62 protein-coding genes and 2 pseudogenes (1 of these 64 running past the window's edge) are annotated in these 53,501 nt (G+C 70.5%); 21 read left to right on the top strand and 43 right to left on the bottom strand.

All coding sequences use genetic code 11. The annotated features are described in order from the left end of the window. The 3 genes and pseudogenes from JF597_RS35845 to JF597_RS35835 form a co-directional block, all read right to left on the bottom strand. On the bottom strand, positions 1 to 1,365 hold the 5' portion of the coding sequence (locus JF597_RS35845) for an AAA family ATPase (protein ID WP_294005226.1). 642 nt of this gene lie to the left of the window's left edge; 1,365 of the gene's 2,007 nt are visible here — the first part of the coding sequence; it begins with the start codon at positions 1,363 to 1,365; the stop codon falls past the left edge of the window. 52 nt (positions 1,366 to 1,417) lie between these two features. Continuing rightward, a pseudogene (locus JF597_RS35840) lies at positions 1,418 to 2,032 on the bottom strand (TetR family transcriptional regulator). A gap of 125 nt (positions 2,033 to 2,157) precedes the next feature. Then, positions 2,158 to 3,261, bottom strand: a complete 1,104-nt coding sequence (locus JF597_RS35835) for an aminoglycoside phosphotransferase family protein (RefSeq protein WP_294005223.1) — start codon at positions 3,259 to 3,261, stop codon at positions 2,158 to 2,160. Positions 3,262 to 3,515: 254 nt separating this feature from the next. Here JF597_RS35835 and JF597_RS35830 point away from each other — a divergent pair, with 254 nt between their 5' ends. Together JF597_RS35830 and JF597_RS35825 are read left to right on the top strand one after the other, a co-directional pair. Next, positions 3,516 to 4,259 carry an HAD family hydrolase gene (locus tag JF597_RS35830; protein ID WP_294005220.1) on the top strand — a complete coding sequence of 248 codons (744 nt, stop codon included), beginning with the start codon at positions 3,516 to 3,518 and terminating at the stop codon, positions 4,257 to 4,259. Between the two features lie 98 nt (positions 4,260 to 4,357). Next, positions 4,358 to 5,344, top strand: a complete 987-nt coding sequence (locus tag JF597_RS35825; protein ID WP_294005216.1) for a hypothetical protein — start codon at positions 4,358 to 4,360, stop codon at positions 5,342 to 5,344. Between the two features lie 5 nt (positions 5,345 to 5,349). On the opposite strand, the gene JF597_RS35820 is transcribed toward JF597_RS35825, so the two are convergent. The 3 genes from JF597_RS35820 to JF597_RS35810 form a co-directional block, all read right to left on the bottom strand. Continuing rightward, the gene (locus JF597_RS35820; RefSeq protein ID WP_294005213.1) at positions 5,350 to 6,222 is read right to left on the bottom strand and encodes a winged helix-turn-helix domain-containing protein; all 873 of its coding nucleotides are present in this window, start codon (positions 6,220 to 6,222) and stop codon (positions 5,350 to 5,352) included. 142 nt (positions 6,223 to 6,364) lie between these two features. After that, positions 6,365 to 7,078 (bottom strand): HAD family hydrolase, encoded by a 714-nt coding sequence (locus tag JF597_RS35815; protein ID WP_294005210.1) that lies wholly within the window; start codon positions 7,076 to 7,078, stop codon positions 6,365 to 6,367. Positions 7,079 to 7,107: 29 nt separating this feature from the next. After that, entirely contained in the window at positions 7,108 to 7,977 is an 870-nt protein-coding gene (locus JF597_RS35810) for a GntR family transcriptional regulator (RefSeq protein ID WP_294005208.1), read from the bottom strand. Positions 7,978 to 8,122: 145 nt separating this feature from the next. On the opposite strand from JF597_RS35810, the gene JF597_RS35805 reads away from it, so the two are divergent. After that, on the top strand, positions 8,123 to 8,314 hold the full coding sequence (locus JF597_RS35805) for a hypothetical protein (RefSeq protein ID WP_294005205.1): 192 nt from the start codon (positions 8,123 to 8,125) through the stop codon (positions 8,312 to 8,314). A 28-nt stretch (positions 8,315 to 8,342) separates the two neighbouring features. Here JF597_RS35805 and JF597_RS35800 read toward each other — a convergent pair whose 3' ends face one another. The 3 genes from JF597_RS35800 to JF597_RS35790 form a co-directional block, all read right to left on the bottom strand. Beyond that, a complete protein-coding gene (locus JF597_RS35800) occupies positions 8,343 to 9,263 on the bottom strand; it encodes a winged helix-turn-helix domain-containing protein (protein ID WP_294005203.1) in 921 nt (306 codons plus the stop codon). 364 nt (positions 9,264 to 9,627) lie between these two features. Then, the gene (locus JF597_RS35795; RefSeq protein WP_294005200.1) at positions 9,628 to 10,908 is read right to left on the bottom strand and encodes a GNAT family N-acetyltransferase; all 1,281 of its coding nucleotides are present in this window, start codon (positions 10,906 to 10,908) and stop codon (positions 9,628 to 9,630) included. 133 nt (positions 10,909 to 11,041) lie between these two features. Then, a complete protein-coding gene (locus tag JF597_RS35790) occupies positions 11,042 to 11,635 on the bottom strand; it encodes an aerial mycelium formation protein (RefSeq protein WP_294005197.1) in 594 nt (197 codons plus the stop codon). Positions 11,636 to 11,793: 158 nt separating this feature from the next. On the opposite strand from JF597_RS35790, the gene dtd reads away from it, so the two are divergent. Continuing rightward, the gene (gene dtd / locus JF597_RS35785) at positions 11,794 to 12,219 is read left to right on the top strand and encodes a D-aminoacyl-tRNA deacylase (protein ID WP_294005195.1); all 426 of its coding nucleotides are present in this window, start codon (positions 11,794 to 11,796) and stop codon (positions 12,217 to 12,219) included. Between the two features lie 44 nt (positions 12,220 to 12,263). On the opposite strand, the gene JF597_RS35780 is transcribed toward dtd, so the two are convergent. From JF597_RS35780 to JF597_RS35745, 8 genes are all read right to left on the bottom strand, one after another. Further along, positions 12,264 to 13,229: a folate-binding protein gene (locus JF597_RS35780; RefSeq protein ID WP_294005192.1), complete on the bottom strand. Its 966-nt coding sequence runs from the start codon at positions 13,227 to 13,229 to the stop codon at positions 12,264 to 12,266. Positions 13,230 to 13,239: 10 nt separating this feature from the next. Further along, positions 13,240 to 13,716, bottom strand: coding sequence for a transcriptional repressor (locus tag JF597_RS35775; RefSeq protein WP_294005191.1), 477 nt, complete (start codon positions 13,714 to 13,716; stop codon positions 13,240 to 13,242). Positions 13,717 to 13,750: 34 nt separating this feature from the next. After that, positions 13,751 to 14,326, bottom strand: a complete 576-nt coding sequence (locus tag JF597_RS35770; RefSeq protein ID WP_294005188.1) for an FABP family protein — start codon at positions 14,324 to 14,326, stop codon at positions 13,751 to 13,753. 232 nt (positions 14,327 to 14,558) lie between these two features. Then, positions 14,559 to 15,452 (bottom strand): hypothetical protein, encoded by an 894-nt coding sequence (locus JF597_RS35765; protein WP_294005185.1) that lies wholly within the window; start codon positions 15,450 to 15,452, stop codon positions 14,559 to 14,561. Positions 15,453 to 15,789: 337 nt separating this feature from the next. Continuing rightward, complete coding sequence (locus JF597_RS35760; protein WP_294005182.1) at positions 15,790 to 16,839, bottom strand: hypothetical protein; 1,050 nt, start codon at positions 16,837 to 16,839, stop codon at positions 15,790 to 15,792. Beyond that, on the bottom strand, positions 16,836 to 17,642 hold the full coding sequence (locus JF597_RS35755) for a hypothetical protein (protein ID WP_294005179.1): 807 nt from the start codon (positions 17,640 to 17,642) through the stop codon (positions 16,836 to 16,838). Before JF597_RS35755 ends, JF597_RS35760 begins: the two co-directional genes overlap by 4 nt. Positions 17,643 to 17,741: 99 nt before the next feature. Continuing rightward, positions 17,742 to 18,101 carry a DoxX family protein gene (locus JF597_RS35750; protein WP_294005176.1) on the bottom strand — a complete coding sequence of 120 codons (360 nt, stop codon included), beginning with the start codon at positions 18,099 to 18,101 and terminating at the stop codon, positions 17,742 to 17,744. Then, positions 18,098 to 18,577 (bottom strand): cupin domain-containing protein, encoded by a 480-nt coding sequence (locus JF597_RS35745; protein WP_294005174.1) that lies wholly within the window; start codon positions 18,575 to 18,577, stop codon positions 18,098 to 18,100. The genes JF597_RS35750 and JF597_RS35745 overlap by 4 nt, the downstream gene beginning before the upstream one ends. Before the next feature lie 98 nt (positions 18,578 to 18,675). On the opposite strand from JF597_RS35745, the gene JF597_RS35740 reads away from it, so the two are divergent. After that, the gene (locus tag JF597_RS35740) at positions 18,676 to 19,524 is read left to right on the top strand and encodes a LysR substrate-binding domain-containing protein (protein WP_294005298.1); all 849 of its coding nucleotides are present in this window, start codon (positions 18,676 to 18,678) and stop codon (positions 19,522 to 19,524) included. Between the two features lie 6 nt (positions 19,525 to 19,530). On the opposite strand, the gene JF597_RS35735 is transcribed toward JF597_RS35740, so the two are convergent. From JF597_RS35735 to JF597_RS35725, 3 genes are read right to left on the bottom strand one after another with little or no spacing between them, the layout of a single operon-like run. Then, positions 19,531 to 20,280 (bottom strand): maleylpyruvate isomerase family mycothiol-dependent enzyme, encoded by a 750-nt coding sequence (locus JF597_RS35735; RefSeq protein WP_294005171.1) that lies wholly within the window; start codon positions 20,278 to 20,280, stop codon positions 19,531 to 19,533. Beyond that, the gene (locus JF597_RS35730) at positions 20,280 to 20,552 is read right to left on the bottom strand and encodes a DUF397 domain-containing protein (protein WP_294005169.1); all 273 of its coding nucleotides are present in this window, start codon (positions 20,550 to 20,552) and stop codon (positions 20,280 to 20,282) included. Before JF597_RS35730 ends, JF597_RS35735 begins: the two co-directional genes overlap by 1 nt. Next, entirely contained in the window at positions 20,534 to 21,376 is an 843-nt protein-coding gene (locus JF597_RS35725; RefSeq protein WP_294005166.1) for a helix-turn-helix transcriptional regulator, read from the bottom strand. Before JF597_RS35725 ends, JF597_RS35730 begins: the two co-directional genes overlap by 19 nt. 176 nt (positions 21,377 to 21,552) lie before the next feature. On the opposite strand from JF597_RS35725, the gene JF597_RS35720 reads away from it, so the two are divergent. Both JF597_RS35720 and JF597_RS35715 read left to right on the top strand, forming a co-directional pair. Next, positions 21,553 to 21,921 (top strand): hypothetical protein, encoded by a 369-nt coding sequence (locus JF597_RS35720; protein WP_294005163.1) that lies wholly within the window; start codon positions 21,553 to 21,555, stop codon positions 21,919 to 21,921. 72 nt (positions 21,922 to 21,993) lie between these two features. Then, on the top strand, positions 21,994 to 22,146 hold the full coding sequence (locus tag JF597_RS35715; protein ID WP_294005160.1) for a hypothetical protein: 153 nt from the start codon (positions 21,994 to 21,996) through the stop codon (positions 22,144 to 22,146). A 44-nt stretch (positions 22,147 to 22,190) separates the two neighbouring features. On the opposite strand, the gene JF597_RS35710 is transcribed toward JF597_RS35715, so the two are convergent. Together JF597_RS35710 and sigJ are read right to left on the bottom strand one after the other, a co-directional pair. Continuing rightward, on the bottom strand, positions 22,191 to 22,787 hold the full coding sequence (locus tag JF597_RS35710) for a hypothetical protein (protein ID WP_294005157.1): 597 nt from the start codon (positions 22,785 to 22,787) through the stop codon (positions 22,191 to 22,193). 118 nt (positions 22,788 to 22,905) lie between these two features. Then, positions 22,906 to 23,793, bottom strand: coding sequence for an RNA polymerase sigma factor SigJ (gene sigJ / locus JF597_RS35705; protein WP_294005295.1), 888 nt, complete (start codon positions 23,791 to 23,793; stop codon positions 22,906 to 22,908). 277 nt (positions 23,794 to 24,070) lie between these two features. Between sigJ and JF597_RS35700 the strand changes: the two genes are divergently transcribed. Both JF597_RS35700 and JF597_RS35695 read left to right on the top strand, forming a co-directional pair. Continuing rightward, a complete protein-coding gene (locus JF597_RS35700) occupies positions 24,071 to 25,117 on the top strand; it encodes a nuclear transport factor 2 family protein (RefSeq protein WP_294005155.1) in 1,047 nt (348 codons plus the stop codon). 40 nt (positions 25,118 to 25,157) lie between these two features. After that, positions 25,158 to 25,520, top strand: a complete 363-nt coding sequence (locus JF597_RS35695; RefSeq protein WP_294005152.1) for a DsrE family protein — start codon at positions 25,158 to 25,160, stop codon at positions 25,518 to 25,520. A 129-nt stretch (positions 25,521 to 25,649) separates the two neighbouring features. Here JF597_RS35695 and JF597_RS35690 read toward each other — a convergent pair whose 3' ends face one another. From JF597_RS35690 to JF597_RS35660, 8 genes are all read right to left on the bottom strand, one after another. Then, positions 25,650 to 25,913: a DUF3099 domain-containing protein gene (locus JF597_RS35690; RefSeq protein WP_294005149.1), complete on the bottom strand. Its 264-nt coding sequence runs from the start codon at positions 25,911 to 25,913 to the stop codon at positions 25,650 to 25,652. Positions 25,914 to 26,207: 294 nt separating this feature from the next. Further along, entirely contained in the window at positions 26,208 to 26,495 is a 288-nt protein-coding gene (locus JF597_RS35685) for a DUF1416 domain-containing protein (RefSeq protein WP_093501297.1), read from the bottom strand. Positions 26,496 to 26,535: 40 nt separating this feature from the next. Then, positions 26,536 to 27,375: a sulfurtransferase gene (locus JF597_RS35680; RefSeq protein WP_294005141.1), complete on the bottom strand. Its 840-nt coding sequence runs from the start codon at positions 27,373 to 27,375 to the stop codon at positions 26,536 to 26,538. A gap of 122 nt (positions 27,376 to 27,497) precedes the next feature. Further along, positions 27,498 to 27,578 (bottom strand): Ms5788A family Cys-rich leader peptide, encoded by an 81-nt coding sequence (locus tag JF597_RS55745; protein ID WP_350751515.1) that lies wholly within the window; start codon positions 27,576 to 27,578, stop codon positions 27,498 to 27,500. Between the two features lie 200 nt (positions 27,579 to 27,778). After that, positions 27,779 to 28,516: a DUF2993 domain-containing protein gene (locus JF597_RS35675; protein WP_294005138.1), complete on the bottom strand. Its 738-nt coding sequence runs from the start codon at positions 28,514 to 28,516 to the stop codon at positions 27,779 to 27,781. Positions 28,517 to 28,865: 349 nt separating this feature from the next. Continuing rightward, the gene (locus JF597_RS35670; protein ID WP_294005135.1) at positions 28,866 to 29,966 is read right to left on the bottom strand and encodes a hypothetical protein; all 1,101 of its coding nucleotides are present in this window, start codon (positions 29,964 to 29,966) and stop codon (positions 28,866 to 28,868) included. Between the two features lie 9 nt (positions 29,967 to 29,975). Further along, positions 29,976 to 30,230 carry a MoaD/ThiS family protein gene (locus JF597_RS35665; RefSeq protein WP_294005132.1) on the bottom strand — a complete coding sequence of 85 codons (255 nt, stop codon included), beginning with the start codon at positions 30,228 to 30,230 and terminating at the stop codon, positions 29,976 to 29,978. Positions 30,231 to 30,293: 63 nt separating this feature from the next. Further along, the gene (locus tag JF597_RS35660; RefSeq protein ID WP_294005129.1) at positions 30,294 to 31,130 is read right to left on the bottom strand and encodes an alpha/beta fold hydrolase; all 837 of its coding nucleotides are present in this window, start codon (positions 31,128 to 31,130) and stop codon (positions 30,294 to 30,296) included. 179 nt (positions 31,131 to 31,309) lie between these two features. Between JF597_RS35660 and JF597_RS35655 the strand changes: the two genes are divergently transcribed. From JF597_RS35655 to JF597_RS35630, 6 genes are all read left to right on the top strand, one after another. After that, entirely contained in the window at positions 31,310 to 32,089 is a 780-nt protein-coding gene (locus tag JF597_RS35655) for a response regulator transcription factor (RefSeq protein WP_294005126.1), read from the top strand. A 107-nt stretch (positions 32,090 to 32,196) separates the two neighbouring features. After that, the gene (locus JF597_RS35650; RefSeq protein WP_294005123.1) at positions 32,197 to 33,219 is read left to right on the top strand and encodes a LacI family DNA-binding transcriptional regulator; all 1,023 of its coding nucleotides are present in this window, start codon (positions 32,197 to 32,199) and stop codon (positions 33,217 to 33,219) included. Between the two features lie 345 nt (positions 33,220 to 33,564). Then, entirely contained in the window at positions 33,565 to 34,704 is a 1,140-nt protein-coding gene (locus JF597_RS35645) for a trypsin-like peptidase domain-containing protein (RefSeq protein WP_294005120.1), read from the top strand. A gap of 31 nt (positions 34,705 to 34,735) precedes the next feature. Continuing rightward, positions 34,736 to 35,008, top strand: coding sequence for a hypothetical protein (locus tag JF597_RS35640; RefSeq protein ID WP_294005117.1), 273 nt, complete (start codon positions 34,736 to 34,738; stop codon positions 35,006 to 35,008). A 102-nt stretch (positions 35,009 to 35,110) separates the two neighbouring features. Next, positions 35,111 to 35,845: a response regulator transcription factor gene (locus tag JF597_RS35635; protein WP_294005114.1), complete on the top strand. Its 735-nt coding sequence runs from the start codon at positions 35,111 to 35,113 to the stop codon at positions 35,843 to 35,845. Further along, positions 35,842 to 37,266 carry a HAMP domain-containing sensor histidine kinase gene (locus tag JF597_RS35630; protein ID WP_294005111.1) on the top strand — a complete coding sequence of 475 codons (1,425 nt, stop codon included), beginning with the start codon at positions 35,842 to 35,844 and terminating at the stop codon, positions 37,264 to 37,266. Before JF597_RS35635 ends, JF597_RS35630 begins: the two co-directional genes overlap by 4 nt. A 75-nt stretch (positions 37,267 to 37,341) precedes the next feature. On the opposite strand, the gene JF597_RS35625 is transcribed toward JF597_RS35630, so the two are convergent. The 3 genes from JF597_RS35625 to JF597_RS35615 form a co-directional block, all read right to left on the bottom strand. Continuing rightward, a complete protein-coding gene (locus JF597_RS35625) occupies positions 37,342 to 37,650 on the bottom strand; it encodes a DUF6247 family protein (protein ID WP_294005293.1) in 309 nt (102 codons plus the stop codon). Between the two features lie 178 nt (positions 37,651 to 37,828). After that, positions 37,829 to 38,050, bottom strand: a complete 222-nt coding sequence (locus tag JF597_RS35620) for a DUF397 domain-containing protein (protein ID WP_294005108.1) — start codon at positions 38,048 to 38,050, stop codon at positions 37,829 to 37,831. After that, the gene (locus JF597_RS35615) at positions 38,047 to 38,871 is read right to left on the bottom strand and encodes a helix-turn-helix transcriptional regulator (RefSeq protein WP_294005105.1); all 825 of its coding nucleotides are present in this window, start codon (positions 38,869 to 38,871) and stop codon (positions 38,047 to 38,049) included. The genes JF597_RS35620 and JF597_RS35615 overlap by 4 nt, the downstream gene beginning before the upstream one ends. Positions 38,872 to 38,991: 120 nt before the next feature. Between JF597_RS35615 and JF597_RS35610 the strand changes: the two genes are divergently transcribed. Further along, positions 38,992 to 39,267 (top strand): hypothetical protein, encoded by a 276-nt coding sequence (locus tag JF597_RS35610; RefSeq protein ID WP_294005102.1) that lies wholly within the window; start codon positions 38,992 to 38,994, stop codon positions 39,265 to 39,267. A 266-nt stretch (positions 39,268 to 39,533) separates the two neighbouring features. Here the strand turns inward: JF597_RS35610 and JF597_RS35605 are convergent, their stop codons facing one another. The 3 genes from JF597_RS35605 to JF597_RS35595 all read right to left on the bottom strand — a co-directional run bounded on the left by JF597_RS35605 (position 39,534) and on the right by JF597_RS35595 (position 40,936). Then, positions 39,534 to 39,932: a hypothetical protein gene (locus tag JF597_RS35605; protein ID WP_294005099.1), complete on the bottom strand. Its 399-nt coding sequence runs from the start codon at positions 39,930 to 39,932 to the stop codon at positions 39,534 to 39,536. Then, entirely contained in the window at positions 39,929 to 40,219 is a 291-nt protein-coding gene (locus JF597_RS35600; RefSeq protein ID WP_294005096.1) for a hypothetical protein, read from the bottom strand. Before JF597_RS35600 ends, JF597_RS35605 begins: the two co-directional genes overlap by 4 nt. A 69-nt stretch (positions 40,220 to 40,288) precedes the next feature. After that, entirely contained in the window at positions 40,289 to 40,936 is a 648-nt protein-coding gene (locus JF597_RS35595) for a Uma2 family endonuclease (RefSeq protein WP_294005093.1), read from the bottom strand. A gap of 234 nt (positions 40,937 to 41,170) precedes the next feature. Here JF597_RS35595 and JF597_RS35590 point away from each other — a divergent pair, with 234 nt between their 5' ends. Beyond that, positions 41,171 to 41,908, top strand: a complete 738-nt coding sequence (locus JF597_RS35590; protein WP_294005090.1) for a PH domain-containing protein — start codon at positions 41,171 to 41,173, stop codon at positions 41,906 to 41,908. A gap of 65 nt (positions 41,909 to 41,973) precedes the next feature. Here JF597_RS35590 and JF597_RS35585 read toward each other — a convergent pair whose 3' ends face one another. After that, positions 41,974 to 43,764 (bottom strand): ABC transporter ATP-binding protein, encoded by a 1,791-nt coding sequence (locus tag JF597_RS35585; RefSeq protein ID WP_294005087.1) that lies wholly within the window; start codon positions 43,762 to 43,764, stop codon positions 41,974 to 41,976. 681 nt (positions 43,765 to 44,445) lie between these two features. Next, positions 44,446 to 46,242 carry a bifunctional UDP-sugar hydrolase/5'-nucleotidase gene (locus JF597_RS35580; protein ID WP_294005084.1) on the bottom strand — a complete coding sequence of 599 codons (1,797 nt, stop codon included), beginning with the start codon at positions 46,240 to 46,242 and terminating at the stop codon, positions 44,446 to 44,448. A gap of 169 nt (positions 46,243 to 46,411) precedes the next feature. Between JF597_RS35580 and mshD the strand changes: the two genes are divergently transcribed. After that, positions 46,412 to 47,341 (top strand): mycothiol synthase, encoded by a 930-nt coding sequence (mshD, locus tag JF597_RS35575; protein ID WP_294005081.1) that lies wholly within the window; start codon positions 46,412 to 46,414, stop codon positions 47,339 to 47,341. A gap of 45 nt (positions 47,342 to 47,386) precedes the next feature. On the opposite strand, the gene JF597_RS35570 is transcribed toward mshD, so the two are convergent. From JF597_RS35570 to JF597_RS35550, 5 genes are all read right to left on the bottom strand, one after another. Next, positions 47,387 to 47,587 carry a hypothetical protein gene (locus tag JF597_RS35570; RefSeq protein WP_294005078.1) on the bottom strand — a complete coding sequence of 67 codons (201 nt, stop codon included), beginning with the start codon at positions 47,585 to 47,587 and terminating at the stop codon, positions 47,387 to 47,389. 92 nt (positions 47,588 to 47,679) lie between these two features. Next, positions 47,680 to 49,221, bottom strand: a complete 1,542-nt coding sequence (locus JF597_RS35565) for an ABC transporter permease (RefSeq protein ID WP_294005075.1) — start codon at positions 49,219 to 49,221, stop codon at positions 47,680 to 47,682. Next, positions 49,218 to 50,099 carry an ABC transporter ATP-binding protein gene (locus JF597_RS35560; protein ID WP_294005072.1) on the bottom strand — a complete coding sequence of 294 codons (882 nt, stop codon included), beginning with the start codon at positions 50,097 to 50,099 and terminating at the stop codon, positions 49,218 to 49,220. Before JF597_RS35560 ends, JF597_RS35565 begins: the two co-directional genes overlap by 4 nt. 16 nt (positions 50,100 to 50,115) lie before the next feature. Next, positions 50,116 to 50,925 carry a zf-HC2 domain-containing protein gene (locus tag JF597_RS35555; protein ID WP_294005071.1) on the bottom strand — a complete coding sequence of 270 codons (810 nt, stop codon included), beginning with the start codon at positions 50,923 to 50,925 and terminating at the stop codon, positions 50,116 to 50,118. Beyond that, on the bottom strand, positions 50,922 to 51,482 hold the full coding sequence (locus tag JF597_RS35550; protein ID WP_294005068.1) for an RNA polymerase sigma factor: 561 nt from the start codon (positions 51,480 to 51,482) through the stop codon (positions 50,922 to 50,924). Before JF597_RS35550 ends, JF597_RS35555 begins: the two co-directional genes overlap by 4 nt. Before the next feature lie 111 nt (positions 51,483 to 51,593). Here JF597_RS35550 and JF597_RS35545 point away from each other — a divergent pair, with 111 nt between their 5' ends. From JF597_RS35545 to JF597_RS35535, 3 genes and pseudogenes are all read left to right on the top strand, one after another. Beyond that, positions 51,594 to 51,995: a GntR family transcriptional regulator gene (locus JF597_RS35545; protein WP_294005065.1), complete on the top strand. Its 402-nt coding sequence runs from the start codon at positions 51,594 to 51,596 to the stop codon at positions 51,993 to 51,995. Next, positions 51,992 to 52,870: an ABC transporter ATP-binding protein gene (locus JF597_RS35540; protein WP_294005062.1), complete on the top strand. Its 879-nt coding sequence runs from the start codon at positions 51,992 to 51,994 to the stop codon at positions 52,868 to 52,870. The genes JF597_RS35545 and JF597_RS35540 overlap by 4 nt, the downstream gene beginning before the upstream one ends. After that, positions 52,867 to 53,501, top strand: a pseudogene (locus JF597_RS35535) (ABC transporter permease); the annotation flags it as partial. The gene JF597_RS35540 and the pseudogene JF597_RS35535, both read left to right, overlap by 4 nt.

The raw sequence follows: 53,501 nt of genomic DNA, 5'->3' as shown, positions 1-53,501 counted from the left end.
GTGGCCGTAGCCCTCGGGGTGTTCGACGAGCCCCGCGACCTCGTCGAGGAGGACCAGGTCGGCGGCCGACCAGCGGGCTGACTTGCAGGAGCGCGGCGGGCGGGCCCAGAGCAGGTCCCGCTGTTCGCCGGGGGTCAGCACTCCCTCGGCGGCCGCCGCCAGCACGTCGCGGTCACTGAGGAGTCCGGCCAGCACCTCCTCCGGGCGCACCTTCGGCCAGACGGTGTCGAGGCAGGCGCTCATCGCACGGGAACGTTCGAGGCGCCGGGTCCAGGCGGCGGGCTGCGGGCCCGCCCGCCGCTCGGCCTGGAGCTGTACGGCCCGCATCGCCCGCCCCCGCACCCGTTCCCGCCCGACGGCGTACGACGGTTCCTCGTCCCGTACCCGCTCGACGATCTGCGTCAGCGCGGCGGCGGAGACCCGCCAGGTGTACGTGCCGTCGGAGAGCGCGAGCGGGCTGACGGCGTCGGTGCGGACGTGGGCGTACAGGGCCCGGCGCAGCACCTCTGCCATCCGCGGGTCGTGCTTGAGTGCGGCGGTGCGGTGCGGGTCGGTGCCGGTGACCGGGTGGCGGCCGATCTCCTCCGGCAGGGTCCGCTGCCGTACGCCGGTCTCGCCCAGGGCCGGGAGGACCTCGGAGATGTAGGAGAGGAAGGTGCGGTTGGGGCCGAGGATCAGCAGGCCGGCGCGGCGGATGCGCTGGGGGTGGGTGTAGAGGAGGTAGGCGGCCCGGTGCAGGCCGACGGCGGTCTTGCCGGTGCCGGGGGCGCCCTGGACGCAGACGGAGTCGGTGAGGCCGGCGCGGACCAGGTCGTCCTGGTCGGGCTGGATGGTGGCGGCGATGTCCCGCATGGGGCCGACGCGGGGCCGTTCGATCTCCCGGGTCAGGATGGTGCTCCCGGTCCCGGCCTCGCCCCTGCCGAGCCGCTCGTCCTCCAGCCCCGTGAGGTCGGCGGAGTCGCCGCGGCTGCCGGGTGCCCAGCCGAACCGCCGCCGGACCGCCACGCCCTGCGGGTCGTCGGGACCGGCCTGGTAGAAGGCGCGGGAGACGGGCGCCCGCCAGTCGACGACGAGGGGCGGTGCGGCCGGCTCCTCGCTGATCCGCAGCCGGCCGATGCGGTAGCTCTGCCCCGCGTGCTCCCCCGCCTCGAAGTCCAGCTTGCCGAAGAACAGCGGGCCCTCCGGCAGCTCGCGCATCTCCTTGGCCCGGCTGCGCAGCCGGTACCCGAGCACTTCGGCGTCGGCACCGGACGCGGAGACGTCCTCACCGGTGACGACGTGCTCGACGGCGCCTTCGACCATGCGGGCGAGGGCGGCTCGGCAGGTGTCGTGGTAGGCGCGTTCGCGGTCGAGTTCCTGCTGCATGGGAGAGAGCATAAACGAGAAATAGTGACCGGGTTAAATTTTTTACCGGTACTCAGCCGATGTCCGCCAGAGACCGCTCCAGCCGCCCGAACGCCTCCTCCGCCGCCCTGACCGCGTCGTCCCGCACCTCCTCGACCCGCTCCCCCGCCGCGATCCGCCGCCAGTTGTCCTGGGCGAGGATCCGCTGCACGGCGATGATCTGGCCGGCCGCCAGCCTGGCCGCCAGGGTGCCGCCGAGCGCCTCGGCGAGCGCGGCCTCCGACCGCTCGAGGTAGGCGTACTGCCGGGCGACCAGGGTGGGGGTGCTGTTGAGCAGGGTGTGGAAGGCGAGCACCTGGGGATGGTCGTTGAGGCCGGTGACCGGGTCGTTGTGGGCGAGACCGGAGAGGAAGCGGGCGCGCAGCACGCCGACCGGGGACTACTCCCCGGAGGCGCCCGCGACCAGCCGCGCCGCCTCCGTCTCGTGGTCGGCGATCCGGTGCAGGACCAGGTCCTCCTTGGCCGGGAAGTACCGGAACAGCGTCGGCTTGGAGATCCCGGCCGCGGCGGCCACCTCGGCGACCGACACCGCGTCGAACCCCTTCGCCAGGAACAGCCGCACGGCGATGTCCGACACGTCCTCGTACATCCGCCGCTTCTTGCGCTCACGCAGGCCCATGTCACCCATGGGGCGAGCCTACGCAGCCAGGGTCAGGCGGGGGTCGCCCCGGCCGCGCGGACACGTCGTACAGACAGTGCAGCACCAACCGCCGGTCGACGATGCAGATCTTGTCGCGAGACGGCTGCCCGGGCTCAGGACAGACTCGCGCTGCGAGTAGATCCGTACTCGCGACACCACCGCATCAACGCCGTCACGATCCTGCGGGTTCCCGGCACCTCGTCGAGCCCCAGCGAAGGCGCGGCGACGGTCAGCACCTTGCGCAGTTTGAAGGCGGCGGGCGCGATCTGCCACCAGCTCGGTTCCGAACCGGCGTCCAGCTCCAAGGCGGTACGGATCACGTCGGTGAAGACGGACTGGGCCCTCTTGTAGTTGAGCAGACGTTCCAGGTCGTCCTCCCAGCCGCTCGAGATGCCGGCGCGGACGCCTTCAACGGCCTCGGACCACCGCTGGGCAACGGCACGCTCATGTCGTGCCGGATAACGCATCAAGTGGAGATGCGTTGCCAGGTCGTACAGCGGGTCGCCCAGCATCGCGAGTTCCCAGTCGATCGTCCACAGCCTCGACTCGGCGTCGACGATGAAGTTCTCGCGATGCAGATCGGCGTGCAGCAGACAGAAAGGGCGTCTGGCCAGCCCGAAAACGTTTTTTCGGAGGTGCCTGAAAGAATCTTCACCCAGCCAGAGATCCCCGAAGAGCCCGTCGAACCTCTCCCGGTTCGCCAGGAAGACGCGTTGCTCGGTAAAGAGGACGAGACGTTCAAGAAAACCCTCAGAGTCACCGTCATCGGCACGGTCGTCGAGCTTGCACCGCCGGTCGACCCGGAGGAAATCAGGTCGAATCACGACCATCTGCCGAAAGAGGTCCATGATCTGACGGAGATAAATGTCGGGGATCACGGTCCCCGATTTATGAAAGTAAGCGAGGGTGTCGCCTTCAATGAAACGCTGCAATCCGATTCCACCGACATCAATGATATCGGGAATTCCAAGGATCTGACCATGAAGAGCCCTCAGAAGATTCTCTTCGGAATCAAAGCATCGACGATCGAACCACAGGAGATCGGCACGTGGCTCCCGGCATTTCCAACGACCCGATCGCTCCCCCTCCATTTCACCGGGAAGCGGAAAGACGTAAGTTTCGTGGTGGTAACCGTGGAGCGGTCCCTCGACCACGCCCTCGTCGCCACTCATCTCGACCGCGTGCAGCCGAGCAGGGGAAGCCAGTTCGGGTGTCATTGCCCGTTTCTTTCGCCGTGACCCTTCCGAAGGGTGCAGAAGTGGGAGCACGGTACTCCTGTGCTGGCGTGCATCGTGCCAGACGTCCACGACTCGTCGGACACGGTCCTCACCGGACGACGAGTGGACGTACATATGTGCAACGATGAATCACCTCCGTCCGTTCAACCTGCCTCCTTCGCGCGTCATGAGCTGCGGTGCTGGCCGCCGCGCCCGGCGTGGTCCACACTGGCCGAGGCGACAGGAGGAAGCCCATGAGCAGCGCAGCCGATCACGGTGCGGCTCTGCGGGAGTTGCTGAAGGACGTGCATGCCGTACTGCTCGACTTCGACGGGCCGGTCACCGACCTGTTCCGCGGCCGGTCGACGGCCCCCGTGGCCGACGAGATCAAGGCGGCCATAAGGGGGGTCTGGGGCTTCGTCGATGCCGAGGTCAACGCATGCGAGGACTCCCACGGCATCCTCCGCCTGCTGCGGGAGATGTACGACCGGCCTGCGCCCGAGCCGCTCGACCCCCGGGGGCTCGTCGCGGCCGAGCGAATCGTCACCGGATACGAGTACGAAGCCGTCAAAACAGCGAAGCCGGCGCCTCATCTGGTCCCCCTCGTCGATGTGCTTTTCAAGCACGGTCCACCGCTCGTCATCGTCAGCAACAACTCCGACGGACCCATCTGGGAGTTCTTCAAGGGCGAGAGAGTCCAGCGTCAGGAGAAGGTCTGCGCCGTCGTGGGCCGCGACCCGCTCCTACGCGACATGAAACCCCACCCCGGTTCGGTGCTGCGGGCCCTGGAGCTCCTCGGCCTGCCGCCCGAGTCGGCCCTTCTCATCGGTGACCAGTTGACGGATCTCAGTGCGGCACAACAAGCCGGGACTCCCTTCCTCGGATACACGCAGTCGCCCGAACGCGGGGCGCGGATGCTGGACCTCGGCGCGCAGTACGTCGTGTCCTCTCACGCACCCCTCATCGAGGCTGTGAAGAGCATGTCGAGTCCCAACTGACCTGCTGGTGCCGCGGAGTCCCGCCAGGCATGATGGCTGCACGGAGAGCTACCGGGCAGCGTCGGCGCCATTGAGCTGCGGCGCCACAGGGGGTTTGGGTGTCTTCTCGCAGTCGAGGTGGCAATGGCCCGACCAGAGTCGACCGCATCCGGTCGACTCTGAACAGTTGGAAGCCCCGCATCGTCAAGTCGGCGCTGGCGCTGACCGCGGTCCTGCAAGGCGCCGGCGCCCTGATCGGTCCACTCGGCGACGCCCTCAAGGAGCAGCAACTGCTGGGCGGTTCACTCGCTTCACTGATCGCACTCATCCTCTACGACGCCATCAGCGAGCCCGGCTCGAAAGAGGTCGCGGGTGTCTACGTGTTCGCTGACTCGGACAACTTGCATGATGAATTCAAGGAAGCCTTCAGCGATCGCAGTGTGCATGTCGATTTCTCCGGGTTCACCATGGAGACACTGCTTGAGGCAATCGCCGTACCGATGCGGAAGATGGCCGATCGTGAAGTACACACGGTCGAGCTGCATTTTCGCATAATCATCGCCCATCTGAACCTTCCGATGGGGCTTCCGGGTGCCCTCGTTCCAGCGCCGAGAGCGAACGAGTCGGACACGGCGAGGTATTATTTCAGGGACTCTCCAAAAAATCGCGAACGCATGCGCGAGGAGTTCACCAAACCCAACTGGACCAGACTCAAAGCCATGCTCAACGCCATACAGGCGAAAAATCCAAGAATGACCATATCATGCGAGATCCGGGAGGCAACACAAATACCGGATCGGAAATTGTACATCCTGAACCGTGAGCGAGTCTTCACCACTCCTTACGGCATCGAACCGGACACCGTGGGACCCCAGGGAAATCAGTACGAGATCCTCGACGCACAGGGGTTCGCACCGCTCTACGGCCGAGCCCGCTACATCGGTTGGCATCGGAAGTCCAACTCCCATCAGGCCAGGGAGATCGCGGATCACCACATCGCGTGCTACGAGAACCTGTGGCAGAAGCTCGCCGAGATCAAACCGGAGCACCCCGTGATCGGCGACCCCCGGTGGACACGTCCGGGGCAGCAGAGCGCGTCCGCATAGCCGAACTAGTCGGCAAGCAGGTTCCAGACCGACTCGAACCAGGACCGCGTCTTCAGCACGAAGACCGATCCCGGCGAGTTCGGGTCGGCGTCCTCGACGTGGTGCGTCAGCATGGCGCCCAGTCCCAGCACGTCAAGCGCGTCGATCTCCTCGCCGGTGTCCAGGATGATGGGCCGTTCGATGACCTCGTAGAGGGCATGGAGGACCTCTGTCATGTTGATGACGTAGAGCTTGAAGGCCGGAACCAGCCGCACATGCCTGACCTGTACGTCGACCGCCGGCACCCACCGCTCGGCCTGGAGGTCCCGCAGGGTGGTACGCAGGGAATCCGTGTGCCGGTCGGTGATGGCACGCAGCCGCTCCCGCAGGCGCGGATCGTCCTTGTCCTGCCTGATCACGGGGTACGGCAGGTCGAGCAGAGGATCAGGCAGCAGCAGCCGTACGACGATGCTGCCGGGGGCGATGACACCGGCCCGGATCCGCTCGGCCTGGAGCCGGATGTGAGTGTCGAGAGACTCAGAGGTCAACGTGAAGACGTCCAGGGAGACTTCGGGTTGCTCGAACGCCTCGCTTATCAGCGGCTGCAACGTCATCGCCTGCCGTGACCTGCTGGCCTTCGCCGTGGTGGACTGCACGCGCTGGACCTTGACGACCCGCGCCGGGCTGCCCTGGCGGGACTCGATCCACCCCTCGTTGCCCACTTCGCGCACCACCCGCTGCACAGTGTCACGGGACACCCCGAACTCCTTGGCCAACTTGCCCTGGGCGGGCAGCTCGGTACCCAGCTGGTACGTCCCGTCCGCCATCCGGGTCCGAAGCGCCTCGGAAACCTGCCGGAACGCCCTGCCACCGCCGTCACGTGCCTGCCTGGCCGCCATACAGCGAACGTTCCTGCCTCAACCGCCGTGCAAACACGCGCCGGTCAGGCAGGAAGCCCTGCTGCCGCAACCGGTTGACGGATCAATCTGCCTGGACATGCCTGATATTGACCGGCAACCAGGCAGATCCGCCCCATGCCCCCTAGTGCCGCAGCGTCTCCAGCAACGGCCACAAGGACCCCACCACGTACTCCGCGCCGGCCTCGGTCAAAAGCTTGGCTTTCCGTGCGTTACGCGCGTAGCCCAGAAACGGGACGCCGGCCGTCCGGGCCGCCTGGAAGTCCGTGGGTGAGTCGCCGATCATCAGGGCCGCGCCGGGGGCGGCGCCCATCGCGTTGAGGGCGCGGTTGAGGCAGTGCGGGTCCGGCTTGAGGCGGTGCAGGTCCTGGGTGCGGCCGTATATGTGCGGGGCGAAGCACGGGGTCAGGGCGCGGTCGTCGAGGTAGGCGCGGACCACCCGGGGGGAGTTGTTGGTGGTGACCGCCATGCGCGCGCCCCGCGCCCGCCACGTCTGTATGAGGATGTCCGCGAACGCCGTGGGCATCGCCGTCGACGTGGCCCGCAGTTCCTCCTTGGTGAGACGTTCCTCCAGCTCCGCGACCAGGTCGCTGCCGGGATGCCGGCGGTCCACGGCGCGCAGGACGAGATGCGGGTCGAGGGAGTCCCGCTCCGTCTCGGTGACCAGGCCGTGCAGGCCGCGGACCGCCAGCCAGTCGACCAGTTCGCCGGCCACGCCCGCCGCCGAGTGTCCCGCGAACAGCCGGCAGATCGGCCCGTCGAAGTCCCAGAGGACGACACGGGCGCTTCTGACCAGTTCCGCGATCTCTTCGGTCGTGTCCTTGCTCTTGGCTGCCACCAGTTCAGTCTGCGTCGTATCAGAAGTCACTAAGAGAGTGTCAGGTCCGTCGTGATGGTTTCCCAGAGGGCGTTGAACCACTTCTGCGATTGCTCCACGAACGCGGCGTCCCGTTGGCCGGTTCGCTTCTCGAAGGAGAAGAGGAGGGACTCCGAGCCGACGGCGTCGTACATGTCGAGCAGGCCGTCCTCCGTCTGCTCCTCGCGGCGGGTGACCGTGTAGTAGGCGAACAGCGCCTCGGCGTCGTTGAGCAGGTACAGCTTGATCGGCGGGGTGAACGGCAGGGCCCGGAAGGTGACGTTCACGTCGATCTTGTGGGTGGAGCGCAGGCCCTGGAGGTTGTACTGGAGGACGTGGCCCTGGGCGTTGCGCATGCCGAGCCAGCGGTTGTGGACCGTGTCGTCGTCGCCGTCGACCGCCGTCGGGAAGGCGAGGGGGATGTCCCGGCTGGGGAGCAGCACGCGGACGTCGATGCGCTCGGGGCGGATGCGGCCCTCGTGGATCATGCGCAGGGGCTCGGCCAGCGCCGGCAGCAGGCTCTGGGCGGTCAGGCAGGCGGCGTCGATGCGGACGTGAGCGGCGGCGAACGCCTCCGTCATGCGGGGTCCGAGGCCGACCATCGTCGGCTGGGGCTCGTCCAGTGCCGCGGGCCGGGGCTCGGCGATGCGCGGCGGGCTGCCCTTGCCTACGTCGACGAGGTAGCCACCGTCCTGCAGCACCCGCACGGCCTGGCGCACGGTCCCCCGCTCCACACCGAACTCCTCGGCCAGTTCGGCCTGGGTGGGCAGGCGGTCGCCCACCTTGAGGTCGCCCGAGCGGATGCGTTGCCGCAGGGTGTCGGCGATCTCCTGAGGTGTGCTGCCGGCGTTCACTGCCACGTTCTCCTGAGTCACGACCAAACGCTACAACTTTGATCCATCTAGGGGGAGTTGTTTGGAGGTTGTTTATAAGTAGTGGCCAACTGGGGACAACTTAATCAGAGTTGGTCACCAACTTGGTTGAGTTGGCGGAAGCCTTGCTTCCCGACTGATGGGGGGAACCACCATGCCCGCCGCCCTCGCGCTCCTCTCCGCCGCCTTCGTCGTCGGCTTCGAGCAGATCGTCCAGTCGAAGTACGGTGCCACTGGCATTATCGGCCTGCTGTTGCTCACCGTGGGCATCAAGGCCAAGAGCCCGGCGTTCAGCTCCGCCGGGGCGGTCCTGCTCGCCCTGGTGCTCGCCGGGCCCGCCCTGTAGGAACCGCTCCAAGAACACAGGGGCGGCCCTAGGACGTCAGGTGCAGCTCCGAACTGATCGTCCCCCACAGGGCGTCGAACCACCGTGTGGACTGGTCCACGAACGCGGTGTCCCGCAGCCCCGCGCCCTGTTCGAAGGCGAAGAGCATCGACCGCGTGCCCTCGGCGTCGTACGTCTCCAGGTGCTCGTGGTCGATCTCCCGCTCGTGGCGCCCCAGCGTGTAGTACGCGAACAGCGCCTCCGCACCGTTGAGCAGGTACAGCTTGACCGGCGGGGTGAAGGGCAGCGCCCGGAAGGTGACGTGCACGTCGATGCCGTGCGTGGCGCGCAGCGCCAGCAGGTTGTGCTGCAGCACCTGGCCCTGTGCGTTGCGCTGGGCCAGCCAGCGCTCGTGCACCGCGTCCTCGGCCGAGGCGTCGGCCGCCACCGCCGTCGGGAACGCGAGGTCGATGTTCCGGCTCGGCAGCAGCACCCGGACGTCGATCTTGGCCGGTTCCAGCCGCCCCGCGTGGATGAGCCGCAGTGGCCCGCCGAGCGCGAGGTTGAGCGAGACCGAGGTCAGGCAGAGCGCGTCGATCCTCACGTGCGAGGCCGCGAAGGCCGCCTCTATGCGCGGGGTGAGGGCCACCATGGTCGGCTGCGGGGGCGCTGCCGGGCCCACCGCGGGGCGCGCCGGGCCGAGGCCCGGGGCGACCGTCGCCGGAGCGCCCTTCGAGACGTTGGTGAGCAGGTGCTCCGACTGCAGGATGCGCAGTGCCTGCCGTACCGCCCCGCGCTCGACCCCGAACTCGTCCGCCAGTTTGGCCTGCGTGGGCATGCGCTGGCCCGGCCGCAGCTCCCCGGACCTGATCCGGGTGCGCAGCTCGTCGGCCACCTTGTGGTGTGACGCCTGAGGCCGCTGTGACCTCTTCCGTCCATTGACGGAGGCGAGTTCCGGGTCCACGGACAAACAGTACAACTTCCCGCCATCTTTCGGCAGTTCACGGGAAGGTGGTTATGAGTCGCATCCAAGTGGAGATAAGTACTGTGGAGTTGGTCGCCAACTCCAGCGACATGGTCATACTTCCTCGACGGTTGGCCATCCGGGTTCCCTTCCGGAGGGGAGCCGGGAGCCCGGTCCACCTGGGCCGGCCGTCGGGGCGCGCGGCCAGCACGACCGGCACAGTCACAACTGAACACCGACAACCGAACACAGGCAGACCCGCACAGCCACAACTTCACAGCTCGCTACGGATGAGCAGAACAGCTCAGCACAGCACAGCCACAAGTGAACACAGGTGATTCAGGCACCGTCCCCGGGAGGAAGGAGCGCCTCAGAAGATGTCCGGGCACCAAGGCCGCCCGGACGCGCGCAACAGGGCGTCGGCCTCCCGGGCGGCGCCCACTCGCTCTTCCTGGACCCGTCCGAGAGCGTGCAGCCGCGCCACGGACTGGTCACCGAGCCAGACGCTCGCCAGCTCGGCGATGTCGAGCGCGAGGTCGGGGGTGTCGGTGGTCGGGGTGCAGGACGCCCCATCGGGGGAGGCGTCCAGCCGGAACCGGCCGCCGGCCAGCCCCTGCCGGTCCGCCACCTCCAGGACCAGCGAACCCGCCCTGTCGTACGTCCGCGCCTCCAGGGCCCGTACGACGTCCAGGATCCGCACCCACAGCCAGTCCGCCTGGTTGGTGATCCGCGCCGCGCGCGGGTCGGGCAGGTAGTGCGGCAGCAGGTCGTCCGGCGACCGCCAGCCGCTCTTCACCCTGGTGATCCAGTCGATCGAGCACAGGTAGTGCCACAGCGCACGCTCGGCCGCCGGGGTGGTGCCGAGCAGCCAGTGCACGTCGGCGGTGTTGTACGGCTGCTTGCCCTGCCAGTTGTCGTCCGACTCGTAGGACGCGATGCCCTCCACCTCGCCGGCCGCCGAGCGGTACACCGCGAAGTAGGGCTCCTTCCACTCCTCGTCGAAGCGGACCGCGCCGGTGCGCAACTGCCACCACAGCTCGCTGCGGCTGACCGCGCCCGGGGTGCTGCGGCGGACGCGTTCATGCAGGTCGGGGCCGAGTTTGCGGATGTCCTCGCCGTCGACGAGGTCGATCCGGCCACCGTCCTCGGGGCGCGCCCAGCGCGGGTCCAGGCCGGTCCGCGGGACCTCGACCGTCCACTCCGTCAGCGTGGTCGCCGGACCGAAGCCGTAGCGGCCGTAGATCCGGTACTCGGCGGCGATCAGGGTCGCGACCACGTCTCCGCGCTCCTTCGCCGCGGCCAGGTCCTGGCTCATCATGCGGGTGAGCAGGCCGCGGCGGCGGTGGGTGGCGGTGACCGTGACGTTGGAGATGGCGTCGGCGGGGAGGATCGCTCCGCCGACCGCGGTCAGCTCCTGGTCGAAGGAGCGGAACGTCGCGACGATGGGGGTCCCCCCGTTCGAGCGAAGCCGAGAATGGGGGAGGGGGCCGTCGAAGGCGCCGAGAAGTCTGCCCGGCACGAACTGCCTGCGGCGGGCTTCGAGTTGCTCCGCCGAGAGGGTGGGGCGCTGGAGGAAGCCGGTGGACAGGGCGCGGTGCCAGTCGGCGAGCTCGGGTTCGGTTATGGGGCGGACTTCGACGGCGTCAGTCATGACAGCACGGTAGGTGTTGGGTGGGGGTGGTGCCGATTGAATTTCGGCGGCCGGCCGGTGGGGGCTTGTCGCGCAGTTCCTCCCCCAGCCTTCGGCCGGGGGACCCCCAGCGCCCGTTTCGGGGCGCTCCGCCTCACGTCAGCAGATCGTCGACCTGGGCCTCACCCTCCCGGTAGCGGCGGGTGATCTCGCCGCTCGAGTCGTCGGCCGTCCGCTGCAGGCGCTGCCTGCGCCGCGACACCTCCTGCTCGTAGCGGACCAGACGGCCCATCGCCGCGGTCAGCTCCGTGTCCGTACGGGCCTGGAGGTCGGAGAGCTCGACCTCGGCCAGCATGTCGGCCGCCAGCCTGCCGTACTCCTCGTTGTGCGGAGTGCCCAGGGTGACGTGGCGGGCGGAGGAGCGGTGGCGGGCCGGGGCGTCCGTGAGGATCTCCGGGAGCCGGTCCACGACGGCGGCGGCACCCGCCGGGGAGCGGCGGGCCAGTTCCGCGCGCAGGATGTCGATACGGCCCTGGAGCAGCCGTCGTACGTAACTGAGGTCGGCCTCGTCGCGCTGCGCGTCCCGGCGCAGGACGCGCAGTTCGGGCAGGCTCAGGCGGCCCAGGTCGTGCTCCGGCGGCTCCGCTGGCAGCGGGATGTCCTCGCCGCGCTGTGCGGGCGGCCGGGGCAGGCTCTGCACGCTCTGCGTGCCCTGCGTCTTCAGTCGCCCGGTGCTCGGTGTGCTCATACGTCTCAACCGTCCCCTCGACCGGCGTGTGGAAGCATGGTGCCACCCCAAGTGGCCGCAATGTGACCGAGTGCCCCCGAACGGCCCTAGTTGGGATGTTAAGGATCAATAATGGGCCCCCTGTGAGGGCCATGCGAGCACCGGGCATGATGGTGCGCATGCGAGCGGTGGTACAGCGGGTGGACGGCGCGAGCGTCGTCGTGGACGGCGAGACGGTGGGCGCGATCGAGGGCGAGGGCCTGTGCGTGCTCGTCGGGGTGACCCACGAGGACACCAAGGAGAAGGCGGCCCAACTCGCCCGGAAACTCTGGTCGATCCGCATGCTGGCGGACGAGAGGTCGTGCAGTGACGTCGACGCCCCGCTGCTCGTGATCAGCCAGTTCACGCTGTACGGCGACGCCCGCAAGGGGCGGCGGCCGACCTGGAACGCGGCGGCGCCCGGCGAGGTGGCGGAGCCGCTGGTGGACGAGGTGGTCGCGCAGCTGCGGTCGCTGGGGGCGACCGTGGCGACCGGGCGGTTCGGGGCGCAGATGAGGGTGTCGCTGACGAACGACGGCCCCTTCACCGTCCTCCTGGAGATGTGAGTCCTCCCCTCCTCGAAGGGAGGGGAGGACTGCGCACGGCGGGGTTACGGCTCGACGATCACTTCCTGTGCCGCGGCCGTCTCCCCCGCGACCAGCCGGGCGTCCGTCGGGACGTTGCGCTTGACCAGCGCCAGGGCGACCGGGCCCAGTTCGAAGTGGCGCACCGACGTCGTCACGACGCCGATCTTCCGGCCGTCCTCGCCCTCGTCGGCCACCCGGATCTCGGTCCCGTGCGGCGGCAGGTGCACCTCGCTGCCGTCGAGGTGGAGGAAGACCAGGCGGCGCGGCGGCTTGCCGAGGTTCTGGACGCGGGCCACGGTCTCCTGGCCGCGGTAACAGCCCTTCTGGAGGTGGACCGCGGTGCCGATCCAGCCCAGCTCGTGCGGGATGGTCCGGTGGTCGGTCTCGAAACCGAGCCGGGGCCGGTGGTGCTCGACGCGCAGCGCCTCGTAGGCGAGCAGCCCGGCGGCAGGGCCGGCCTTCCCGGCGTACGCCTCCAGGTCGGCGCGGGGCAGGAAGAGGTCACGGCCGTACGGCGTCTCGCGTACGACGGCGCCCTCCGGGGCCTCGGCGATGGAGCCGGCGGGCAGGTGGACGACGGCGAAGTCGGCGGTGCGGTCGGCGACCTCCACCCGGTAGAAGAACTTCATCGACTCCAGGTAGGCGATCAGCGCCTCCTGAGTGCCCGGCTCGACGTGGGCCCAGACGGTCGTGCCGTCGTCGACCAGGTACAGCGCGTGCTCGATGTGGCCGTGCGCGGAGAGGATCAGCGCCTCGGTGGCCTCGCCGGCCGGCAGTTCGCTGACGTGCTGGGTGAGGAGCAGGTGCAGCCAGCTGAGGCGGTCCTCGCCGGTGACGGCCACGACCCCCCGGTGGGAGAGGTCGACGAAACCGGCGCCGTCGGCGAGGGCGCGCTGCTCGCGGAACAGGTCGCCGTAGTGCGCGGCGACGCCTTCGTCCACGCCTTCGGCGGATACCGCGCCGGGCAGGGACAGCAGGGGGCTCTTCATATGCGTAAGCCTACGACTCGGTAATTGAACTCTGGACGGACGCGGACGCGGCGGATGCCGCCGTGGCTCTCTTCAGCGTGCAGTCCTTGCAACGCCCGAAGATCGCGAAGTGTTTCATGTCCGTCTCGAAGCCGAAGTCGCGCCGCAGCTTGGCGGTGAACTCCGCGGCCACCGCCACGTCCGCCTCGATCACGTTCTCGCAGTCGCGGCAGACCAGGTGGATGTGGTGGTGCCGGTCGGCGAGGTGGTACGTCGGTGCACCGTGCCCGAGATGGGCGTGGCTGACCAGCCCCAGCTCCTCCAGGAGCTCCAGGGTCCGGTAGACCGTCGAGATGTTGACCCCCGACGCGGTCTTCCTCACTTCACCGAGGATTTCGTCGGGGGTCGCGTGCTCAAGGGTGTCCACGGCTTCGAGCACGAGTTGCCGCTGCGGCGTCAGCCGGTAGCCGCGCTGCCTGAGGTCGCTCTTCCAGTCGGTGCTCACCACACCGAAAGTCTAGAACTACTTCCGAAATCCAGAACTACTTGAAGAACGCGATCCCGTCGTCCGGCATGTCGTCGGGCAGGGCCTTGGCCCAGCGCTCGACGTCCTCCGGGGTGACGACCTTCTTCAGGTGCGCCGACATGTAGGGGCGCAGCTCGACCTCGGGGGTCTGCTTCTCGCCGACCCACATCAGGTCGCTCTTGACGTAGCCGTAGAGGCGCTTGCCACCGCTGTAGGGGGCGGAGGCGGCGGTCCGGGCGACGGCGTCGGTGACCAGGTCGATCTGGGGCTTCTGGTCGGCCATCTCGCCGTACCAGATCTCGATCACGCCGTCGTCGCGGACCATCGTGACCTCGACCTTGCGGTGGGCGTCGATGCGCCAGAAGCCGGACTCCGTCTCCAGCGGGCGGACCTTGTTGCCGTCGTGGTCCAGCACCCAGGTGCGGGAGTGGTACTCCAGGAAGTCCCGTCCGTCGTGGCTGAAGGTGACTTCCTGGCCGAAGTTGCACTTCTCGGAGCCCGGGAAGTCGTGGACACCCGCGCCGGCCCAGCTGCCGAGCAGAAAGGCGAGCGGGACCAGGTCCTTGTGCAGGTCGGACGGAATCTCGATCATGAGTGGTGGTTCCTAGACTCGGGCTCGGACTCGGTTCAGCGCTGGCCCTGGTACAGCTTCTTCACGGTCAGCCAGGCGAAGGCGAGGACGCCGACGCAGACCAGGACCAGCAGGGTTTCGAAGAAGGCTTCCACGGGTGCTCCTTGAGCGAGGTCGGGCGTACGTACAAGAGCCGGGCCCCAGCTTACGCGGCCCGGGCCCGGCGCTCTTGGCGAGGTGTACCCCTGCGGGGTCAGTCCAGCAGTTCGCTCTGCAGGGTCACCGTCTGCTCGAAGGGGACGGCGGGCGCGCTGCCCTTGCGGGACTGGATGATCACGCCGACGGTGTCGCCGGAGGCCAGGTAGGCCTGCCGGGCCTGCCGGGCGCCGTACGGCTTGAGCTCCGTGTAGGGCGCCAGCAGGACGTGCTCGATCCGGGCCGGGTCCGGGAACTTCCCGTCGAGTTCGTACTGGTCGCCGTCGCGCAGCGCGTAGGACGGCGCCGCCTGGCTCATGAACTTCCCGTTGAGGATCGCCTCCGCGACCGCGGCCGTGTCGAACTGGAGCAGGTAGATCCGGGTGTGCGTGCCGTCGGGGGTGGTCCAGCCGCGGGCGGTGATGTGCCGCAGGCCGTTGTCGACGAGCGTCTGGCGCAGCTCCTCGCGGTCGTCCGCGGTGGCGAACTCGGCGAGGAAGCCCTTCGTCGGCAGCCAGCCGTCCGTGCCCTTGAGCGAGGCGTCGACGGTGCCGCCCTCCGGCGCCGGCAGGACCAGTTTCCGCAGGTCGGCGTAGTGGGTGCCGGCCGGGTTGCGGGCGTCGTCGTTCGGGCCCGGGCTGCCGGAGGGCAGCGGGGGCTTCACGAGGACGGGGTACGTCCAGCGGCCGTCGGAGTGCGTGGCGAGACCGGGTACGTCGGTGCGGTCGAGCCGCGTGATGCCGTACGCCGTTCCGGTCCCGACAACCCCGAAGACGGCCACGGCGGCGACCCACCGGAGCGTGGCCCGCAGCAGCCGCCGGTCCTTCTTCACGGGCTGCGCGACGTCCGGGGCCGGGAGCGGGTCGGGGCCCGGGGCCGGGGCCGGGAGCGGGTCCGAAGCCAGAGCCGGGGCCGGGGCCGAGGCCGGGGCCAGAGCCAGAGCCGGAGCCACGAGCAGGTCCCGGGCCGAGGCCGCAGCCGGGGCCGGGGCCGAGGCCGCAGCCGGAGCCGGGGCCGAGGCCGCAGCCGGAGCCGGGGCCGAGGCCGCGGCCGGAGCTGCGGCCGGAGCCGAGGCCGGAGCCGGAGCCGGGGCCGGAGCCGGAGCCACGAGCAGGTCCGGGGCCCGGCCGGAGCTGCGGCCGGAGCCGAGGCCGGAGCCGGAGCCGGGGCCGGAGCCGGAGCCACGAGCAGGTCCGGGGCCGAGGCCGCAGCCTGAGCCGGAGCCGGGAGCGTGGCGGAGGCCGTGTTCGGGGCCTCGTTCGGGTCCGTGTTCGTGTTCGTCTCGGTGGTCATACGGCCGCCCCCGGGTCCTTGATCCGTTCGAGCTGGGCGTGCAGCATGTCCGCCGCGCTCTTCGTGTCCAGCGGCTTGGCCGCGGTGGCCGTGGCGGCGACCAGGACGTCGCCCACGTAGCCGTAGCAGAGCATCGAGTCCAGCTTCTCGCCCGAATCGGCCGGCGGCAGGAAGCACGAGGTCGAGTCCTTGTACCCCGCGATCTCCGGGCCCTTGCGGAAGATGTCCAGCGAGTCGAAGAGCTCCCGCTCGGCGGTGGCGATGGAGCGGACCGTGGCCCGGTTCTCCATCTGCGCCAGCTGGATGTCCATCGTGTACTCGTCGTCCTCGGCCCCGGCGGTGTACAGGTAGCTGCGCATCACCATGCCCTTGACCGGGTTCCTGTCGATCTGCCGGTCCAGCTCCCGGCGCTGCGAACGCGGCAGGTCCTGGATCGACTCCTTGCGCAGCGCCGTGGCCTGGGCGCCGGTCAGCCGCACGTCCGACCCGAACCCGGCCAGGTCCGGGCCACGCCCGTACCGGCCCTTTTCGTACGGCAGCAGCACCCCCTGGAGACCGGTCTCCGTCGCCGCCCGCACGCTCTTGGAGTCCTTGGGCAGGCTCCAGACCGGGGCACCGGGGTCGCGGTCCGCGGCACGCACGGTCACGACCGTACAGGCGGCACCCGCGACGACGGCCGCGGCGAGGACGCCGGCGGTGACGAAGACACCGGTACGCCGCCGGGACCGCGCCGCCGGAGCCGCAGCGTCGGGGGCGGGGGCGGGAAGGGGCACGGCGGAAACGGCTTCGGGGATCGTCGGCTCAGAAACGTCCTCGGAGAGCGCCGAATCGGACACGGCGTCGGAGAGCGGCGACTCGGATACGGCTTCGAAGACCACTGGCTCAGATATTTCCCCGGAGACCGCCGCTTCAGGAACGGCCTCCGGGAGCGCCGACTCAGGAACGGCGTCGAGGACCGCCCGCTCGGATACGGCCTCGGAGACCGCCGGCTCGGGGACGGCCGTGCCCGGTGTCGTGGTCTCGGGGTTCACGGATTGCTCGCTCACAGCCGCTCCATCTGCCGCTTCGCCAGATCCATGATCTTCGCCTTCGGGATCGGCTTCGTGTCGTAGACCCAGATCTCCATGGCGATGTCACCGCGCCAGGCGTGTGCCTCGGCCGAGTACATGTCCAGATAGCCCGGCTTGCTGTCGGGCTTGTGGTGGACGTACGCCATGCCGTCGCCGGTGCCGGGGACCGGCCAGCTCTCGGTGTCCTCGGCGGCCGAGTCGGCCCAGTAGTACGCGTCCGCCGCCGCGTCCTCGGCCGTCGAGCCGTTCTCTTCCTGCCGGTACTGGATCAGCCGGATCTCGACGCTGTAGGTGCTGCCTTCCCGCCAGGTGGTGGCGGCCGCCCGCCGGAAGTCGTCCTCCGCGACCAGGTTGCGGAAGGCCGCGGCCGGCTTGTCGAAGGTGTCCGCGTACTCGGTCAGGTCCATCCAGCCGTCGGTCCCCACCGTGTACAGCCCCTTGCGCGCGCCGCTCGGCTTCTTCAGCAGCAGCTTGCGCAGGTCGCCGTCGACCTTGACCTTCCGGTCCTCGGCGGCCGACAGCGGCTCCGGACCGGCGCCCTTCGCCTGCGCGACCGACGGCTGGGAGAGGGACGGCAGGGCGGTGGGCGTCCGGTCGGCCTGGACGAGGTAGCCGACGCAGGCGCCGGCCACGACGCCGAGCACGGCGGCACCGGCGATCAGCGCGGCGGTACGGCCCGCCCTCCGCCCACGCGCGGGCGAGGCGTCCGGAAGCGATTCCGGCGCTGTTTCCTGTGGTGGTTCCGGCCGAGGTCCCGGCGGTGTATCTGGTACGTCCATTTCGTCCCCCTGTGCACAAACGGGAGCACGGATTCCTTGATCCGCGCGCCACAGGAGACTCGTGGTCCGTTCAATGAGTTGTACAAGGATTAATTACGATCAGGACACCGCCGCCAGCCCGACAGTCGCCCCCGCCGCGAGCAAGAGCACGAGATTGAGGGCCACTTGGCGGTCCCCCATCCTCAAATGGACCCTGACCGCGCCGACCTGGAGCAGGACGAACCCGACGGCGGCGGCCAGGCCCAGCCGGGGCGCGACGCCGGTCAGGCGCGGCAGGACGAGGCCGGCCGCACCGAGGACCTCGACGCCCCCGATCGCCCGCACGGCCGGCATCGGCGTGCCGTCCACCCACGCCATCATCGGCAGCAGCCGCTCCCTGCTCCCCACGACCTTCAGCCCGCCCGCGTAGAGGTAGAAGAGGGCGAGCAGACCGGCCACCACCCAGTACGCGACGCTCATGAGGAGGTGGCCGGCTCGGTGGCGTAGCGGCTCATGACCTCGGCGCTCACGCTCGGGCTCGGCGGCTCACCAGTGGCGAACAGGTCCCGCAGGTCCCGGAAGTACTGCACGTACAGGTCGGGGGTGAACGTGCTGAGCATGACGGCCGGTTCGCCGGTGACGTTGGCGAAGGTGTGCGGGGCGCCGGGCGGCACCATGACGAGGGTTCCGGCCGTGGCGTCGTACTCCTCGCCCCCGACGGTGAAGCGCACCGAGCCGGAGATGACGTAGAAGCCCTCGTCGTGCCGCGCGTGCCGGTGCTGCGGCGGACCGGGGGTGTGCGGCGCGAGGACGGACTCGGCGAGGCCGAGGCGGTGGCCGGTGGTACGGCCGTCCTCCAGGACGCGCATCCGGGTGGTGCCGAGCATCAGCACCTCGCCGTCGCCGGGCCCGACGACGGATACCGCGGGATGGACGTTGTTGTCGTGAGTCGTCATGCTCCGATTCGACGCCCAGGGCGGTCCAGCCGTCCAAGACCTGTTCCGCCGACCCGATACCCGATCGGTATCGTTGCTGTATGGAGCGTATAGAGCGTATGGAGCTACGGACGCTGCGCTATTTCGTGGCGGTCGCCGAGGAACTCCACTTCGGCCGGGCCGCCGCACGGCTCCACATGAGCCAGCCTCCGCTGAGCCGTGCCATCAAGGCGCTGGAGACCGAGGTCGGGGCACGGCTCCTCGAGAGGTCGCCGGCAGGGGTCGCGCTGACCCCCGTCGGGGCCGTCCTCCTGGACGAGGCCCGCGCACTGCTCGACCAGGCCGACCGGCTGCGCGTGCGGGTCGCGACGGCGGCGGGGACCGCCGTCCTGACCGTCGGCCTCCTCGGCGACAGCACCGATCCGGGGGTACGGCGGCTGGCCCGTGCGTACCGCGAACGCCACCCGGGCGTCGAGATCCGCATCCGCGAGACCGACCTGACGGACCCCACGTGCGGGTTGCACGCCGGTGCCGTCGACGTCGCCCTCACCCGCGCGCCGTTCGACGGAACAGGGCTGGCGGTGCGGGAGTTGCGGGCCGATCCGGTGGGGGCGCTGCTCCGCGCCGACGATCCGCTGGCCGGCCGGGAGAGCCTGGAGCTGGCCGACCTCGCCGACCGGCGCTGGTTCCGGTTCCCGGAGGGCACGGACCCGCTCTGGCAGTCGTACTGGAACGGCGGGGAGGCACGGGAGGGGCCGGTCGTGCGGGCCGTCCAGGAGTGCCGGCAGGCGGTGCTCTGGAACGGCACGGTCGGCATGACGCTCGCCGGCCACGACCCGGGCGACGGGCTCACGGTCGTACCGGTCGCCGACATGCCGCCGAGCCGGGTGGTGGTGGCGTGGGCGCAGGGGGACGGGAATCCGTTGCTGCGGTCGTTCGTGCGGGTGGCACTCGCGGCTTACGGTTGACCGGGGTCAGAGGAAGACGCGAGCGACGTCGAGCCACTTCTTCGCGTCCTCGCCCACCGCGGTGAGGCCGGTCTCGGCGAGGGACCTGCGGTGCGTGACCCGGAGGCAGAAGTCGAGGGCGCTGCCCCGGATCCGTTGCGCGGCGTCCTCGGGGCCCCACACCCAGGTCCGGCCGTCGGGACCGGTCAGCTCGACCCGGAACGGCTCGGTCGGCATGGGCAGTTGGGCCGCGTAGAAGGACAGCTCCCGCCCGATCACTCCCAACGCGGCGATGTGCCGGAGCCGGCCCGTCGCGCGGTGCGGGACACCGTGCGTGTCGTAGACGTCCTGGCCGTGCGCCCACGTCTCCATCAACCGGAGCGGCACCATGAGCGTTGCGGTGAGCTGCGAGCCGTACCAGGGGAACGCGTGGTCCAGTGCCGTGTCCCGCAGCGCCGCCGCCACCTCGGCCCGCCCCGCGCGCCACTCCGCCAGCAGCGCCGGCCGGGGCCTGGCCGCACCCTCGGCGGCGTCGCGATCCGCGTCGTGCCCACCCGCGTCGAACGCGTCGGGCTTCCGTACGGCGACCAGCACGTTCGCGTCAGCCGCCGCGAGGTGAGCGATCTGGTGGGCGATCGTCCAGCCCTCGGCCGGCGTGGGCAGCGACCAGTCGGCGTGCGCCGACACCAGCGCGTCGAGCTCATCGCCTTCGGCGACCAGGCCGGGCAGGCCGAGGTCGCGATCTAATCCGGAGGTGTCGAGGCCGTAGTCCAGCATCAGCGCCCCACCCGCTCGACGAAGGCCGCCCAGGCGGAGGCTTCGAAGAGGAGGGTTCCGCGGGAGGGGTCCTTGCTGTCACGGACGGGGACGAGGGAGGGGAGATTGGCGGCTACTTCGAGGCAATCGCCACCAGCTGTGTTGCTGTAGCTGCTCTTGTGCCAGGAGGCGGTGCGGAGGAGGTCGTCGGAGACTTCGATGCACTGCCCGCCGTCGGAGTTGCTGTAGCTGCTCTTGCGCCACGTTACGTTGGTCAAGTTGATGGCTCGCACGGCACTTCCTCCAGCATCCGCAAGATGAACGTCCGCGACTCGGCAGGGCTCAACGCCAGGTCACGTACGGCATCATAGGTGCGGTGCAGGTGCTCAACCCTGCTTGTTTCTTCGACCAGTTCGCCCCGAACGTCGTTTTCTGCATAGGCCACCGTGCGACCGTCCGGCAGCCGCAGGAACATCACGTCAGTGCTCGCCAGACCATGTAGGCCAGTACCGAACGGCAACACGTGGAGCGCGATGTTCGGGCGCTCCCCCGCTACCAACAGGTACTCCAGCTGCTCACGCCACTCCCCCTGGTCGCGTAGCGAATTACGGAGCACGGCCTCCGAGAGAATGACGCGAAACGGCGGGGCGTCGTCGCCTTCCAGGACCGTCTGCCGCCCAATCCGCGCGACGACTTGCTGCTCCAGTTCCTCGTCCTTCAGACCGCCCGCCGCCAGCGCCTCACGCACGTACGCCGGAGTCTGGAGCATTCCCGGCGGACGACTCACGGCGTAGTGCCACAGACTCACCGCCTCCGCCTCCAACACCATGTACCGCCGGTACTGCTCCTTGAACTGCGACGGATCCCCAACCGCCAGCTCCCACAGGGCCAGCAACAGCCCAGGCGTCCCGTAGAACTGATCCAGCGCCTCCACGACCTCCGGGCTCCCCAGAGTCCGCCCGCTCTCCATCTTCCCGAAGTTGGACGCGTCCCAGCCCAGTTCCTCCGCCAGCTCCCTTAAGCTCACCCCCTTCTCCGCCCGCAGCAACCGCAGCTCCTCCGCGAACCGCTGCCTCGGCTCCTGACTGCGTCCCGTCACCACCCGCCTCTGCGGCACCGAACCCCTCCCGGATTCCCCGTGGAATTTGTGGAATTAGCGCCGCCAGACGGGGAAGAACCGCTCCTCCTCGGCGCGCCGACCCCACCTCCCGGCCATCCTCGTAGCAGCCTCGACACGCAGAGTAGTCCAACTCTCGCATTTCGTATAGATGTTGGACAAAAGGAGCGAATGCCATGGAGCCCGGAACCCTGCTCTACGACACCGCAACCGACCAGGTCGGCGAGTACCGGGACCAGTCGGGGCCGTACGCGATGCTGCGTCCCGTGGGGGGAGGGAGAGAGTGGCAGGCTCATCCGTCGACGCTGCGGCCTGCCACCGACAGAGAGCGGCTCAGTGCGGGCGTACGGGCGGCGAACGACCGTACCCGGGCCCTGCCACCGGACCCCGAGGACCTCAGCCGGCCGCCGTGGCCCGTGCCCGGCTGCGCCGAGTGCACGCACCTCGACGACCGGCGGCAGACCGCGCGCGCCGCCCACGACCACAGCGCGGCCACCGACGCGAACGTGCTGCTGCGCCAGCACCAGCGGGCGGAGCACCCGTGACCCGCCGTCTCTTCCGGTACGTGCCGTACGGGATCGTGCAGGGCGCGGGCGCGGCGCCCGAGTACGCGGTGCGTGTCGGGGGACGAGGAGGACTGCGGGGCCGAGTCGGGGGTGTGCGGGCATCCGGCGCAGGTGGAGGAGTGGCAGCGCAGGCATACGCAGGAGACCCGGCACATGTGCTGTCGGCGCGTCTTCGCCGACTACGCGGTGCTGACCCCGGCGTAAGCCGTTCGGCGGGCGCCTGCCGGTGTCTGTCGGCTGCGGCGCACTCACGCCGCCCCGGAGCCCTCGCCCGGCGGCCGGCGGATCAGGTGCAGACAGACGACCGAGGCGACGAACGTCCGCCGTTCGGAGGCGTCCAGGCGGGGCGTCATTTCGACGACGTACTGCTGCAACCCGAGCCACGGGTCGATGGTGCTCACCTCGACCCGGCCGAGGATCTCCGGCGCGGGATCGCCGCTTTCCGGGTCGGCCTCCGTGAGGCGCCATTCGACCGACGCCGCACTCAGCCGCGTGAGAAGGAGTCGGCGTCCTTGTTCGGTCCAGAGGCTCAGCTGCCGCGACTTGACGAGTCCACGGGCACCGGCGGTGCCGATCTCCCGGTCCGCTCCGTCGACGAAGTGGAACCGCACCGGCCCGAACTGCTGGAACGACTCGGCCCAGGAACGCTTCTCGATTCGGACGACGACCTCGCCGGACGTTCTCGTCAGGACGAAGTGCATGTGGCCGATGTCCGTGACCTCGGCGAGCGGGGTCCCCTCCACGGTGGACACGGCCAGGGCGGGGCCCCGGTACGTGCGCCACTTCGAACGCTTCGGCTGCCCCACCACGACGGCTTCCAGCGCGAACAGATCGGGTTCCGCCATCGGTCGCCCCTCCCCCGCCCCGGCTCCCCTCGACCGGGTACCTCCACTGTGGCCGAGAACCCGTCGGATACCCACCCCTCGGGGGTACATCGACGCCTGCACCCCGTTCACCGTCTGATCAGAGCTGGTTCGGGCCGAACCGCCAGGCACGGAGCTTCTCCGGGTTCCGTACCGCCCAGATGTGCCTGATCCGGTCGCCCGCGATCTCGAAGGCGAAGACGGTCGCGACGGCGCCGTCCTGCTCGGCGACCAGGCCGGGCAGGCCGTTGACCGTGCACTCCAGGAACGTCGTGCGGTGGCCCGCCACGCGGGCGATCTCGGCGTAGGCACGGGCGATCCGCTCACCGCCCACGATCGGGTCGAGGTGGGTGACGGCCAGCCCGCCGCCGTCGGCGGTCGCGGTGGCGTCGGGGTCGAGCAGGCCGATCAGGGCGTCGATGTCCTTGGCCTCCCACGCCGTCCGGAACCGTTTGACGATGCCGGCCTGCCCGGCGTTCGGGCCCGCGGGGGCCTGCGCGGTGCGGATGCGGCGGCGGGCGGAGGAGGCCAGCTGGCGGCAGGCCGCCGGGGTGCGGCCGACGATCTCGGCGACCTCGCCGAAGGGGTAGCGGAAGACGTCGTGCAGGACGAACGCGACGCGCTCGGCGGGGGTCATCGCGTCGAGGACGACGAGGAAGGCCATCGTCACCGACTCGTCGAGGGTGATCCGGTCGGCCGGGTCGGCGCCGCCGGAGCGCGCGGTGGTCCACTCCGTGGGCTCCGGCAGCGGTTCCGGGATCCACTCGCCCACGTACGTCTCCCGCCGGGCGCGCGCCGAGCCGAGCAGGTTGAGGCAGATGCGGCCGGCGACCGTGGTCAGCCAGGCGCCGGGTGATGCGATGGCCTGCCGCTCGGGCGCGGACATGGCGTACCAGCGGGCGTAGGTCTCCTGCACGACGTCCTCGGCGTCGGCGAGGGAGCCGAGGAGCCGGTAGGCGAGGTTGATCAGCTGACGGCGCTCGCTCATGACCGCGCCGAGGCCCTGCTCGCCCTGCTCGCCCCGCTCGCCCCGCTCGCCCCGCTCGCCCCGCTCGCCCCGCTCGCCCCGCTCGCCCTGCTCGCCCTGCTCGGCTCCCGTGGTCATGGCCTGCCGTCTCCCTCGCTCGCCCGTGTGGCTGTGCCCCTACCCGGTACGACAGAACAGCGCACCGGAATGTCAGGCCGGCGGGCCGCCTCACATCCGGCGGGGCTGCGTTGTCGTACCGGTGAGCACGACGACAGGACGAGACGACCAGGGGACTTCGATGAACGACTTCCAGGCCATCGCGGACCGCGTGGAGATCGAGGCACTGCGCGGCGAGTTCACCGACGCGGCGATGATGCGCGACCGGCCCCGCCTTGCCTCGCTGTTCACCCCGGACGGTGCCCTGCGCATGCCCAACATCCCCGCCGAGCAGATCGGCCGCGAGGAGATCATCGCCGGGGGCGAGCGGCTGCAGAGCCAGTGGGACTTCTTCGTGCAGAACACGCACCCCGGCACGATCCAGATCGACGGCGACACCGCGACCGGCCGCGCCTACATCCAGGAGATCGCCCGCACCCTCGACGGCCGCCAGGGGCTCAACTACGCCGTCTACCACGACCGTTACCAGCGCACCGCGGAGGGCTGGCGGTTCGCCGAGCGGGTGTACGAGGTCAGGTACCTCGACACCTCCCCACTGGCGGGCACGGCACCCCGGACGGTGCCCGCCTCCTCCTTCGCCGACCCCGCACCGGCCGAACGGCTGGAGCTGACGGCCGCCGCGCTGCGTGCCAACGGCTTCGCCGCCGAGATCCTGGACGACGCCGCGGCCGCGCGCGCCCGCGTCAGGGAGCTGCTCCCCGAGGGCGCCACCGTGTTCACCGGAGCCAGCGAGACGCTCCGGCTGTCCGGCATCGACGAGGACATCAACACCGGTGGCCGGTACGACGCCGTCCGCCCGCGCGTCCTGGCCATCGACCGGGCCACCGGCGCCGACGAGATCCGCCGGCTGCTCGCCAGTCCCGAGTACGTCGTCAACAGCGTCGCCGCGGTCACCGAGACCGGCTCGCTCGTCCTCGGCGGCAGCCAGCTCCCCGCCAACGCCGGCGGGGCGGCCCACGCGGTCTGGGTCGTCGGCGCGCAGAAGGTGGTGCCCGACCTGAACACGGCGCTGCGCCGCGTCGAGGAACACGCCCTCCCGCTCGAGGACGCCCGCGCCCGGGAGGTGTACGGGTCACCCAGCGCCGTCAACCGGCTGCTCGTCCTCAACGCGGAGCCCCGCCCCGGGCGCGGCACGGTGCTGCTGCTCCGCGAGGCCGTCGGATACTGACCGGACGCGGCGGGTCCTGGTCGGTGGTTACGCTTCCGGCATGGCGAAGAAGCTGGTGATCAAGGTGACGGCGGGGGCGGACGCCCCCGAGCGGTGCTCGCAGGCGTTCACGGTGGCGGCGGTGGCCGTGGCGAGCGGCGTCGAGGTGTCGATGTGGCTGACCGGCGAGTCCGCGTGGTTCGCCCTGCCGGGCCGGGCCGCCGAGTTCGAGCTCCCGCACGCGGCCCCGCTCCCCGACCTGGTCGACTCGATCCTCGCGGGCGGCACGCTCACCCTCTGCACCCAGTGCGCGGCCCGCCGGGACATCACGGAGAAGGACGTCATCGAGGGCGTACGGATCGCGGGCGCGCAGGTCTTCGTGCAGGAGGCGATGGCGGACGGGGTGCAGGCGCTCGTGTACTGAGCGCTCCGCAGGAGGTGCCGCGACGCGTCGTCTGCCGACTGCGGCGCCGTCGTGGCTGGTCACGCCCACGCGGCGGTAGCCGCATATCGGATACGGCCCCGCGCCCCTGGCCCCTACGGGGCGCGGCCGTCAGGACCTCGGCCGCTTCTTGCCGTCCAGCTCGTCCCACCACTCGTCCGACTGCGGATCACCTGAGGGGTCGTCCCACCAGCGGTCGTCGGGTCCGCGACGGTTCGCGACCATCGCGGCGACCGGGGGGATGACCATGGCCACCACGCACATCCCCACGGCGGCGGGGACGGACCAGATGCGCACGACTGCCCACGCCAGGACGAAGAGACCGATGCAGATCCCCATCATGACGAAGTAGACGCGACGGCGACGGGCCAGCATGCATCCAGGGTAGGTCGACCAGGGGCGCCGGGCACGGGACGGGCGAGAGGTACGGGCCCGCCCAGGGACCGACGGACGGAGTCCGGCGCAGCGTCACGAAGCCTGCGAAGCAGTGCGAGCGACGCGTCAAGAAGGGGCGACGCGACGGCGACGGGCCGGCATCCATCCAGGGTAGGTCGGCCAGGGGCGTCGGGCACGGGACGGGCAACGGGTGCGGGCCCGCGGTGCGGGGAAGGTGAAGGGCCGCGTCCACCGGTTCTCTGAACGGTGGACGCGGCCCTTACGGGTGTGCTCTCAGACCGCGATCGCGACCTCGGCCAGGCCGCCCTGCTGGGCGACGACCGTGCGGTCGGCGGTGGCGCCGGGGACGAGGGCGCGGACGGTCCAGGTGCCCTCCGCCGCGTAGAAGCGGAACTGTCCGGTGGCGGAGGTGGGAACCTCCGCGGTGAACTCGCCGGTCGAGTCGAGCAGGCGGACGTAGCCGACCACGGGCTCGCCGTCCTTCGTCACCTGCCCCTGGATCGTGGTCTCACCGGGCTTGATCGTCGAGGGGTCCGGGCCGCCGGCCTTCGCTCCACACATGCTGATACTCCAGAGGTCTTGAACGGTCGGTCTGAGGGTGTTACTTGTTGGCGCCGAGCTCGATCGGGACGCCGACGAGGCTGCCGTACTCGGTCCAGGAGCCGTCGTAGTTCTTGACGTTCTCGACACCGAGCAGCTCATGCAGGACGAACCAGGTCAGGGCCGAACGCTCGCCGATACGGCAGTAGGCGATGGTGTCCTTGGCGAGGTCCACCTGCTCCTCGGCGTAGAGCTCCTTGAGCTCGTCGTCCGACTTGAAGGTGCCGTCGTCGTTGGCGTTCTTCGACCACGGGATGTTGCGAGCGGTCGGGACGTGGCCCGGACGCTGCGACTGCTCCTGCGGCAGGTGGGCCGGGGCGAGCAGCTTGCCGGAGAACTCGTCGGGCGACCGCACGTCGACGAGGTTCTGCGAGCCGATCGCCGCCACGACGTCGTCGCGGAAGGCGCGGATCGCGGTGTTCTGCGGCTTGGCCTTGTAGGTGGTCTCGGTGCGCTCCGGGACCTCCTCGACCAGCTCGCGGGCGTCCAGCTCCCACTTCTTGCGGCCGCCGTCGAGGAGCTTGACGTTCTCGTGGCCGTAGAGCTTGAAGTACCAGTAGGCGTAGGACGCGAACCAGTTGTTGTTGCCGCCGTAGAGGATCACCAGCGTGTCGTTGGCGATGCCCTTCGCCGACAGGAGCTTCTCGAAGCCCTCCTGGTCGATGAAGTCGCGGCGGACCGGGTCCTGCAGGTCCTTGGTCCAGTCGATGCGGATCGCGCCTCGGATGTGGTTCTTCTCGTAGGCGGACGTGTCCTCGTCCACCTCCACGATCGCGATCTCGGGGTTGTCCAGGTTGTCCTGGACCCAGTCGGCGTCGACCAGGACGTCGCTGCGGCTCATGCTCTTTCTCCTCCGGGGCAGGTGCGGCGGGGCGTGCGAGTGCGGGTGCGTGCGCGTCGGCGCGCACGGATGCCCTCGGCAGGGAGGGCAGGGGGGATGCGGAGGCGGCGCGGCCTCCGCCGTCAGAAGGGGCGACAGAGCATGGCGGCGACGCGGCACAGGTCGACTGCCCGCCGCTTCGTGAGATCCGCCTGACGCTTCATGGGCTCGATCGTAGGGACGGATAACCGGGCATGTCACCGGCATGTCGTATGGTGAGATGCGATCGTCCGAATTGTGGGACGCCAGAGGGCGGCGAGGCGTGGTCCCGGGCCGGCCGGGCGCCTGTATCGGTCACCGCATCTACTGTACGGACACAGCCGTCTCGCGTGGTGGACCGGCGCCGGTGCCGCCGTGCCGCCTCCTACCCGGCCAGCTTGACGTTCGAACCCTTCACCGCGATCTCCACACCGTCCTTCTCGGCCTCCACCTTGTCCAGCTTGATGCCGCCGGGGAGCTGGTCGATCGCCTGCTGGAAGTCGGAGGCCTGCCGGAGGCGGTCCTCGGCGAGGCTGACGCCGGCGAGCTTGGGGAGGTTGTCGGCGTGCACCTGCACGGTGTTGTTCTTGACGGTGACCGAGCTGAGGACGTCCACCTTCTGGTGCGCGCTGACGCCGGGGACGGTGACGTCGACGGTGACCTTGATCTTGCCGTTGCCGCCGTCGGCGAGCCCGACGACCTGGCCGGTGAAGCCGAGGCCGAGGTCGGCGGGGGCCGTCCGGGCGTTCTTCAGCAGCTCGTCGTAGGAGATGAGCGCGGTGCCGGTGGCGGTCTGCGCGGTGGCGGAGCTGTAGTCGCCGGTGAAGGTGACGTCCTTCATGTCGGCGTTCAGGTCCTCGATGCGGATGGTCTTGCCGGTGGTGCCGGTGGTGGCGTCGTAGTCCTTGATGCCGACGTGCACGTCGTCGAGGGTGCCGCTCGCGACCTGGGTGAGGAACGGGAAGCCCTTGATGGAGACGTCGGGGGTGGTCGCGAGGTTCTCCGTCGTCTTCAGCTTGTCGGCGGCCTCGCCCTGGGCGAAGTGCACGGCGACGCGGTCGACGATCACGAAGAGGACGCCGAGGACTACGACGACGATCAGAAGGATTCGTAGTGCACGCATGTGGTCGGTTTCCCCCGGGGTCGGCTGCTCACGTCGGTCCCGCCACGCTAACCCTGCGGGAGCGGGCCGACGGCGAATTGTCGAGCAGCTGTGACACTGGGGGCGCTGGTGGTGCTGGGGGCTGCCGCCCCCAGGCCCCCGCATCGGGGGGGGAACCGGTGCGTGGTCCGCGTGCGGGCCGGTGGGGGCTGGTCGCGCAGTTCCCCGCGCCCCTTACGGGGCGCTCGACCTCACCCTCCCACCGACCGAGTCGGGTGGGCGGGCGGGAAAAGCTGTTCGGCCTCGCCTTGTGGGAGACCGAGACGGGTGGGTGGGTGGGAAAGGCTTTTCGGCCTCGCCCCCGGAAGGGCTAGTGGAGGATCCAGACCACCGGGGCCGCTGCCGTGAGGGGGAGGGCGACGCCTGCTGTGAAGTGGACGAACCTGGACGGGTAGTCGTAGCTCGCCGCGCGGTGGCCGATGAGGGCGCAGACCGCGGCCGACGCTCCGATCAGCGCACCCTTCGCCCCCAGCCCCGTCATCCCGCCCACCGCGATACCCGCGCCCGCCGCGGCCAGCAGGGACACGACCACCGAGGCCGGCGTCGGCAGGGGCAGCGCCCGGGCCAGGACGGCCACTGCGACCGCGGCCGCGCCGACCGACACCGTGTCGGGGTCCGCGCCCAGGTAGCCCGTCGCGATGATCGCCAGCGCGGAGGAGGCGACCGTGGCCATCAGGCCGTACATACGGGTGTCGGGGTCCGCGTGCGAGCGGAGCTGCAGGACGAGCGTGAGCAGGACCCAGACGCCCAGCGGGCCGAGGATCGCCGCGGGGGCCTGGTCACGGCCCGCCACCAGGACCGCCACGTCCGCCGTGACCCCGCCCAGGAAGGCGAGCGCGATGCCCTGCCGGGCCGGCCACATGCCGTTCAGGCGGAACCAGCCCGCCGCCGTCACGGCCTGGAGGATCACCAGGGGGACGACGAGCGCGTACGACGAGATCGGCGCCGCCACCGCGAGCAGCAGGCCCAGCAGCGCCGTGAGCAGCGCCGGCTGCATGCCGGGCTCGATGATCGGCGAGCGGCCCTCCAGGCGGGCCCGCTGGGCGTCCGTGACCCGCGCGTTGCCGGCGAGGGTCGCGGGACCGTAACCCGTGTCGGGTTCGGCGGGAGCGGGAGCCGGCGCAGGGGCGGCGGAGGGCGCGCTGTACGCCTGCGGCGGCTGTTGTTGCTGTTGCTGCTGCTCGGCGACGTACGGCTGTTCGTACGGCTGGGGCGGCAGGTACGCCGTCTCCCCGCCCGCCGCCATCGGCGGAGGAGCCGCCGCGCCCTGCACCGGCGCGTGCGTCTGCGTCTCCCAGGTCTGGCCCTGCCACTGCTGCGTGGCGTACTGCTCGTCGTACCCCCACTGCTGCTGCGCCTGCTGCTGGTAGGGGTCGTAGCCCTCGTACGGCTCGTACGGCTGGTTGGTCATCGCTCTCGCTCACCCTCCTGCGAACGGCGGGAGCACCTCGACCGTGCCGCCCTCGGCCAGCCGTACCGTCTCATGTCCGCGCGTGCCCACGGGGTCACCGTCGATGAGGAAGGAGCATCGCCGCAGGACGCGCGTCAGTTCCCCGGGGTGTCGCGTGCGTACCGCGGCCAGGGCCTCGGCGAGGGTGTCCGCGTCGTACGGCTCCTCGGCGATGCCGGCGGCGGCCTTCGCGGCGGCCCAGTAGCGCACCGTGACCTTGGGCATCCGGTTCCTCAAGAGAGTCGATGAGAACAATCAGTCGGCTGTGTACCTGTGTACAGGGTCAGGCTAGCCCGCCCGGGACGCCGCCCAGTCGCCGATCCTGGCCAGCAGCCGGTCGCTCGCCGCGTGTTCGGCGTGGCCCATGCCGGGCTCCAGCCAGAGCTCGGCGGCGCCGCCTGCCGCGTCGGCCAGCATCCGGGGGTGGTCCACCGGGAAGTAGCCGTCGCTGTCGCCGTGCACGATCAGCAGCGGAGCCGGGGCGATCTTCGGCACCGCCTCCACCGGGGAGAGCGGCACCGGGTCCCAGTCCCGGTGGTGGATCCGGGTACGGAAGCCGTAGCGGCCCACCAGCCGGCCCTCCGGTCTGGTGACCAGCCAGTGGACGCGGCGCATGGGGGCGGTGCCCCGGTAGTACCAGCGGGCGGGGGACGACACGGAGACGACCGCGTCCACCCCGGCGTGCAGCGCCGCGTGCCGCAGGACCACCGAGCCGCCCATCGAGAAGCCGACGGTGACGACGCGCGCGTGGCCGAGGTCCCGGGCCCACGCCACCGCCGCCGCCAGGTCGAGGACCTCGCGGTCACCGACGGTGGTGCGGCCGCCGGACCGGCCGTGGCCACGGAAGGAGAAGCTGACCACCGGCGCGTAGTCCGTCAGGGCGGCCACCACCCGTCGTACGTGTGGCCGGTCCACGTCTCCCGTGAAACCGTGGGCCATGACGAACACGAGGTCACGGGAAGGTGGCCGGGAGCCGTCGTATACGGCGGAGGCGGGATCGTATACGGAATCGATGGAAACCCCGTCGTCCGTGCGCAGAAACGTCCGCATAGAGGCGCTTCTGCTCGTCTCATATGTCGGACGAACGGCGGAACGTGCCACATGACCTGCCGGACCGATGCTCATGTGGGCTATTCTGCTGGGCAGAGGACTCGGGCAGCGCCGCCACCGGGTCCTTTTGTGCTTTCGGAAGGGCTGTATACGAAGCGGGAAACTCCAGGTGACCGCGGATGTACGGAACATCGGGAGCGCAGCGCAGTGTCGTTGCACACAGTCCTCGCAGGGACCGAGGAGGAACCAGACATATGAGTTCTCTGCTGCTCCTGACCAACGCCCTCCAGCCGTCGACGGAGGTGCTCCCGGCCCTTGGCCTGCTCCTGCACAACGTGCGGGTCGCACCGGCGGAAGGCCCCGCCCTCGTCGACACCCCGGGCGCCGACGTCATCCTGATCGACGGCCGCCGTGACCTCCCGCAGGTCCGCAGCCTCTGCCAGCTGCTCCGCTCCACCGGCCCCGGCTGTCCGCTCATCCTCGTCGTCACGGAGGGCGGGCTCGCCGCCGTCACCGCCGACTGGGGCATCGACGACGTCCTCCTCGACACCGCGGGCCCCGCCGAGGTCGAGGCCCGGCTGCGGCTGGCCATGGGCCGGCAGCAGATCGTCGCCGACGACTCCCCCATGGAGATCCGCAACGGTGACCTGTCGGTCGACGAGGCGACGTACAGCGCGAAGCTCAAGGGACGGGTCCTCGACCTCACCTTCAAGGAGTTCGAGCTGCTCAAATACCTCGCCCAGCACCCGGGCCGGGTGTTCACTCGTGCACAGCTGCTCCAGGAGGTCTGGGGCTACGACTACTTCGGCGGCACCCGGACGGTCGACGTGCACGTACGACGGCTGCGCGCCAAGCTCGGCGTGGAGCACGAGTCCCTGATCGGAACGGTCCGGAACGTCGGTTATCGATTCGTTACGCCCGAGAAGGGCGACCGGGCCGCCGAGGCGGCCAAGGCGCACGCCGACCGGCCAAAGCCGGAGGATGCGGACGCTTCGGCGGCCCTGGACGCGGTCGAGGTGCCGGCGGAGGCGTAGTCCTCGTCCGGGCGGCGCATGGCCGTCGCCCGGCCGGGGCATTGCTTACGCAAGCGAAGCTTCGGTTCGCCCTGCCCAGAGCGGGTCCATCCGCGTAGACTCCGCGCGTGGCCAAGGTGACTCGGGATGATGTGGCGCGGCTGGCGGGGACTTCCACCGCCGTTGTCAGTTATGTCATCAACAACGGACCCCGGCCGGTCGCCCCGGCCACGCGCGAGCGTGTCCTCGCGGCGATCAAGGAACTGGGGTACCGCCCGGACCGGGTCGCCCAGGCGATGGCGTCCCGGCGCACCGACCTCATAGGGCTCATCATTCCCGACGCCCGCCAGCCGTTCTTCGGCGAGATGGCGCACGCGGTCGAGCAGGCCGCGTCCGAGCGCGGAAAGATGGTGCTGGTCGGCAACACCGACTACGTCGGCGAGCGCGAGGTCCACTATCTGCGCGCGTTCCTCGGGATGCGGGTCTCGGGCCTCATCCTCGTCTCCCACGCGCTGAACGACCTGGCCGCAGCCGAGATCGAGGCCTGGGACGCCCGGGTGGTGCTGCTGCACGAGCGGCCGGAGGCGATCGACGACGTGGCGGTGGTGACGGACGACCTCGGCGGCGCCCAGCTCGCCGTCCGCCATCTGCTGGAGCACGGCTACGAGTACGTGGCCTGTCTGGGCGGTACGGCGGAGACGCCGGCCGTCGGCGACCCGGTCTCCGACCACGTCGAGGGCTGGAAGCGGGCGATGGCCGAGGCGGGCCTGCCGACGGAGGACCGGCTCTTCGAGGCGCCGTACAACCGGTACGACGCGTACCGGATCGCTCTGGAGATCCTCTCCGGCCCCACCCGCCCCCCGGCGATCTTCTGCTCCACCGACGACCAGGCCCTCGGCGTGCTGCGGGCGGCGCGGGAGCTGCGCATCGACGTGCCCGGGGAGCTGGCGGTGGCCGGCTTCGACGACATCAAGGAGGCGGCGCTGGCGGATCCCCCGCTGACGACGATCGCCTCGGACCGCCCGGCGATGGCGCGTGCCGCGGTGGACCTGGTGCTCGACGACGGGCTGCGGGTGGCGGGGTCGCGGAGGGAGCGTCTGAAGACGTTTCCTTCTCGGCTGGTGGTGCGGGGTTCCTGCGGGTGCGGGTAGTTCTTTGGGTTCCGGTGCGTGGTGGGCTTTTGACCGTGGTGCGCGTCGTTCTTTGACTGCCGGTGCGTCGTGGTTGCTCGCGCAGTTCCCCGCGCCCCTAAAAGAAAGGGGGCTGCGGTGAGCGCCCCTTTAGGGGCGCTGGGGGTACCCCCCAGCCGAAGGCTGGGGGAGGAACTGCGCGACCAGCCCCCACGGCGCGCACCCACAGGAACGCCCTTCATGAACGGCCCATGAGAGTCCTCCGCGACCTGCGAGAAGGTTCCTTATATCGGGCAAACGAGCTTCTCGCGGCGTTCTCAGCGGGCACTCAGGGAGCTCTCATGGTCACGGGACAAGCTACTTGTCATGACCGAGAGCTTCCGCCGCAGCGGCGAGTACGAGAACCCGCAGGGTCCCCAGGGTGACGCCTACCAGGGCGCGTACCCCCAGCAGCAGCACGCCTCCTCCCCCGTCAACCCGGAGTGGCCGCCCCCGCCCACCCACCAGCCGACGCAGCAGCCGGCGACCGACGGCGGCCAGGGCGGCTACGGTGGCGGCGGTACGGCCGTACTCCCCGCCGTCGGCCCCGAGGCGGAGCACCCGGAGCACTCGGCCCACGCCAAGAAGAAGCGCCCCCGGGGCCCGATAGCCCTGCTCGCCGCGGTCGCGATCGTCGCGGCGGCCGTCGGCGGCGGCACCGCCTACGCCTTCCAGGAGCTGACCGGCAAGAACGAGGTCGTCTCCAGCAGCACCACCACCAGCGTGGTGCCCTCCAGCAAGAAGGGCGACGTCGCCACGATCGCCGCCGCCGTCAGCCCGAGCGTCGTCGAGGTCAACGCGACCCTCAGCAACGGCACCTCCACCGGCTCCGGCGTCATCGTCACCAGCGACGGCGAGATCGTCACGAACAACCACGTGATCTCCGGCGCCCAGTCGGTCAAGGTCTCCACCAGCGACGGCAAGTCGTACACCGCCAAGGTCGTCGGCACCGACAGCTCCAAGGACCTCGCCCTCCTCAAGCTCGAGGGAGCCTCCGGCCTCCACCCCGCCACCCTCGGCAACTCCGACGGCGTCCAGGTCGGCGACACGGTCGTGGCGATCGGCTCGCCCGAGGGCCTGACCGGCACCGTCACCAGCGGCATCGTCTCCGCGCTCAACCGGGACGTCACCGTCTCCACCGACGAGGGCCAGCAGCAACAGCAGGGCGGCGGCGACGGCCGGTGGCCGTTCTCCTTCGGCGGCCAGCAGTTCAACGGCGACACCGGCTCGTCCACCACGACCTACAAGGCCATCCAGACCGACGCGTCCCTGAACCCCGGCAACTCCGGCGGCGCGCTGATCGACGCCAGCGGCGACATCGTCGGCATCAACTCCGCGATGTACTCGGCCAGTTCCGACTCCTCGTCGTCCTCCTCGGACGCGGGCAGCGTCGGCCTCGGCTTCGCCATCCCGATCAACACCGTCAAGTCCGACCTGGCCAAGCTGCGGTCGGGCTCCACCAGCTGAACCACCGGCAAGAGCACGTAGGGAGCACGTCATGATCAATCAGGTTTCGCACCCGATGTCCGCCGACAGCCCGGCCGGTACCAGCCTGGCCCTTGCCGTGGCGTACGAGCTCCACGCACCGACGGAGGCCGTGGTGGCCCCGACCCCGGCCCCCCGCTCCCCGGAGGGCGTGGTGGCGCCGACCCCGGCCCCGCGCGCACCGGAGGTCGTGCCCGCCCCGCAGCTGATGGGCCTGCGCACCTCCGCGGCCCGTCCGCACCAGCGCAAGGTGCCGCTGAGCCGCATGACCCTGGTACGCGGCTAGGGGCGTACCGCCCCACCAGCGTGCATACCCGACAGCCGCGAAACATGCGAGGCTGAGAGGCGTCCCGACCAAGACCCACCGCACCCCGAGGAAACGCGAGCGATGAGTTCCGCCGATGGCGACCGTGAACCCCAGCGCATCCTGATCGTCGACGACGAGCCGGCCGTACGCGAAGCCCTCCAGCGCAGCCTCGCCTTCGAGGGGTACGAGACCGAGGTCGCGGTCGACGGCGCGGACGCGCTGGAGAAGGCGACGGCCTACAAGCCGGACCTGATCGTCCTCGACATCCAGATGCCGCGGATGGACGGCATGACGGCCGCCCGGCGCATCCGCGGCGCCGGCGACACCACCCCGATCCTGATGCTGACGGCCCGGGACACGGTCGGCGACCGTGTCACCGGCCTCGACGCCGGGGCCGACGACTACCTGGTCAAGCCGTTCGAACTCGACGAACTCTTCGCCCGTATCCGAGCCCTCCTGCGCCGCAGCTCCTACGCGGCCACGGTCGCCGACGGCGTCCAGGAGGACGAGGCGCTCACCTTCGGCGACCTGCGCATGGACCTCGCGACCCGTGAGGTCACCCGGTCCGGCCGCCAGGTGGAGCTGACCCGCACGGAGTTCACCCTCCTGGAGATGTTCATGGCGCACCCGCGCCAGGTCCTCACCCGCGAGCAGATCCTCAAGGCCGTCTGGGGCTTCGACTTCGAGCCCTCGTCCAACTCCCTCGACGTCTACGTCATGTACCTCCGCCGCAAGACCGAGGCCGGCGGCGAGCCCCGCCTCGTCCACACCGTGCGCGGCGTCGGGTACGTCCTGCGCCAGGGCGGCGCCGAGTGAACAGGCTCACCGCCCGCTTCCGCACCCTCCCGATCCGCGCCCGCCTGTCGATGCTGGTCGCGGCGGCGGTGGCGTTCGCGGTGGCGGCGGTTTCGGTGACCTGCTGGTTCATCGTGCAGGGGAAGCTGTACGAGCAGCTTCAGAACGACTTGCAGAAGGAGCAGCGCGGTCCGGTGGTCGGGGTCCTCAACAACGCCCTCGCCGACTGCTCCGAGACGCCTCAGGACAACAACACCTACCGGAGCAACTACGGCCAGGGCGTCACGCTGGACGGCAGAGTCTGCCTTCTGCCCGGCTCCACAGGCGAGATCAAGGTTTCTCAGGCCGACAAGGACACCATCAAGGCCGGGAACACCGACGTGCTCTACTTCCGCAACGGCACCGACAAGGAGGGCAATGCCCTTCGCGTGATGATCCAGGTGTTCCCCACTCAGAGTGGCTCCTACGTCGGGCTGATCTCTGCCGTTCCTCTGAAGAACACCCAGGACACCCTCAAAGACCTCGCCCTGATCCTCCTCCTCGTCTCCGGCGTCGGAGTCGTAGGCGCCGGAGCCGCCGGCCTCGCCGTCGCCCGTGCCGGTCTCCGCCCCGTCGACAAGCTCACGGAGGCCGTCGAGCACGTCGCCCGTACCGAGGACCTGAGCGTTCGCATCCCCGTGGAGGAGGAGTCGGACGACGAGATCGCCCGCCTCTCCCGCTCCTTCAACAGCATGACCAGCTCGCTGGCCAGCTCCCGGGAGCTCCAGCAGCAGCTCATCGCGGACGCCGGCCACGAGCTCCGCACCCCCCTCACCTCGCTCCGTACGAACATCGAACTCCTCACCCGCAGCGAGGAGACGGGCCGCCCGATCCCCCCGGCGGACCGCAAGGCGCTGCTCGCCTCGGTGAAGGCGCAGGTGACGGAGCTGGCGTCGCTGATAGGCGACCTCCAGGAACTGTCCCGCTCGGAGGGTCAGCGCGGTGAGCGCGTGCAGATCGTGGCCCTTCAGGACACGGTCGAGGCGGCCCTGCGCCGCGCCCGGCTGCGCGGCCCGGAGCTGACGATCACGGCGGACGTCCAGCCGTGGTTCGTACGGGCGGAGCCCTCCGCGCTGGAGCGGGCGATCGTCAACATCCTCGACAACGCGGTGAAGTTCAGCCCGGAGGGCGGCAAGATCGAGGTCACCCTGGAACGCGGCGTCCTGACGGTCCGCGACCACGGCCCCGGCATCGCCGAGGATGAACTCTCCCACGTCTTCGACCGCTTCTGGCGCTCACCGAGCGCGCGCGCCCTGCCCGGCTCCGGTCTCGGCCTCTCCATCGTGGCCCGCACGGTCCAGCAGGCCGGCGGCGACGTCACCCTGTCCCGCGCCAACGGCGGCGGCACGGTGGCGACGGTACGACTGCCGGGGGCACCTACGGCTCCGCCGGAAGTCTCGTGAGAGGTTCGCCTTCCTGCCAGAAGATCTCGTCGTTCCGCCAGTCCATCTGCCACGGCGGCCCCATGAAACCATCAGTCACTCGCCGGGTCCCAGTTCTCGGACCCGGTAATGAATCTTCGCTGCCTCTTCAAGGAGCGCCTTGGCTTCGGCGCTGTCGGTGCACTCGTACGCGGCTCGATGTTCGAGATCGCGCACGTGCGCGTCCAACTTAGGGTCCCGTGCGATGGCGTACGCGCCCCACCATCGAGCCATGAACGCAGGCACAGGACCGAGGTCGTAGGCGTCGCCGATCGCCCACTTCCAATGCTCTTCGAAGTCAGGGAGAAGCTCGGGAGTCTGCTTGGCGATGGCTGCCCGCAAAGCATCCGGCGTCCGCTCCGGCATCGGCGGGATGACCTGGTCGTTCTCCGTGGCGTAAGCGGTGATGACCGATGCCCTCCTTCGGCGCTTCAGGTCTACGACCATAGCCGCCCCGCACTCCGTGGATCAGCCGTTCGTATCGTGGTCACGGGATCCAGCGTGTCGGCGGCAACGCTTCGAAGATCAGGACTTCGGGCATATGTCACTCGAACGTGCGCCGACCCACCTCTCCCTTGACCCCGTCCACGAACACGGACCAGGACGCGGCCGAGAAAAGGAGAGGACAGACGGCCGGGAGCTTGCTGTCCCGGACGGGGACTATGCCGGGGTGGCCGTCGGCGACCTCGACGCAGTTGTTGGCTCCCCCGTCGCTGTAGCTCGACTTGCGCCACACGGCGGTGCTGAAGTCGGGGGTGCGGGTCATGATCCGTGCTCCTCCAGTAGGCCCCTGATGAACGCGAGCGAGTCCGGCGGGGACAGTGCCAGGTCGCGGAGCCGATCGTAGGACAGTCGCTCCCGCAGGATGTCGTCCGGATCTTCGAACAGCCAACCCTTGCTGTTGCCTTCCGTGTAGGCGACAGCGCTCCCGTCCCGCTGCCAGAGCAGCGTCAGCGATCCGCTCATATGGTGGTGCGCCCCCACGGAGAAGGGGAGTACCTGAAGCGTCACGTTGGGCCACAGCGCGGCAGCCTCAAGGTGACGCAGTTGGTCCTGCCAGGTCTGACCTTGCGCGGCGGGGCGTCGGAAGGCGAACTCGTCCACGATGACACGGACTTCGGGCTGCGGCTTCTGCCTCAGGAGGTACTGCCTGCCCAGTCGGGCCGCCACCTGCTCCTCGACCGACTCGTCTCCGTCCGCCGTTGCCAGCGCCCCGGACAACACCTCACGAGCGAAGTCCTCGGTCTGGAGAAGTCCCGGAATGCCCGGCGAGAACACCCGGATGACCCGGGCCGTCGCCTCCAGTCCCATGTATTCCCTGTACTGGTCCTTGAACGCGTCCAGCCTTGCCACTCTCCAGTGGCTGATCAGCAGATCACCGGTGCCGTAATACCCGTCCAGGTCCTCCATCACCGTCACCTTGGACAGCCGCTCCCCGGACTCCAGCCGGCTCAGGTAGCTCTTGTCGTACCCGGTCTCGGCAGCCAGCTGCCCCAACGACTTCCCGGCCTTGTCCCGCAGCACCCTCAGCGTCTGGCCCAGCACGGCCCGCCCGGAAACCGGCCCCGCGTCAGCCTGTTCACGCACGTCACCACCCCTCCCCGTTGCCCGGAGCCGCCGTCAACGCCGACCCCCTTCCGCAGCGTACGGGTCAGCAGTGACGATCAGGACACGAACAGTGATCCCCCCACCCCAAAGGACCCCGGCATGCGCCTCCTCCCCTGGACCAACCTCGACGGCAACCCCTGCTACCTCAGCGCCGACGACCACCGGAGCAGCCTCTCCCTCCTCGCGGACAGCGTCGAGGTGGCTCAACTCGCCTCGGGCAAGGACGTACTGGCCGGGGCCCGGGCCGTGCTCGCCGACAAGAAGGCGGGCGAGTTCGCCGTACGGTCCGCCCTGACACGGGCAACCGAGTCCTTGGAGGACGTGATCCGCATCGCGGTCAGCCGGGGCGGGCGAATCCCCGGACGTGAACTGTGAGGCCGCCACGGACTACGCGCGCGATCAGGTACGCCGACCACGCAGCTCGATGAAAGCACGGGCTCAGCGGACCCCAACGCACGTCGCTGGAGGATCTTGAGAAGCGGCTCAGTCTCAACCCGTTCGGCCCGCCTGCGATCAGCATGCACGACAACAGTTGGTTGGGCTGCGTTCGCAGGTGGCTTCGTCATCTATATCGTGACCGATCGCGATGTGGCGATCAATGCCATCGACCTGGTCGCAACGGACGAAATCCTGTCGCGGGCTCAGTAGAAGCCGAGCATTCCCGGGGAGTCGATGCCGATGGCAACGATCCCTGGCGGATAGCGGTCTTCACGGTCCGTCAGGAGGATCGACATCCCGTTGAAGTCGGGACGCGGCAACGCCGCATACAGGGCGTGGCAGGTGTCGGCTCCGCCATAGCCGTCGCGGATCATGGTTCCGACCCTGGCCGCTGCGGCCGTGTTCAGCTCGTCGACTTCGACGGACGAGAAGGCGAGGACGCGGTGTGCAGTTCCCTCGTCCTCCGACTCCGCCTGCATGAGGCAGATCGCCGGGATGCGCAGGAGATCGCCGGGGGTGCGCGCCATATTCGCGGCCAGGAGGTTCAGCGTCTTGTGGCCGGCCGCCAACGCACGGGTCGCGCTGGTGTCGAGGATGATCACGCTGCTGCGGCTCCCCTGGCCGCGCGCGCCTTCTCCGCGGCGATGCGACGGATGTTGCCCAGCACGTCAGGAGCCCGTTCGAACTCCTCGTCGCTGATGTCGAGCCCGATGACATCCCGCACCACCTTGCGATCGGCGGCGAGTCGCTCGGCGATCTGCTCGGCCGTGGGCTGCTGGGCCGCCAACTCGTCTACCAGCTGCCCCAGTGTCAGCCCTCTTTCCTTGGCGATCTGCGCAAGGTGATCTCGGGCCTGCCGAGAGACCTGGATCGTGGTGGTGTCGGTCATGAACTCACCATAGCCACTCTATGAAACCGATTCGAGCCTTCTTCCATCGGCTTCACCCGTTCGTGGCACTCACCCGCGCTTCGGCCCCGTGATCGCCTCCCCGATCACGAACCCCTTGGCGGGACCTTCGGGAACGGTGACCTCGGTGCCGTAAGGGACGCGGTGGATGTCCTCCCAGTCGGCCTTCTCCGGGCGGGGGCCGGTGAAGAGGGTGACGGCGCCCTGGCCGTCGTAGTCGTCGATGATCACGTACACCGGGATACCTGCACGGGCGTACTCGCGGCGCTTGCGGATGCGGTCGCGGTCCTGGTTGCGCTTGCCCGGGGAGACGACTTCGACAACCACATAGACGGCGGAGGCCTCCACTCCCAGCCCTTCCTCGTCGGCATGCGCCTCCAGGTCTTCCGGAGCGACGAGCGCGTCCGGGATCCAGCCCTTCCGCTTGTGGATCAGGTTGGTGTCCTGGTGGCAGGCGTACTCGCCCCCGTCCAGGAACTTGTCCAGTGCCCGCCGCAGACGGTTCGTGATCTGGGCGTGGGTAAGACGTCCGGTCGGCGACACCTCGATGGCTCCCTCGATGATCTCAGCGCGGTAGCCCTCGGGGAGTTCCATGGCCTTCCATGCCTGCCACAGGACCTCGTCCAGGTCGGGTACGTTCACGATGTCAGCCGAAGCCTCGGACATGGTCTCGGGCCTCTCATGTGCGAGAGCGGTCAAGGTGGCACCTCCTCATCAAGTGTGGGCTGGGCGTGCCTGCGGCACAAGCAACGCGATCACGGTAGGTAGGACGACACCGGTGACCTGGCGATATGACTCCAGACCACCCGTTCGAGCGATGACGGAACGGTCCGCCGATAGCCGGCCCGAACCGCCTCCTGACGCCTCAGGCAGCCGCCATATCCTCTCCCCAGTCGCGCACCCGTTCGGTGCGTATGGGGAGGGGTTCGGATCGTGGACGAGGGTGGAGTCGAAAGGGAGTACCGGAAGCGGCGGAAGCAGCCCCGGACGCAGCTCCTGCTTCTGGGGCTGCTGCTGGTGAACGCATTCGTCCAGACCAACCGGGTCTCCGCCGACGGGGGCAGCGGTAGGGACTGGTGGGGGCCGCCGGTCTTCGCGCTGGTGATGGTCCTGGCGATCGTGCGGATCGCGCTGGAGCAGTTCCGGGCGCACACCAGGGTCACGGCCGCCGGGATCACCGCGCAGGGGCCGGTGCGGGCGCGGACCTGGGCCTGGTCGGAGGTGTACGACATCCGGGTGGAGCAGGCGCCGCGCGGTTCCGGCCGGGCGGCCCCGCGGTGGCTCACCTACCTGTACGACTTCCAGGGCCGCCGCTTCCTGCTGTGGCACCTCAACGACTGGCAGCTGGACGACCCCTACGCCGAGGTCGCGGAGTTGTGTCTGGCCGCGGCCCCGCTGCGCAGCCTCACCTGGGAGCGCCGTCCGGACGTCGAGGAGCTGATCCTGCGCGGGGCCGCGCGGCGGAAGGCCTGGACGTGGGGGGCGTACGGCGCCATCGCGGTCTTCTGCCTCATGTTCGTGCTCGACGTCGCGCTGATCGCGGTGGGGCGTCCGGACCATCCGTTCGTGCTCTTCGTCTGCGTGCCCCTGGCCTCCGGCGCCGCCCTCGCCCTCGTACTCGACCGGTACTGGGGCACCCGGCCGCCGAGCTCCCCGGCCCGGCAGCCGTAGCCCATCCACATCCCACCCCCAGCCCCGTCACAGACGCGGCCGTGTGGGACGGGATCGGGCCGCTGCTACCACCTGAGGATCATCGTCTCGTCCGGGACCGGCGCCGCCGACTCCGCCGCGATCGCCTCGGGGAGCGGGTGCGCCAGGGTGGCGTAGGCGCCGCCCCGGGCGAGGAGTTCGGCGTGGGTGCCGGCCTCCACCAGGCGGCCGCGGTCGACGACCAGGATGCGGTCGGCGTCGGGGGCGAGGGTGAGGTCGTGCGTGATCATGATGGTCGTACGGCCCGCCATGAGTCTGCGGAGCGGAGCCACCACCTGGCGGGCGGCGATCGCGTCCAGGCCCGCCGTCGGCTCGTCGAGGACGAGGACCGGGGCGGCGCGGAGCATCGCGCGGGCGATGGCGATCCGCTGGAGCTGACCGCCGGAGAGGGCGGCCGTGCCGGGGGCGATGTGGGTGTCGTAGCCCTCGGGCAGGGCGGTGACGAAGTCGTGGGCGGCCGCGTCCCGTGCCGCCTGTTCGATCTCGGTGTCCGTCGCGCCGGGGCGGCCGCACTCGATGTTCTCGCGGACCGTGCCGTTGAGGATCAGCGTCTGCTGCGGGAGCAGGGCGACGTTCTCGCGGAGGAACTCCAGGGGTACGTCGGTGAGCGGGACGCCGTCCAGGCAGATCACGCCGGCCGAGGGGTCGTAGAAGCGGGTGAGCAGCTTGGAGAGGGTGGACTTGCCGGCGCCGCTCTTGCCGGTGACCAGGACCAGTTCGCCGGGGCCGGCGGCGAAGTCGACGTCGCGGAGGGAGGCGCGGGGGGACTCGGGGTAGCGGAAGGAGACGTTGTGGAAGCTGACCCAGCCGCGGACCGGCCAGGGGCCGACGGGCCGGGCGGGGTCGGTGACGGCGGGTTCGGCGTCCAGGATCTCGCCGATGCGCTCCGCGCCCGCGGTGGCCGCGGTGAGGGTGAGGCCGAGCTGGCCGAGGTTGCGCACCGGCGGGTAGAGGTAGCCGAGGAAGGCCGCGAAGGCGAGGAGTTCGCCGAGGGTCATGCGGTCTGCGGAGATCTCCCAGACGCCCAGGCCGATCACGGCGAGTACGCAGAGGGTCTCGACGACCTCGACGAACTGGGCGTACATCTCGCTGAGGCGGGCGCCGCGCACGCTCGCCCGCATCCAGGCGCGGGCCTCGACGTCCAGGCGCTTCTCCTCGTCCCGGCGGCGGTTGTACGCCTGGGTGAGGACGACGTTGCCGAGGGACTCCTCCACCACGGAGGTGATCGCGCCGTCGGCGACCCGCTCGTCCTGGGAGGCGGTCCTGATCCGGCCGGAGAAGCGGCGGGCGGCGAAGAGGAAGAGGGGGGCGAGGACGAAGGTGGCCAGGGCCAGGTCCCAGCGCAGCCAGAAGGCGGCGGCCGCGTAGAAGACGGCGGAGAAGGCGGCGGCGACGGTGCCGACGACACCGGAGACGACCATCTGCTCGATGGCCTCGACGTCCCCGGTGAGGCGTTCCACCAGGTCGCCCTGGCGGTGCTTCTGGAAGAAGTGCGGGGGCAGGTCCTGGACGTGCCGGAAGACCTTGGCGCGCAGCCGCAGGACGAATCTCTCCGCGGTCCAGGTGGCCAGCGAGTTGCCGAGGTAGCCGACGAACGCGCCCACCGCGGCGACCAGCAGCCAGGCACCGGCCGGGCCCCAGAAGGCGGCGAGCGAACCGGCCTGGAGGGCGTTGTCGGTGAGGTCGGCGAAGAGCAGGATCGCGGCGGTCTCGGCGAGTGCGGACACCACGACACACGCGATGATCATCCACAGCCACCTGCGGTCGCCGCGGGTCAGCGGCCAGAAGCGGCGGAAGGCCGAACGGGCCTCTCTCATGGTCTACAACTCCCTTCGGGGACGGGGTCGGTACGGACATGGCCGAGGCGGGGCCACCGGTGCGACCACGCGTAACCGGTGACCCCGCCTCGCTGCGTACGTCAGTGCCTGTCGCCGACGGGGCGCTTCGGCTCCGGCTTCTTCGGCGCGGGCTTCTTCGGGGCCGGGGCGGGCTTGCGGTGCTTCTTGACGGGGACGATCTTGTGGAAGCTCATGGTGCTGTTCCTCTCTCTGACGACGTGTGTCGTGGTTCTGCAACAGTTTTTCTACTGGCCAGCTGCAACAACCTGTGAATTGATTTGAATTACTCTGTAAATGCTTTGTCAGCGCTCGTCGCCGACCGGGCGGCGCTTCGGATCGGGCTTCTTCGGCGCGGGCTTCTTCGGGGCCGGGGCGGGCTTGCGGTGCTTCTTGACGGGGACGATCTTGTGGAAGCTCATGTCCTTCTCCTTCGTTCTGTCGTCCGCGCCGTTCGCTTTCGACATGGAAAACATTACGCGACCCAAGAGCCGGAGAAAGCCATTTTCAGTTAGACCTCGATGAATTGCGGCTGAGATGAAATTTCAGGAGCAACTGGGAACCGTTCACCGCCTCACATAGGTTTTATCCAGCAGATGCAACAGAAAGGGCCCGGTGCGCACGGGTGTGCGTACCGGGCCCTGGGTGGGGCGGAAGCGGGTGCTACTGGACGATCGTGATGCGGTTCGTGGCCGGCGGCGCGAGCGGGCTCGTGGCCGAGGAGTTGGCCGTCAGGTACTGGGCGAGGGCGGAGAGGTCGTCGGTGCCGACGACGTCGTCGGTGCCCTGGCCGAGGGTGGTGAAGCCGTCGCCGCCGCCCGCGAGGAAGGAGTTGGTGGCGACGCGGTAGGTGGCGGCCGGGTCCACGGCCGTGCCGTTCAGCTTCACGGAATCGGCGACGACACGGTCCGCGCCTGTCTTCGTCAGGTCCAGCGTGTAGGTGAGCCCCTTGGACGGCAGCAGGATCTTCGGAGCGGCCGCGTTGGTACCGCTCACCTGCTCCTTGAGCACCTGGATCAGCTGGGCCCCGGTGAAGTCCTGGAGGTTCACGGTGTTGGCGAAGGGCTGGACCGTGAAGCCCTCGGCGTACGTCACGACGCCGTCGCCCTCACTCCCCTTCGCCACGTACGTCAGCCCGGCCCGTACCCCGCCCGGGTTCATCAGCGCGAGGTCGGTCTCCGGGTCCAGCTCCTTGCCGTAGGCGAACTGGGCGTCGGCGATCAGGTCGCCCATCGGGGACTCGGTGCCGGTGTTGTTGACGTCGGCGGAGATGTAGCCGATGGCGCGGTTGCCGATCGGGGCGGCGAGGGTGTTCCACCTGCCGATCAGCTCGGTCATGTCGGGCGCCTTGGCGACGTCCCGGGTGACCACGTGGTTCGCCGACTTCACGGCCGTACGCGCGATGTCGCCGGTGCGGCGGTCGTAGGTCAGCGTGGTGTCGGTGTAGAGGCGGCCGAAGGAGGCGGCCGAAGTGACCATCCGGGGGTTGCCGGCCGGGTCGTCGACGGTGCAGACGTACGCGGTGTGGGTGTGGCCGGTGACCAGCGCGTCCACGGCCGGGGTCACGTTCTTCGCGATATCGACGATCGGGCCCGAGATGCCGCTGCCGGCGCCCGCGGAGTCGCAGTCGTAGTTGTAGGTGGACGAGGCCGGGAAGCCGCCCTCGTGGACCAGCGCCACGATCGACTGGACACCCTGGCGCTGGAGCACCTTGGCGTACTTGTTGATGGTCTCGACCTCGTCCTTGAAGGCCAGGCCCTTGACGCCGTCGGCGGAGACGATGCCGGGCGTGCCCTCCAGGGTGACGCCGATGAAGCCGATCCTGACGTCCTTCTTCTTCCAGACCCAGTACGGCTTGAGGATCGGCTTGTCCGTCTTCTCGTCGAGGACGTTGGCCGCCAGGTAAGGGAAGTCGGCGCCCTTGAACTTCTTGTCCGTGTAGCAGCCGTCGGTGGGGTGGCAGCCGCCGTTCTGGAGGCGGGCCAGTTCCTTCGCGCCCTCGTCGAACTCGTGGTTGCCGACCGTCGTCACGTCCAGGTCGAGCTTGTTGAGCGCCTCGATGGTCGGCTCGTCGTGGAAGAGACCGGAGATGAGCGGGGAGGCGCCCACCATGTCGCCGCCGGCGGCGGTGACGGAGTACTCCTTGCCCTTGCGGGCCTGCCGCAGGTGGGTCGCGAGGTACTCGACACCACCGGCGTCGATCGTCTTGGTCGTCCCGTCGGCCTGGGTCTCGGTGACCCGGCCCGAGGAGCCGGACGGCGGCTCCAGGTTGCCGTGCAGGTCGTTGAAGGAGAGCAGCTGGACGTCCTGGTAGCGGCTCGGGCCGTGGTGGCCGTGGCCCGTGCCGGAGTGCGCGTCGGCGGGCAGCGCGCCCGCCAGGGCCGCGACGGCGGCGAGCCCCGCGGCCGACGCGAGCAGTGCGTGGGAACGCCGTCTGGACGGTCTGGACTTGGCTTGCATGGGACCCCCCTGTGGGTCTGCCGAGAAGTGGCCCGGTCCGGCGCAGCCTAGGGTCAACGCGCGTAGCGCAACAGGGGCTTCATGGTTACATCTTGGTTTCCGGTTGCCCTGCCCTTTACCTTCCTCCGGTGTCCGCACTTTGCCGATCCTGCCCCGTACCCTCGTACGCATGACCAGCGACGACACCGCACGGCCGCCCATGTACTCCCGCTCCATCGACACCTACTCCGCGCTCACCCCGGATCAGGCCGAGGCCGTACGGGAACTGCTGGCGGAGGCCGCACGGTCCGACGGCCAGCAGCCGGTGTCCGAGCAGGGCCGCCTGCAGCTGAGCGGCGGCGCCCGGGAGGGCGTCTCCCACCTGCTCCTCTCGGCCGGCGACGAACTCGTCGGCTACGCCCAGCTGGAGGACACCGACCCGGTGGAGGCGCCGGCCGCGGAGCTGGTCGTGCGCCCGGCCCACCGGGGCCACGGCCACGGCCGTGCGCTGGGCGCCGCGCTGCTGGCCGCGTCCGGCAAACGGCTGCGGGTCTGGGCGCACGGCGGCCACTCGGCGGCCCGCCACCTCGCGCAGGTCCTCGGTCTCACCCTGTTCCGCGAACTGCGCCAGATGCGCCGCCCGTTGACCGCCCTGGACCTGCCGGACCCGAAGCTGCCCGAGGGCGTCACCGTCCGCACCTTCGTCCCCGGCCGGGACGACGCGGCCTGGCTCGCCGTCAACGCGGCCGCCTTCGCCCACCACCCGGAACAGGGCTCGCTCACCCAGCGCGACCTGGACGACCGCAAGGGCCAGCCCTGGTTCGATCCGGCCGGCTTCTTCCTCGCGGAGCGCGACGGCGAACTCCTCGGCTTCCACTGGACCAAGGTCCACGAGGCGGAGCGCCTCGGCGAGGTCTACGTCCTCGGCGTCTCCCCCACCGCCCAGGGCGGCGGCCTCGGCAAGTCCCTCACGACGATCGGGCTGCGGTACCTGGCCGAGCGCGGCCTGCCGACGGCGATGCTGTACGTCGACGCCGACAACACGGCGGCGGTCGCGGTCTACGAGCGGCTGGGCTTCGTGACGCACGAGACGGACCTGATGTACCGGACGGAGACGTGACGGGGAGGAGGACGGGGGTCGCGATGACCGGGGCCTGAGGGACCCTCACCGGTGCGGTGGCCGCCTGCGGTTGACCAGGTAGGCGGACCTGCCGAGCACGGCGACGGCGACCGCCGCGGCGAGCACCTTGACGAGGGGCCCGGCACCGCCGGCCAGGGTGGCCGCGGCGAGGACGAGGACGACGGCGGCCGACAGCCAGGGCATCGCCCTTTCGGCCGATCCCCCGTCACGGAAGGGGTTGTCCACGTCTGTCTCCTCATCGACCCCGGCAGCGGCCGCCTGCCGCCTGCCGCCTGTCGCCTCCATCATGCCCGCGTCAGCCCGCCGGGCAGTCGCCGTCAGCCCTCCCGGCAGTCGTCCGGGCCCTTCGGCACCCGCACGCCGAGCAGGCGAGCCGCCTCGGTCGTGGTCGTGTGCGGTGAGGTCAGCTGCTGCCAGTGGGACTTCACCCGGGCCGCCACCGTGTCGTGCGGCTCGCGGAACAGTTCCCGGACGACCTCGGTCTGCTGGGCCGAGACGGACATGGTGCCGCCGTCCGGGGTGAGGACCGCGGCCGAGCCGGCGAGGCTGTCGTCGATGCGGAGGTGGCGGAAGGTGTCCTCGGGGGTGGGGTCGGTGGCCAGGGCGAGCCACATGGTGGTGACCGGGCGGGCGTCGCACATCTCGACGGAGGCCTGCTCGTTGCCGGCGACCAGGACCCGGGCGACCCCGACCGCGAACTCGGGGACCCGGTTGCCGCCCCACTGGGTGCCGACGGTGACCGTGCCGGGGGTGGAGCTCGTCGGGAGGGTGGCGTCCGTGGTGAGGTCGGTGATCTCCTGGATGCGCTGGCGGACGGTGAGGTGGGTGGTGGCCTGCTCGCCGCCCGCCTCGGACCGGACGCGCCGGACGACTCCGGCCCAGTCGACGGTCCAGCCCTTCCAGTCCGGGTACGCGCAGTACCGGGAGCCGGCCCGCTCGACGCACGTCTGGAACTTCGCCGGGTGGTCCGCCTCCGCCTTCCGCTCGGCCTGCAGACCCGTGGAGTCCCCCGCTGTCTGCCCGGCCACGCCGGCCACCGCCGCCGCCAGGGCCACGGCCGCCGCCGCCTTCAGGAGCCGCGACCGGCCGCCGGCCACCAGCATCGCCGCGCACACCGCCAGCGCCGTGAGCCCCAGCAGGTAGAGCGCGTGCCAGCCCGCCGGGCGGCCCAGCAGTTCGTCGGGGACCGGGGTGCCGCCGTTCTGCAGCACCGCCGGCCACAGCCAGTCCACGCCGTGCGTGCCCGAGCCGCGGGACAGCAGACTGGCGACGAGCCCGATCGCGAGCAGGAAGAGCAGCGGGGCCGCCGGGTGGGGCAGGACCCGGGCCAGCAGCACGCCGATCGCACCGGCGAGCAGGACGGTCAGCGGGGCCACCGCCAGTTCGAAGACCGAGCCGTGGCCGACCGCGCCCGGCCGCAGCGCCGCCCGGGCGAACTGGACGTCGACCACCAGGGCCACGCCGACCGCGAAGGGCACGGCGGACAGGGCGTGGGCGAGCGAGCGGCGCGCGGGCGACATCGCCAGCACCCCGAACTGCTCCTCCAGGCCGCGCCGCCGGGCGAGAAGAGCCGCCCGGTGCACGCACACCAGCAGGGCCACGGCGAACAGCTCCGGGCCGCCCTGGGTGGAGCGGTCCACGTCGTGCAGGACGGGATAGGCGTCCATGCCCTCGTCCTGACCGAACAGGCCGTACCCGACGTAGGCGAGGTACAGCAGGCCGAAGACCAGCAGCGGTATCTGGAGGAGGAGCTGACGGGCCTCGAAAACGGCCAGGGCGAAGACGGACGCGGACGCGGTGTCGCGCTCGCGGGGCTCACCCCCGGCCGTCTCCGGCTCCTTCACGAGTGCCGTCGTCATGCCGCCGCCACCTCCGTGCCCCCGGTGCCCGCCGCGTTCTCCGCGTCGAGGACCAGCAGGTAGCCGTCCTCCAGGGTCGGTTCGAGCAGGTCGGCGCCGGTGGGCGGGTCGCCGACGTTGCGGAAGGTGCCGGTGCCGGTGCGCCAGCCCGCCCGGACGCCCGGGGCGCGTTCCGTGCTGGTCCACACGTGTCCGGCCGCGTGGGCGGTCAGTTCCGCCGGTGTGCCGTCGAAGCGGACCCGGCCGCCGGCCAGCACGATCACCCGGTTGCAGAGCATCGCCACGTCCTCGGTCTGATGGGTGGACAGCAGGACCGTCCGGCCTTCGCCCGCCTCCGCGACCAGCTCCCGGAACCGCATGCGCTGTTCGGGGTCGAGTCCGACCGTCGGCTCGTCCAGGACCAGGAACCGGGGGTCGCCGACGAGCGCGGCGGCCAGCGCGACCCGCTGCCGCATCCCGCCGGAGAGCCGCTTGATCCGCTTGCCGCGTACGTCGGCCAGGCCGACCTGGTCGAGGACGCGCCGCACCTCCCGGTGGCGTCCGCCGCGGTCGGTGAGCTCCTTGAGGATGGCGACGTAGTCCACGAACTCGAAGGCCGTGAAGTCCGGGTGGAAGCCGGGGGTCTGCGGGAGGTAGCCGAGCGTGCGCCGGACCGCGAGCCGCCCGGCCGGGGTGGCCGGGTCCTCGCCGTGCACGGTGAAGGCGCCGCGGTCCGGCGGTACGGCGGTGGCGAGGACCTTCAACAGGGTGGTCTTCCCGGCACCGTTGGGCCCGAGCAGGCCGGTGACACCGTCCGTCAGGGACAGGGTGACGCCGTCGAGCGCCGGGGTGCCGCCGTAGCGCACGGTGAGGCCGGCGGCGGAGACAGTGGTGTTCAACGTGGGACTCCAGCGATCAGTAGGGCTTGGCGTCGAAGCGGTCGCGCACCTGGTGCAGCAGGAGCGTCGCCAGTGCGGCGAGCGCGGCGGCCGCCGACTGCCCGGCCGTGGTGAAGGCGATGGAGGTGTGCGTCGGGTGCATCGCCGCCACCGCCATCAGGGCGGTCCACGCCCCGCCGACCAGTCCGGGTCCGGCCAGCGGGCCGAGCCGGGCGGAGAGGGCGAGGCCTGCCGCGGTGAGCGCGAGGGCGGGCAGCAGCCAGCCGAAGGCGAGCAGGCCGTAGCCGGGCAGGGCCAGCGCGGCCAGGCAGTTGAGGCCGAGGGAGGCGGTCAGCGCGGCCACGGTACGGATCATCAGCAGCCGGAAGCCGTGCGTCGGCGCGACCGCGGCCATCTCGTACGTCGGGTCGAGGACCGGGCCGTAGGACAGCGCCACCGCGGCGAGCGGGAGCAGCGGGGCGAGGGCCAGGAACAGGGCCGGGGCGTCCACCGCGTGGACCACCAGGACCGTCGCCGCCAGCACGAACGCCACCGAGGCCAGCCAGGAGCGGCGCAGCACCGGAGTGGCGGTGAGCAGCTGTGCGGTGTGGTCGGCGACGCCGAGGCGGACCAGGAGCCGTTGACCCGGTCCGGGCCGTGGGGCGTCGAGTTCGGCGTCCAGGCGCTCCCAGCCGGCGTCCAGCGCGACCGGGTCCGACACGGACGCCAGGACCGCCCTGCACTCGGCGCAGGAGCCGACGTGGGTGTCGGCCGACCAGAGCGCCGGCGGCGCCAACTCGCCGTGCGCGTACGCCCGTAGATCCTCTTCAGACACATGCCAGGTCATGCCAGCTCCTCCCGCAGCTGCTTGCGCGCCCGCATCGCGCGGGTCTTGACCGTCCCCGGCGGGATGCCGAGCAGGACCGCGGCCTCCCGGGTGGTCAGTCCGTCGATCACCGTCGCCTGGAGCACCGCCCGCAGTTCGGGCGAGAGCCGGACCAGGGCCCCGGCGAGGTCCCCGTGCTCCACCCCCGCGAGCACGCGCTCCTCCGCCGAGGCCTCGTCCCGGTGCCGCAGCCGGGCCAGTGCCTGCCGCAGCCGGCCGCGGGCCCCGTCGCCGCGCAGCGCGTCGACCAGCCGCCGTGACCCGATGCGCCACAGCCACCCGGCGGCGTCGGCGTTCACACCGTCCTCGGTGGTCTCCCGGTACCGGGCGGTCCCCCGCCACACCGCGAGGAAGGTCTCCTGCACGACGTCGTCGACCAGCGCCGGGTCCGCGCACCGGCCGCGCAGCCGCGCGGTCAGCCACGGCGCGTACCGCCGGTACAGCTCCTCGAAGGCGCGCCGGTCCGCATCCGCCGCGACCGCGCGCAGCAGCTCACCGTCGCTTCTCGTTCCGCTCACGTCTCCTCATCGCACGAGCCCCGCCGATCGGTTCACCGATCCCGGGTTGACATTCGGACGGCACTTCCACCACCCTTTCACTACTCAATTAGTGAAAGGGTGGTTGTACGGGTGGTCGAGTACCGCATCGACCGGCGCTCCGGCGTCGCCACCTACGTCCAGATCGTCCAGCAGACCAAGCAGGCCCTGCGCCTGGGTCACCTCCAGCCGGGAGACAGGCTGCCCACCGCCCGCGAGGTGGTCGAGGCCACCGCCATCAACCCCAACACCGTCCTCAAGGCCTACCGGGAGCTGGAGCGCGAGGGACTGGTCGAGGCCCGGCGCGGCCTCGGCACCTTCGTGAAGCGCTCGCTCGGCACCTCCCCGGCCGCCGAGTCCCCCCTGCACGGGGAGCTCGCGGACTGGGCGGCCCGGGCCCGCGCGGCCGGCCTGGACCGCGACGACGTGGCCGCACTCTTCACCGCCGTACTCGAACAGCACTTCGCGATGCACCTCCAAGGAGAGAGTTCATGACCGACTCCGCGATAGCGGCGTCCGCGCTCGGCAAACAGTTCGGCCGGCGCGGGGGCTGGGCGCTGCGCGACTGCACCTTCCGGCTCCCCGCCGGGCGGGTCTGCGCCGTCGTCGGCCCCAACGGGGCGGGCAAGTCCACGCTCCTCGCCCTCGCCGCCGGTCTGCTCGGCGCCACCGAGGGCGGGCTGGCCGTCCTCGGCACCACCCCGGCCGAGGCGCGCAGCCGGGTCGGTTACGTCGCCCAGGACAAGCCGCTGTACCCGCAGCTCACGATCGCCGAGACGCTGGCGATGGGCGCCGACCTGAACCCCTGGCGCTGGGACCCGGCCGCCGCCCACGAGGTCGTGGCCGCCGGCGACCTGGACCCGAAGTCACGGGTCCGCGCCCTCTCCGGCGGCCAGCGCACCCGGGTCGCGCTCGCCCTCGCCCTCGGCAAGCGGCCCGAGCTGCTCCTCCTCGACGAGCCGATGGCCGACCTCGACCCGCTGGCCCGGCACGAGCTGATGGGCGTGCTGATGGTGCAGGCCGCCCAGCACGGCACCACCATCGCGATGTCCTCGCACGTGGTCGCCGAACTGGAGGACTCCTGCGACCACCTGCTGCTGATCGGCGGCGGCCGGGTCCGGCTGGCCGGCGAGATCGACGACCTGCTGGCCGCCCACACCCGGGTCGCCGCCCCCGCCGACGCCGACCTCGCCCCGCACACCGTCGTCGACTCCCGGACCACCGGCCGGCAGCTCAGCGCCCTGGTCCGCCCGACGGGCCCGCTGCCCGCGGACTGGCGCACCGCCGTCCCCTCCCTGGAGGAGCTGGTCCTCGCCCACCTCCGCAACCCCGAGGCTCCGGCCCTGACCGCGGTGGAGGCCACCGTATGACCACCCTGACCGCACCCGCGCCGGCCCCCCGGGCCCACCTCACCCGCTGGCTGCTGCGCCTGCACCGCCCCGCGCTGTACGTCTGGACGGGCCTGGCCCTGGTCCTCGCCGTCCTGCTCCTCCTCCTGTACGGCCCGCTGACCGACGCCGCGGCCGACGCCTGGCGCCAGTACGACGCCTGCACCGACTGGCAGCGGTGCACGTACAACCAGAAGGCGATCCTGCGCTACAAGGACTGGTACAACTACGCCACCCTGGCCGCGGCCGCGGTGCCCTTCCTGGCCGCCGCCTGGGCCGGTGGCGCGTTCGGCAAGGAGCTGGAGTCCGGCACCGCACGGCTGGCCTGGACCCAGTCCAGCACCCCCGTGCGCTGGCTGACCGTACGGCTCGCGGTACCGGGCGCGGCCGTCGCCGGCGGGACCGCCCTGCTCGTCTGGCTGCACCACCTGGTCTGGGCCGCGGGCGACGGCCGTATCGACACCGCCAAGCAGTGGTACGACGTCCCGACCTTCCACACCAACGGGCCCACCCTCGTCGCCCTGGCCCTGTGCGGCCTGGCGGCGGGCGCGCTCACGGGCCTGCTGTCCCGCCGCACCCTGCCCGCCCTGGGCCTCGCCCTGGTCCTGACCGG

This window comes from Streptomyces sp., assembly GCF_019510245.1.
Taxonomy (GTDB): domain Bacteria; phylum Actinomycetota; class Actinomycetes; order Streptomycetales; family Streptomycetaceae; genus Streptomyces.
The sequence above is the reverse complement of the archived record's forward strand: the minus strand, read 5'-3'. Positions and strand labels throughout refer to the sequence as shown.

What these genes read in the sequence shown, in the direction of transcription:
- JF597_RS35770 (WP_294005188.1), bottom strand. Translation starts at nt 14,326, where the DNA reads ATGATCGAGATTCCGTCCGACCTGCACAAGGACCTGGTCCCGCTCGCC.
- JF597_RS35655 (WP_294005126.1), top strand. Translation starts at nt 31,310, where the DNA reads ATGAGTTCTCTGCTGCTCCTGACCAACGCCCTCCAGCCGTCGACGGAG.
- JF597_RS35690 (WP_294005149.1), bottom strand. Translation starts at nt 25,913, where the DNA reads ATGCTGGCCCGTCGCCGTCGCGTCTACTTCGTCATGATGGGGATCTGC.
- JF597_RS35740 (WP_294005298.1), top strand. Translation starts at nt 18,676, where the DNA reads ATGGAGCTACGGACGCTGCGCTATTTCGTGGCGGTCGCCGAGGAACTC.
- sigJ (WP_294005295.1), bottom strand. Translation starts at nt 23,793, where the DNA reads ATGAGCGAGCGCCGTCAGCTGATCAACCTCGCCTACCGGCTCCTCGGC.
- JF597_RS35665 (WP_294005132.1), bottom strand. Translation starts at nt 30,230, where the DNA reads ATGCCCAAGGTCACGGTGCGCTACTGGGCCGCCGCGAAGGCCGCCGCC.
- JF597_RS35565 (WP_294005075.1), bottom strand. Translation starts at nt 49,221, where the DNA reads ATGACGACGGCACTCGTGAAGGAGCCGGAGACGGCCGGGGGTGAGCCC.
- JF597_RS35745 (WP_294005174.1), bottom strand. Translation starts at nt 18,577, where the DNA reads ATGACGACTCACGACAACAACGTCCATCCCGCGGTATCCGTCGTCGGG.
- JF597_RS35625 (WP_294005293.1), bottom strand. Translation starts at nt 37,650, where the DNA reads ATGCCGGAGCGGACGCCGGATGCTTTGCGGGCAGCCATCGCCAAGCAG.
- JF597_RS35735 (WP_294005171.1), bottom strand. Translation starts at nt 20,280, where the DNA reads ATGCTGGACTACGGCCTCGACACCTCCGGATTAGATCGCGACCTCGGC.
- JF597_RS35580 (WP_294005084.1), bottom strand. Translation starts at nt 46,242, where the DNA reads ATGCAAGCCAAGTCCAGACCGTCCAGACGGCGTTCCCACGCACTGCTC.
- JF597_RS35645 (WP_294005120.1), top strand. Translation starts at nt 33,565, where the DNA reads ATGACCGAGAGCTTCCGCCGCAGCGGCGAGTACGAGAACCCGCAGGGT.
- JF597_RS35695 (WP_294005152.1), top strand. Translation starts at nt 25,158, where the DNA reads ATGGCGAAGAAGCTGGTGATCAAGGTGACGGCGGGGGCGGACGCCCCC.
- JF597_RS35540 (WP_294005062.1), top strand. Translation starts at nt 51,992, where the DNA reads ATGACCGACTCCGCGATAGCGGCGTCCGCGCTCGGCAAACAGTTCGGC.
- JF597_RS35640 (WP_294005117.1), top strand. Translation starts at nt 34,736, where the DNA reads ATGATCAATCAGGTTTCGCACCCGATGTCCGCCGACAGCCCGGCCGGT.
- JF597_RS35660 (WP_294005129.1), bottom strand. Translation starts at nt 31,130, where the DNA reads ATGAGCATCGGTCCGGCAGGTCATGTGGCACGTTCCGCCGTTCGTCCG.
- JF597_RS35675 (WP_294005138.1), bottom strand. Translation starts at nt 28,516, where the DNA reads ATGCGTGCACTACGAATCCTTCTGATCGTCGTCGTAGTCCTCGGCGTC.
- JF597_RS35790 (WP_294005197.1), bottom strand. Translation starts at nt 11,635, where the DNA reads ATGAGCACACCGAGCACCGGGCGACTGAAGACGCAGGGCACGCAGAGC.
- JF597_RS35680 (WP_294005141.1), bottom strand. Translation starts at nt 27,375, where the DNA reads ATGAGCCGCAGCGACGTCCTGGTCGACGCCGACTGGGTCCAGGACAAC.
- JF597_RS35685 (WP_093501297.1), bottom strand. Translation starts at nt 26,495, where the DNA reads ATGTGTGGAGCGAAGGCCGGCGGCCCGGACCCCTCGACGATCAAGCCC.
- JF597_RS35795 (WP_294005200.1), bottom strand. Translation starts at nt 10,908, where the DNA reads ATGACTGACGCCGTCGAAGTCCGCCCCATAACCGAACCCGAGCTCGCC.
- dtd (WP_294005195.1), top strand. Translation starts at nt 11,794, where the DNA reads ATGCGAGCGGTGGTACAGCGGGTGGACGGCGCGAGCGTCGTCGTGGAC.
- JF597_RS35780 (WP_294005192.1), bottom strand. Translation starts at nt 13,229, where the DNA reads ATGAAGAGCCCCCTGCTGTCCCTGCCCGGCGCGGTATCCGCCGAAGGC.
- JF597_RS35720 (WP_294005163.1), top strand. Translation starts at nt 21,553, where the DNA reads ATGGAGCCCGGAACCCTGCTCTACGACACCGCAACCGACCAGGTCGGC.
- JF597_RS35600 (WP_294005096.1), bottom strand. Translation starts at nt 40,219, where the DNA reads ATGACCGACACCACCACGATCCAGGTCTCTCGGCAGGCCCGAGATCAC.
- JF597_RS35755 (WP_294005179.1), bottom strand. Translation starts at nt 17,642, where the DNA reads ATGGACGTACCAGATACACCGCCGGGACCTCGGCCGGAACCACCACAG.
- JF597_RS35620 (WP_294005108.1), bottom strand. Translation starts at nt 38,050, where the DNA reads ATGACCCGCACCCCCGACTTCAGCACCGCCGTGTGGCGCAAGTCGAGC.
- JF597_RS35670 (WP_294005135.1), bottom strand. Translation starts at nt 29,966, where the DNA reads ATGACCAACCAGCCGTACGAGCCGTACGAGGGCTACGACCCCTACCAG.
- JF597_RS55745 (WP_350751515.1), bottom strand. Translation starts at nt 27,578, where the DNA reads ATGAAGCGTCAGGCGGATCTCACGAAGCGGCGGGCAGTCGACCTGTGC.
- JF597_RS35635 (WP_294005114.1), top strand. Translation starts at nt 35,111, where the DNA reads ATGAGTTCCGCCGATGGCGACCGTGAACCCCAGCGCATCCTGATCGTC.
- JF597_RS35805 (WP_294005205.1), top strand. Translation starts at nt 8,123, where the DNA reads ATGCCCGCCGCCCTCGCGCTCCTCTCCGCCGCCTTCGTCGTCGGCTTC.
- JF597_RS35700 (WP_294005155.1), top strand. Translation starts at nt 24,071, where the DNA reads ATGAACGACTTCCAGGCCATCGCGGACCGCGTGGAGATCGAGGCACTG.
- mshD (WP_294005081.1), top strand. Translation starts at nt 46,412, where the DNA reads ATGACCAGCGACGACACCGCACGGCCGCCCATGTACTCCCGCTCCATC.
- JF597_RS35555 (WP_294005071.1), bottom strand. Translation starts at nt 50,925, where the DNA reads ATGACCTGGCATGTGTCTGAAGAGGATCTACGGGCGTACGCGCACGGC.
- JF597_RS35585 (WP_294005087.1), bottom strand. Translation starts at nt 43,764, where the DNA reads ATGAGAGAGGCCCGTTCGGCCTTCCGCCGCTTCTGGCCGCTGACCCGC.
- JF597_RS35835 (WP_294005223.1), bottom strand. Translation starts at nt 3,261, where the DNA reads ATGACACCCGAACTGGCTTCCCCTGCTCGGCTGCACGCGGTCGAGATG.
- JF597_RS35750 (WP_294005176.1), bottom strand. Translation starts at nt 18,101, where the DNA reads ATGAGCGTCGCGTACTGGGTGGTGGCCGGTCTGCTCGCCCTCTTCTAC.
- JF597_RS35710 (WP_294005157.1), bottom strand. Translation starts at nt 22,787, where the DNA reads ATGGCGGAACCCGATCTGTTCGCGCTGGAAGCCGTCGTGGTGGGGCAG.
- JF597_RS35820 (WP_294005213.1), bottom strand. Translation starts at nt 6,222, where the DNA reads ATGGCGGCCAGGCAGGCACGTGACGGCGGTGGCAGGGCGTTCCGGCAG.
- JF597_RS35830 (WP_294005220.1), top strand. Translation starts at nt 3,516, where the DNA reads ATGAGCAGCGCAGCCGATCACGGTGCGGCTCTGCGGGAGTTGCTGAAG.
- JF597_RS35610 (WP_294005102.1), top strand. Translation starts at nt 38,992, where the DNA reads ATGCGCCTCCTCCCCTGGACCAACCTCGACGGCAACCCCTGCTACCTC.